Origin of the sequence: Rhodococcus sp. T9N, from assembly GCF_024436645.1 — a bacterium.
Lineage (GTDB): Bacteria > Actinomycetota > Actinomycetes > Mycobacteriales > Mycobacteriaceae > Rhodococcus_F > Rhodococcus_F qingshengii.
In genome coordinates, this window is the sequence record NZ_JAMSKS010000003.1 from 1 (window position 1) to 55,625 (window position 55,625).

The 55,625-nt window shown below is 62.5% G+C and carries 56 protein-coding genes and 1 riboswitch (1 of these 57 running past the window's edge); of the genes, 20 read left to right on the forward strand and 36 right to left on the reverse strand.

Translation table 11 applies throughout. The features are described from left to right. Positions 1-142: 142 nt before the first annotated feature. The 7 genes from metE to M1L53_RS06415 form a co-directional block, all read right to left on the reverse strand. On the reverse strand, positions 143-2,407 hold the full coding sequence (gene metE, locus M1L53_RS06385) for a 5-methyltetrahydropteroyltriglutamate--homocysteine S-methyltransferase (RefSeq protein ID WP_042451509.1): 2,265 nt from the start codon (positions 2,405-2,407) through the stop codon (positions 143-145). Between the two features lie 158 nt (positions 2,408-2,565). Beyond that, positions 2,566-2,767: riboswitch (cobalamin riboswitch) on the reverse strand. A gap of 105 nt (positions 2,768-2,872) precedes the next feature. Continuing rightward, on the reverse strand, positions 2,873-3,310 hold the full coding sequence (locus tag M1L53_RS06390) for a helix-turn-helix domain-containing protein (RefSeq protein WP_003940179.1): 438 nt from the start codon (positions 3,308-3,310) through the stop codon (positions 2,873-2,875). Positions 3,311-3,529: 219 nt separating this feature from the next. Further along, positions 3,530-4,159: a response regulator transcription factor gene (locus M1L53_RS06395; protein WP_054188901.1), complete on the reverse strand. Its 630-nt coding sequence runs from the start codon at positions 4,157-4,159 to the stop codon at positions 3,530-3,532. Further along, positions 4,156-5,280 carry a sensor histidine kinase gene (locus tag M1L53_RS06400; RefSeq protein WP_042451298.1) on the reverse strand — a complete coding sequence of 375 codons (1,125 nt, stop codon included), beginning with the start codon at positions 5,278-5,280 and terminating at the stop codon, positions 4,156-4,158. Before M1L53_RS06400 ends, M1L53_RS06395 begins: the two co-directional genes overlap by 4 nt. Beyond that, on the reverse strand, positions 5,281-6,075 hold the full coding sequence (locus M1L53_RS06405) for an ABC transporter permease (protein WP_007733595.1): 795 nt from the start codon (positions 6,073-6,075) through the stop codon (positions 5,281-5,283). Next, complete coding sequence (locus M1L53_RS06410; protein ID WP_003940598.1) at positions 6,075-7,031, reverse strand: ABC transporter ATP-binding protein; 957 nt, start codon at positions 7,029-7,031, stop codon at positions 6,075-6,077. Before M1L53_RS06410 ends, M1L53_RS06405 begins: the two co-directional genes overlap by 1 nt. Positions 7,032-7,076: 45 nt before the next feature. Continuing rightward, complete coding sequence (locus M1L53_RS06415) at positions 7,077-8,024, reverse strand: DMT family transporter (RefSeq protein ID WP_054188900.1); 948 nt, start codon at positions 8,022-8,024, stop codon at positions 7,077-7,079. Between the two features lie 68 nt (positions 8,025-8,092). On the opposite strand from M1L53_RS06415, the gene M1L53_RS06420 reads away from it, so the two are divergent. Both M1L53_RS06420 and M1L53_RS06425 read left to right on the forward strand, forming a co-directional pair. Further along, on the forward strand, positions 8,093-8,638 hold the full coding sequence (locus tag M1L53_RS06420) for a CGNR zinc finger domain-containing protein (protein WP_003939872.1): 546 nt from the start codon (positions 8,093-8,095) through the stop codon (positions 8,636-8,638). Between the two features lie 113 nt (positions 8,639-8,751). Next, complete coding sequence (locus M1L53_RS06425) at positions 8,752-10,050, forward strand: NtaA/DmoA family FMN-dependent monooxygenase (protein WP_050654749.1); 1,299 nt, start codon at positions 8,752-8,754, stop codon at positions 10,048-10,050. Here M1L53_RS06425 and M1L53_RS06430 read toward each other — a convergent pair. Together M1L53_RS06430 and pruA are read right to left on the reverse strand one after the other, a co-directional pair. Next, positions 10,047-11,012 (reverse strand): proline dehydrogenase family protein, encoded by a 966-nt coding sequence (locus M1L53_RS06430; protein ID WP_030535313.1) that lies wholly within the window; start codon positions 11,010-11,012, stop codon positions 10,047-10,049. The genes M1L53_RS06425 and M1L53_RS06430 overlap by 4 nt on opposite strands. Then, entirely contained in the window at positions 11,012-12,673 is a 1,662-nt protein-coding gene (gene pruA, locus M1L53_RS06435; RefSeq protein ID WP_054188899.1) for an L-glutamate gamma-semialdehyde dehydrogenase, read from the reverse strand. Before pruA ends, M1L53_RS06430 begins: the two co-directional genes overlap by 1 nt. A 195-nt stretch (positions 12,674-12,868) precedes the next feature. Between pruA and M1L53_RS06440 the strand changes: the two genes are divergently transcribed. Genes M1L53_RS06440 through M1L53_RS06450 form a run of 3 tightly spaced genes read left to right on the forward strand, consistent with a single transcriptional unit; the run spans position 12,869 to position 15,953 of the window. Continuing rightward, positions 12,869-14,539 (forward strand): CdaR family transcriptional regulator, encoded by a 1,671-nt coding sequence (locus tag M1L53_RS06440; protein WP_054188898.1) that lies wholly within the window; start codon positions 12,869-12,871, stop codon positions 14,537-14,539. Then, complete coding sequence (locus tag M1L53_RS06445) at positions 14,536-14,853, forward strand: nuclear transport factor 2 family protein (RefSeq protein ID WP_007733586.1); 318 nt, start codon at positions 14,536-14,538, stop codon at positions 14,851-14,853. Before M1L53_RS06440 ends, M1L53_RS06445 begins: the two co-directional genes overlap by 4 nt. Then, on the forward strand, positions 14,853-15,953 hold the full coding sequence (locus M1L53_RS06450) for a DNA alkylation repair protein (RefSeq protein ID WP_054188897.1): 1,101 nt from the start codon (positions 14,853-14,855) through the stop codon (positions 15,951-15,953). The genes M1L53_RS06445 and M1L53_RS06450 overlap by 1 nt, the downstream gene beginning before the upstream one ends. Positions 15,954-15,964: 11 nt before the next feature. Here the strand turns inward: M1L53_RS06450 and M1L53_RS06455 are convergent, their stop codons facing one another. The 3 genes from M1L53_RS06455 to M1L53_RS06465 form a co-directional block, all read right to left on the reverse strand. Beyond that, positions 15,965-16,411, reverse strand: a complete 447-nt coding sequence (locus tag M1L53_RS06455) for a DUF2752 domain-containing protein (protein WP_054188896.1) — start codon at positions 16,409-16,411, stop codon at positions 15,965-15,967. 50 nt (positions 16,412-16,461) lie between these two features. Further along, positions 16,462-16,752, reverse strand: a complete 291-nt coding sequence (locus M1L53_RS06460; RefSeq protein WP_003940575.1) for a CD225/dispanin family protein — start codon at positions 16,750-16,752, stop codon at positions 16,462-16,464. 166 nt (positions 16,753-16,918) lie between these two features. Then, positions 16,919-17,968: an ABC transporter substrate-binding protein gene (locus M1L53_RS06465; protein WP_054188962.1), complete on the reverse strand. Its 1,050-nt coding sequence runs from the start codon at positions 17,966-17,968 to the stop codon at positions 16,919-16,921. Positions 17,969-18,341: 373 nt separating this feature from the next. Here M1L53_RS06465 and M1L53_RS06470 point away from each other — a divergent pair, with 373 nt between their 5' ends. Beyond that, the gene (locus tag M1L53_RS06470; RefSeq protein WP_003940571.1) at positions 18,342-19,430 is read left to right on the forward strand and encodes a 3-deoxy-7-phosphoheptulonate synthase; all 1,089 of its coding nucleotides are present in this window, start codon (positions 18,342-18,344) and stop codon (positions 19,428-19,430) included. A 54-nt stretch (positions 19,431-19,484) separates the two neighbouring features. Here the strand turns inward: M1L53_RS06470 and M1L53_RS06475 are convergent, their stop codons facing one another. From M1L53_RS06475 to M1L53_RS06510, 8 genes are all read right to left on the reverse strand, one after another. Further along, positions 19,485-20,288: a sugar phosphate isomerase/epimerase gene (locus M1L53_RS06475; RefSeq protein WP_054188895.1), complete on the reverse strand. Its 804-nt coding sequence runs from the start codon at positions 20,286-20,288 to the stop codon at positions 19,485-19,487. Further along, positions 20,285-22,012, reverse strand: a complete 1,728-nt coding sequence (locus M1L53_RS06480) for an FAD-dependent oxidoreductase (RefSeq protein ID WP_054188894.1) — start codon at positions 22,010-22,012, stop codon at positions 20,285-20,287. The genes M1L53_RS06475 and M1L53_RS06480 overlap by 4 nt, the downstream gene beginning before the upstream one ends. Next, positions 22,009-23,103 (reverse strand): Gfo/Idh/MocA family protein, encoded by a 1,095-nt coding sequence (locus M1L53_RS06485; RefSeq protein ID WP_054188893.1) that lies wholly within the window; start codon positions 23,101-23,103, stop codon positions 22,009-22,011. Before M1L53_RS06485 ends, M1L53_RS06480 begins: the two co-directional genes overlap by 4 nt. After that, positions 23,103-23,927 carry an aldo/keto reductase gene (locus M1L53_RS06490; protein ID WP_054188892.1) on the reverse strand — a complete coding sequence of 275 codons (825 nt, stop codon included), beginning with the start codon at positions 23,925-23,927 and terminating at the stop codon, positions 23,103-23,105. Before M1L53_RS06490 ends, M1L53_RS06485 begins: the two co-directional genes overlap by 1 nt. After that, on the reverse strand, positions 23,924-25,876 hold the full coding sequence (locus M1L53_RS06495; protein WP_047270986.1) for an FAD-dependent oxidoreductase: 1,953 nt from the start codon (positions 25,874-25,876) through the stop codon (positions 23,924-23,926). The genes M1L53_RS06490 and M1L53_RS06495 overlap by 4 nt, the downstream gene beginning before the upstream one ends. 44 nt (positions 25,877-25,920) lie before the next feature. Then, a complete protein-coding gene (locus tag M1L53_RS06500) occupies positions 25,921-26,802 on the reverse strand; it encodes a shikimate dehydrogenase (RefSeq protein ID WP_047271196.1) in 882 nt (293 codons plus the stop codon). Positions 26,803-26,865: 63 nt separating this feature from the next. Then, on the reverse strand, positions 26,866-28,242 hold the full coding sequence (locus tag M1L53_RS06505) for an MFS transporter (RefSeq protein WP_047270985.1): 1,377 nt from the start codon (positions 28,240-28,242) through the stop codon (positions 26,866-26,868). Between the two features lie 139 nt (positions 28,243-28,381). Then, positions 28,382-29,299, reverse strand: coding sequence for a LysR family transcriptional regulator (locus M1L53_RS06510; protein WP_050654836.1), 918 nt, complete (start codon positions 29,297-29,299; stop codon positions 28,382-28,384). A 134-nt stretch (positions 29,300-29,433) separates the two neighbouring features. Between M1L53_RS06510 and M1L53_RS06515 the strand changes: the two genes are divergently transcribed. Continuing rightward, the gene (locus tag M1L53_RS06515; protein ID WP_054188891.1) at positions 29,434-30,126 is read left to right on the forward strand and encodes an SDR family NAD(P)-dependent oxidoreductase; all 693 of its coding nucleotides are present in this window, start codon (positions 29,434-29,436) and stop codon (positions 30,124-30,126) included. A gap of 22 nt (positions 30,127-30,148) precedes the next feature. On the opposite strand, the gene M1L53_RS06520 is transcribed toward M1L53_RS06515, so the two are convergent. Then, positions 30,149-30,922, reverse strand: a complete 774-nt coding sequence (locus tag M1L53_RS06520; RefSeq protein ID WP_054188890.1) for a hypothetical protein — start codon at positions 30,920-30,922, stop codon at positions 30,149-30,151. Between the two features lie 105 nt (positions 30,923-31,027). Between M1L53_RS06520 and M1L53_RS06525 the strand changes: the two genes are divergently transcribed. Beyond that, the gene (locus tag M1L53_RS06525; protein WP_003939849.1) at positions 31,028-31,855 is read left to right on the forward strand and encodes a crotonase/enoyl-CoA hydratase family protein; all 828 of its coding nucleotides are present in this window, start codon (positions 31,028-31,030) and stop codon (positions 31,853-31,855) included. Then, positions 31,852-33,390 carry an AMP-binding protein gene (locus M1L53_RS06530; RefSeq protein ID WP_054188889.1) on the forward strand — a complete coding sequence of 513 codons (1,539 nt, stop codon included), beginning with the start codon at positions 31,852-31,854 and terminating at the stop codon, positions 33,388-33,390. The genes M1L53_RS06525 and M1L53_RS06530 overlap by 4 nt, the downstream gene beginning before the upstream one ends. On the opposite strand, the gene M1L53_RS06535 is transcribed toward M1L53_RS06530, so the two are convergent. Beyond that, positions 33,383-34,015 (reverse strand): alpha-ketoglutarate-dependent dioxygenase AlkB, encoded by a 633-nt coding sequence (locus M1L53_RS06535; RefSeq protein ID WP_054188888.1) that lies wholly within the window; start codon positions 34,013-34,015, stop codon positions 33,383-33,385. The genes M1L53_RS06530 and M1L53_RS06535 overlap by 8 nt on opposite strands. Positions 34,016-34,162: 147 nt before the next feature. On the opposite strand from M1L53_RS06535, the gene M1L53_RS06540 reads away from it, so the two are divergent. Then, the gene (locus M1L53_RS06540; RefSeq protein WP_003940106.1) at positions 34,163-34,579 is read left to right on the forward strand and encodes a hypothetical protein; all 417 of its coding nucleotides are present in this window, start codon (positions 34,163-34,165) and stop codon (positions 34,577-34,579) included. Positions 34,580-34,673: 94 nt separating this feature from the next. Here the strand turns inward: M1L53_RS06540 and M1L53_RS06545 are convergent, their stop codons facing one another. Both M1L53_RS06545 and M1L53_RS06550 read right to left on the reverse strand, forming a co-directional pair. Then, a complete protein-coding gene (locus tag M1L53_RS06545) occupies positions 34,674-34,895 on the reverse strand; it encodes a hypothetical protein (protein WP_232319121.1) in 222 nt (73 codons plus the stop codon). 191 nt (positions 34,896-35,086) lie between these two features. Beyond that, positions 35,087-35,671, reverse strand: coding sequence for a hypothetical protein (locus M1L53_RS06550; protein ID WP_054188961.1), 585 nt, complete (start codon positions 35,669-35,671; stop codon positions 35,087-35,089). A gap of 129 nt (positions 35,672-35,800) precedes the next feature. Here M1L53_RS06550 and M1L53_RS06555 point away from each other — a divergent pair, with 129 nt between their 5' ends. From M1L53_RS06555 to M1L53_RS06565, 3 genes are all read left to right on the forward strand, one after another. Then, positions 35,801-36,379 carry a TetR/AcrR family transcriptional regulator gene (locus tag M1L53_RS06555; protein WP_054188886.1) on the forward strand — a complete coding sequence of 193 codons (579 nt, stop codon included), beginning with the start codon at positions 35,801-35,803 and terminating at the stop codon, positions 36,377-36,379. A gap of 22 nt (positions 36,380-36,401) precedes the next feature. Then, complete coding sequence (gene gap / locus M1L53_RS06560) at positions 36,402-37,397, forward strand: type I glyceraldehyde-3-phosphate dehydrogenase (protein ID WP_054188885.1); 996 nt, start codon at positions 36,402-36,404, stop codon at positions 37,395-37,397. A gap of 300 nt (positions 37,398-37,697) precedes the next feature. Beyond that, positions 37,698-38,066: a hypothetical protein gene (locus M1L53_RS06565; RefSeq protein ID WP_030535333.1), complete on the forward strand. Its 369-nt coding sequence runs from the start codon at positions 37,698-37,700 to the stop codon at positions 38,064-38,066. 22 nt (positions 38,067-38,088) lie between these two features. Here M1L53_RS06565 and M1L53_RS06570 read toward each other — a convergent pair whose 3' ends face one another. The 3 genes from M1L53_RS06570 to M1L53_RS06580 all read right to left on the reverse strand — a co-directional run bounded on the left by M1L53_RS06570 (position 38,089) and on the right by M1L53_RS06580 (position 40,434). Next, positions 38,089-39,234: a HoxN/HupN/NixA family nickel/cobalt transporter gene (locus M1L53_RS06570; RefSeq protein ID WP_083471257.1), complete on the reverse strand. Its 1,146-nt coding sequence runs from the start codon at positions 39,232-39,234 to the stop codon at positions 38,089-38,091. Between the two features lie 140 nt (positions 39,235-39,374). Further along, on the reverse strand, positions 39,375-39,704 hold the full coding sequence (locus M1L53_RS06575; RefSeq protein ID WP_003940007.1) for a branched-chain amino acid transporter permease: 330 nt from the start codon (positions 39,702-39,704) through the stop codon (positions 39,375-39,377). Continuing rightward, positions 39,697-40,434, reverse strand: a complete 738-nt coding sequence (locus M1L53_RS06580; RefSeq protein WP_003940360.1) for an AzlC family ABC transporter permease — start codon at positions 40,432-40,434, stop codon at positions 39,697-39,699. The genes M1L53_RS06575 and M1L53_RS06580 overlap by 8 nt, the downstream gene beginning before the upstream one ends. A gap of 79 nt (positions 40,435-40,513) precedes the next feature. Here M1L53_RS06580 and M1L53_RS06585 point away from each other — a divergent pair, with 79 nt between their 5' ends. Both M1L53_RS06585 and M1L53_RS06590 read left to right on the forward strand, forming a co-directional pair. Next, positions 40,514-40,954 carry an Lrp/AsnC family transcriptional regulator gene (locus tag M1L53_RS06585; RefSeq protein WP_020970517.1) on the forward strand — a complete coding sequence of 147 codons (441 nt, stop codon included), beginning with the start codon at positions 40,514-40,516 and terminating at the stop codon, positions 40,952-40,954. Between the two features lie 57 nt (positions 40,955-41,011). After that, a complete protein-coding gene (locus M1L53_RS06590) occupies positions 41,012-41,437 on the forward strand; it encodes a VOC family protein (RefSeq protein WP_003940409.1) in 426 nt (141 codons plus the stop codon). Here M1L53_RS06590 and M1L53_RS06595 read toward each other — a convergent pair. Together M1L53_RS06595 and M1L53_RS06600 are read right to left on the reverse strand one after the other, a co-directional pair. Then, complete coding sequence (locus tag M1L53_RS06595; protein WP_003940556.1) at positions 41,434-42,444, reverse strand: AraC family transcriptional regulator; 1,011 nt, start codon at positions 42,442-42,444, stop codon at positions 41,434-41,436. The two genes, M1L53_RS06590 and M1L53_RS06595, sit on opposite strands and share 4 nt — an antisense overlap. Next, positions 42,441-43,631 (reverse strand): pyridoxal phosphate-dependent aminotransferase, encoded by a 1,191-nt coding sequence (locus M1L53_RS06600; RefSeq protein ID WP_054188884.1) that lies wholly within the window; start codon positions 43,629-43,631, stop codon positions 42,441-42,443. Before M1L53_RS06600 ends, M1L53_RS06595 begins: the two co-directional genes overlap by 4 nt. Positions 43,632-43,766: 135 nt before the next feature. Here M1L53_RS06600 and M1L53_RS06605 point away from each other — a divergent pair, with 135 nt between their 5' ends. The 5 genes from M1L53_RS06605 (at position 43,767) to M1L53_RS06625 (ending at position 47,589) form a co-directional block, all read left to right on the forward strand. Then, positions 43,767-44,345, forward strand: a complete 579-nt coding sequence (locus M1L53_RS06605) for a carboxymuconolactone decarboxylase family protein (RefSeq protein WP_007733549.1) — start codon at positions 43,767-43,769, stop codon at positions 44,343-44,345. 125 nt (positions 44,346-44,470) lie between these two features. Next, entirely contained in the window at positions 44,471-44,866 is a 396-nt protein-coding gene (locus M1L53_RS06610) for a molybdopterin-binding protein (protein ID WP_003940157.1), read from the forward strand. A 25-nt stretch (positions 44,867-44,891) separates the two neighbouring features. Further along, positions 44,892-45,701 carry a molybdate ABC transporter substrate-binding protein gene (gene modA, locus M1L53_RS06615; RefSeq protein WP_042451258.1) on the forward strand — a complete coding sequence of 270 codons (810 nt, stop codon included), beginning with the start codon at positions 44,892-44,894 and terminating at the stop codon, positions 45,699-45,701. After that, positions 45,698-46,507 carry an ABC transporter permease gene (locus M1L53_RS06620; RefSeq protein WP_054188883.1) on the forward strand — a complete coding sequence of 270 codons (810 nt, stop codon included), beginning with the start codon at positions 45,698-45,700 and terminating at the stop codon, positions 46,505-46,507. The genes modA and M1L53_RS06620 overlap by 4 nt, the downstream gene beginning before the upstream one ends. Continuing rightward, a complete protein-coding gene (locus M1L53_RS06625) occupies positions 46,504-47,589 on the forward strand; it encodes a sulfate/molybdate ABC transporter ATP-binding protein (protein WP_054188882.1) in 1,086 nt (361 codons plus the stop codon). The genes M1L53_RS06620 and M1L53_RS06625 overlap by 4 nt, the downstream gene beginning before the upstream one ends. Here M1L53_RS06625 and fadD11 read toward each other — a convergent pair. The 7 genes in view from fadD11 to M1L53_RS06660 are tightly spaced (at most 4 nt apart) and all read right to left on the reverse strand, a layout consistent with a single transcriptional unit that may run on beyond the window. Next, entirely contained in the window at positions 47,565-49,367 is a 1,803-nt protein-coding gene (fadD11, locus tag M1L53_RS06630) for a fatty acid--CoA ligase FadD11 (protein WP_054188881.1), read from the reverse strand. The genes M1L53_RS06625 and fadD11 overlap by 25 nt on opposite strands. After that, entirely contained in the window at positions 49,364-50,326 is a 963-nt protein-coding gene (locus tag M1L53_RS06635) for an SDR family oxidoreductase (protein WP_007733543.1), read from the reverse strand. The genes fadD11 and M1L53_RS06635 overlap by 4 nt, the downstream gene beginning before the upstream one ends. Before the next feature lie 4 nt (positions 50,327-50,330). After that, the gene (locus M1L53_RS06640) at positions 50,331-51,764 is read right to left on the reverse strand and encodes an aldehyde dehydrogenase family protein (protein WP_007733541.1); all 1,434 of its coding nucleotides are present in this window, start codon (positions 51,762-51,764) and stop codon (positions 50,331-50,333) included. After that, on the reverse strand, positions 51,761-52,261 hold the full coding sequence (locus M1L53_RS06645; protein ID WP_007733538.1) for an SRPBCC family protein: 501 nt from the start codon (positions 52,259-52,261) through the stop codon (positions 51,761-51,763). Before M1L53_RS06645 ends, M1L53_RS06640 begins: the two co-directional genes overlap by 4 nt. Next, the gene (locus tag M1L53_RS06650) at positions 52,258-53,349 is read right to left on the reverse strand and encodes a PDR/VanB family oxidoreductase (protein ID WP_007733536.1); all 1,092 of its coding nucleotides are present in this window, start codon (positions 53,347-53,349) and stop codon (positions 52,258-52,260) included. Before M1L53_RS06650 ends, M1L53_RS06645 begins: the two co-directional genes overlap by 4 nt. Next, positions 53,346-54,278 carry a metal-dependent hydrolase gene (locus tag M1L53_RS06655; RefSeq protein ID WP_003940129.1) on the reverse strand — a complete coding sequence of 311 codons (933 nt, stop codon included), beginning with the start codon at positions 54,276-54,278 and terminating at the stop codon, positions 53,346-53,348. The genes M1L53_RS06650 and M1L53_RS06655 overlap by 4 nt, the downstream gene beginning before the upstream one ends. After that, on the reverse strand, positions 54,278-55,625 hold the 3' portion of the coding sequence (locus M1L53_RS06660; protein ID WP_042921712.1) for an NAD(P)/FAD-dependent oxidoreductase. It continues 209 nt past the right edge of the window; only the last 1,348 of its 1,557 coding nucleotides appear in the window; its start codon lies off the right edge, out of view — the gene reads right to left on this strand; the stop codon is at positions 54,278-54,280. Before M1L53_RS06660 ends, M1L53_RS06655 begins: the two co-directional genes overlap by 1 nt.

The following is a 55,625-nucleotide window of genomic DNA, read 5'->3' on the forward strand; positions in this document are numbered from 1 at the left end:
TACACCCGGGGGCGCGATACCGCCCCGGGTGGCACCCCTGGGGGGTCGGGTTTTGTGCTTTCGGCAAACCCGTGTTTGCCCTGCCCCCGGGGGGCTTTTTTGTTTGGCCCCACAACAAAAATGCCGCACCGGGGCTTTGCCCCTATAGCTCCGCTCGTACCAACTTCGCGGCTTCGACGAGGTTACGCAGTGACGCCTCGACCTCGACGGAACCGCGGGTCTTCAAACCGCAGTCCGGGTTGACCCACAACCGCTCGACAGGAACAGCTTTGAGTGCCTCACGCAGGGATTCGGCAATCTCGTCGACGCTCGGCACCCGCGGCGAGTGGATGTCGTAGACACCCGGGCCGACGCCGAGGTCGAACCCGACCGAACTGAGATCGTCGAGGACCTCCATGTGTGAGCGCGCCGCCTCGATGGACGTGACGTCCGCGTCGAGGCCGGCGATGGCGCCGATCACCGCTCCGAACTCGGAGTAGCACAGGTGCGTGTGGATCGCGGTGGAATCCGCGACGCCCGAGGTAGCCAACCGGAAGGCGCCGACCGACCAGTCCAGGTAGGCACGCTGATCCTCGGCACGCAGTGGGAGTAGTTCTCGTAGAGCCGGTTCGTCAACCTGGATGATTCCGATTCCGGCGGCCTGCAGGTCGACGGTCTCGTCTCGAATGGCCAGTGCGACTTGATTTGCCGAGTCGGCGAGGGGTTGGTCGTCGCGGACGAACGACCAGGCCAGAATGGTGACGGGTCCGGTGAGCATGCCTTTGACCGGCTTGTCGGTCAGGGACTGCGCGTACGTGATCCAGTCGACGGTCATCTGTTTCGGTCGGGAGACGTCGCCGTACAGAATCGGCGGACGCACGCAGCGGGTGCCGTACGACTGGACCCAACCGTTGGCGGTGGCGAAGAATCCGTCCAACTGCTCCGCGAAGTACTGGACCATGTCGTTGCGTTCCGGCTCACCGTGAACAAGAACGTCCAGGTCCAGCTTTTCCTGGAGCGCAACAACTTCGGCAACTTCGGCGCGCATACGGTTGACGTACTCGGCTTCGTCGATCTCGCCCTTGCGCAGTGCTGCGCGAGCGATGCGGATCTTCGAGGTTTGCGGGTACGAACCGATAGTCGTCGTGGGCAGCGGCGGCAGAGAAAGCAGTTCGTCCTGGGCAGCGCGACGTTCGGCGGCGGGCGCGCGACCGGTCGCCGAGTTCAGCACGGCGGCCAGGCGTCCCCGAACACTCGCATCATTGAGTCTGCGATCGTCCTTGCGGGTCGACGCGGCCGCTCGTGCCAGAGCGAACTCGTCCTCCACCGACTCTCGGCCCTGTGTGAGAGCGGTTGCGAGAGTTACTACTTCCTTGACCTTCTCGGTGCCGAACGCGAGCCACGAGCGCAGGGCCTTGTCGACATCGGCCTCTGCGTCGAGAGTGTACGGAACATGCAGCAGGGAGCACGATGTGGAGACGGCAAGAGTATCCACGCTGCCCAACAGAGCACCCAACGTGCTCAGTGCCGAATCCAGATCCGACCGCCAGATGTTTCGTCCGTCGACCACGCCGGCGACGACCAGTTTGCGGGCGAGTTCGGGGACGGAGCCGATCGAATCCTGACCGGCCACCAGGTCGACGGCAAATCCTTCGACGCCGGTGGACGCAAGCGCGGGCAGCGCCTCACGCAGCGAACCGAAGTACGACGCCAACAGGATCGACGGCCGCTCGGACAGCGCTGAAAGCTGTTCGTACGCAGCGCGTGCCGCTTCGATTTCCTCGTCGGTGCGATCGCCCACGAGGGCCGGTTCGTCGAGCTGAACCCAGCTCGCACCGGCCTTCGCGAGCCGACCGAGTAGATCCGCGTAGAGGGGGAGTAGTTCTTCGAGTCGCGAGAGCAGCGGCTCGTCAGTGCCGACAGCCTTCGAGAGCAGCAGGAAGGTGACCGGTCCGATGACGACCGGGCGGGCTGCAATGCCGTCGGAAAGTGCTTCTGCCAGTTCGGACAAGACCTTGGACGGGTCGAGTGCGAACGTGGTGGACGGCGAGATCTCCGGCACCAGGTAGTGGTAGTTGGTGTCGAACCACTTCGTCATTTCGAGCGGCGCGATGGTGTCCGTCCCACGGGCAGCGGCAAAGTAGCGGTCCAACGGATCGGCGACCGACGCGACGCGGTCGGGCAGCGCGCCGAGAAGAACTGCGGTGTCGAGCATCTGGTCGTAGAAGGAGAAGGTATTGACCGGGACGGAGTCGAGGCCCAGGTCACGGAGGTCGGCCAAGCCCTGCCGACGGAGGTCACGGGCGACAGCCTGCAGGGCGTCGGCGTCGATGCGCCCTGCCCAGTAGCTTTCGGTTGCCCGCTTGAGTTCTCGATGAGGACCGATGCGCGGTGAGCCCAGCACGGTCGAAGTGAATGTTGTTGTCACGGAGTTTCTCCAGATTGCCAATGCACTGATGGCCACTGCCGGCAGACGGGTATACCTCACGAGACCCCGAGTTTCAGCGGGCAGCACTGCCCGCACCGCACGCGAGGTCCGATGGAGATCTACACGCCCATTCCACGAGGCGGTGGACCGTCGGGCACGGCGTGCCCGACACAGTCGGCAGGTCTTCGGACTCGCGGGCACTCGATCGAGTTGGATCGAACCTACTGGCCGTCGCTTCCCAGGCGGATGCCCAGTGCACATGAACGGCGGTCGTTCCTGCTTACCGCTGCGGGACAGTCCCGGATTTTCACCGGGTTCCCTCTCACCCCGACAGCTTGCGCTGACGGAGCTTCGACGCCGGGACCGGTCTTCGGGGCTCCTCATGACCGTGCCGGGCGAACCAGCTGCATCGACCAGCATAAGGCCAACCCTCCCTGAGCAGTCAAGGAGAGTCGGCGAAGGGCGCTATGCGCGTGACATGTAGGAATTCGAGTCCGGTGGTACGCGCGGAAGATTTTCGGAGGAACGTAGATTCTCCGCCATTTCGACAAGCAGATCCTGTGAAGACGGTGAGAGGTCGACGACACGGGAGGTGAGGTTCCGCAGGCGCACGTTGTGCAGCTGTTCGAGGAGGGAGAGGTCTGCCTCGCCACCTGAGATCGCGGGCGGAGTGTGATCGGACGGGGCGTAGAAGTAGTCCGGATGGACCTTGAAGAAGTGGGCGAGGGCGGCAACCACTTCGGGTGACGGATTGGTTCGGACGCCGGTGCGCAGTTGCGACAGGTACGGCGTCGAGATGCGGCAGCCGAACTCGGTCATGCCGCGAACGACCATCGCGTTGGTGACGTGAAAGTCGGCAGTCTCGAACAGCGAGTTCAAGCGATCGTTGAACTGGTTCGACATGAGACGTCCCTTCCCCCGCTACGCACAGGCTCCGTCGGTTCAATTAACTGCATCATAGCCAGGTATCGAACGATTAGCTGTTTCGGATTCTCGCGAAGCGGTCGTTTGCAGGGAAAATCCCTAGGGTAGAAGGTCCCTACTTTGAGTGATCTGGACAAATCGCCATCACGAATCGAACGGCGAACTATTTGCCGGGGAAGGCGATTCCAGACGCGCGGATCAGAGCCAGCCGTTCGACTCGGCGATTCTGACGGCTTTCGCGCGCGTCGACGCACCCGTCTTACCCATCGCGGATGACAGATGATTTCGAACTGTCCCTGCGGACAAGAAGAGCGCCCCTGCGATGGCTGCCACGGGTGCGCCGTCGTGAGCGGCGCGCAGTACTTGGGTCTCACGCTCCGTCAGGGGCGACTCGCCGCTGACGAGGCTGTCGGCCGCAAGGGTGGGATCGACGACGCGCAGTCCGGCGTGGACACGCCTGACCGCGTCGGCAAGCTGCCTGGCGGGGGTGTCCTTGACGACGAACCCGCCGGCCCCGGCGTGCAGGGCTTTACGAAGAAATCCGGGACGGCCGAACGTGGTGACGATCAGAACCCGGGTGTCGGGTGCTGCCTCGCGGAGGGCCGCCGTCGCGGCGATTCCGTCCATGCCGGGCATCTCGACGTCCAGAAGCGCGACGTCCGGGCGGTGTTCGAGAACGGCGGACACCACCTCGTCGCCGCGACCGACCTCGGCCACCACGGACAGGTCGGATTCCAGATCGAGCAGCGCGGCCAAAGCTCCTCGCACGAGCGCCTGATCGTCCGCCAAGAGCAGCCGTATGGTTGCTCGATCGCCCTGGCTGTTCACTCTGTCTCCTGTTCGACTACCTGAAGTGCAAACCCCTGCGGCTGGGGATGAGTGATGATCACTCGTGCGCCCGACGCTCCGGCGCGCTCGCGCAATCCGATCAGACCGTTTCCGGAAGACGTCGACTCGGCCCCTCGTCCGTCGTCGACGACCGACGCACTATTTTCGTCGACCGTGATCCGGCAGTGGGTCGCACCGCTGTGTCGAACGACGTTGGTGACGCCCTCACGGATCGTCCATGCAAAGAGTTCCCGAAGACGCGTGGGAACCATGTCGGTGCTGCTCGGCACGTCGTCTTCGATACCAGCCGCACGCAATGCCTCTCGCGCTCGGGCTATCTCGACGGGAAGAGAAATCCCACGAAATCCTTCGACGGCCGAGCGCACGTCCGCCAGCGCGTCTCGAGAGAGCCTTTCGAGGTCGTCGAGTTCGTTGCGCGCACGTTCGATATCGACATCGAGTAGGCGATTGGCCAGTTCGGCTTTGATCGTGATGACGGTCAGCGAGTGCCCGAGGATGTCGTGCAGATCCCGCGCCATCCTCGTTCGCTCCTCCATGATTGCCCGCTGCTCCTGCTCTTCGCGTTCGTGGAGTATGGCGAAGTTGCGGCTGATCAGGGACATGATTCCCCAGGTCGCGAACGCGGCCGCGCAGACTCCGAGTGAGAGTCCGGAGTAGTTCCCCCATCCGGACGAGAGGCTGACTATCTCCACGGAGGCCGCGAACACCAAGGCGAGAATGCCGCCGGCGACGGTCGGCAACAGTGTCACCGCTGTCACCGCGAGGTACGGTGCTGCTGCCAAACCTGTCGGCCCGACGCTCACGATCATCACGGCGGCCAACGCGGTCAAGGCGGCCAAAGCCAGTGCAGCTTCGCGAATCGTCGGCCGAGTCATTGTCATTCGACGCCGCTGCTGCGTTGTGGCGAACGTGTAGAGATAGAGCGCACTGAAGGCGACCGTCGCGAGAATCCCTGTCCAGCCGCGCAGTTCGTCGCGCAGATTCCATCCCTCGATCAGCGGCCCGCCGAGAAATACCATCCAGACCGCCGCGAAGAGAACGCCGAAACGATTCCGCCGCGGGAGCGCGACGGAATCTTCTCGGTCAGTCGTTTGCGACAACTACACACGCTCCGTATCTCGTTGGAACCGCCAGATCGCTCCGCCGGCGAAGATGGCGAACCACACCAGGATATTGACGATCCAGGTCCAGTGAATGCTATTGCCCGTCAACGGTGCGTGGGCGAGGGCGTTGATGCCGAACATCGGGGTGAACTGTGCGATGGTCGCCCATACGGAACCGTCGGTGAGTGGTACGAAGAGTCCGCCGCCGAATGCGAGCAGAGCCAGTCCCGGTCCGAGCAACTGCATGACGTTCTCACTGGGGAGTAGGTACCCCATGAACAGGCCGAAGGCCGCGAAGATCGACGATCCCAGCCAGGCGATCAATGCCGTTGTGAACCAGAGTGATCCGTCCATCTGCGCCGAGGTGAACGCGCCGACGACGTAGACCACGAGAATCGAGACGAGACCGAGCAGCATCGCCATGATCAGTTTGACGGCGATGTAGGCGACCGGGGTCAGGGGAGTCAGCCGAAGTTGTCGGCTCCACCCGGACGCTCGTTCGATCGAGACCATCGCGCCGCCGCTGGTGGTGGCCAGCATCGCGCCGTACAGGGCCATGCTGATCATGATGTACGCGGCGACATTGCCGTGCCCGATCCCGTGGTCGTCGTCGCCTTGACCGAGACCGAAGACGAGGAAGAAGACAACCGGCATGACGAGCGTGAAGATCATCGTGCGCCGGTTGCGAGTCAGGCGATGAAATTCCAGTCGCAGTAGCGTCGTGTTGAATCCGCCGAGAGGTACGACGGTTCGCTCGGCTCCGTAGGTATTCGCTTCGGTTGCAGTGGTCATCACTTCTGTCCTTCGGAGTTGTTCGACGTGAGTGCGATGAATGCGTCTTCGAGGCCACGCGAGACGATTTCGAGATCGCGAGCCTGGGTATTGGTCAACAGGAACCGTGCAACGGCATCGGTGTCACCCGAGTGCACGAGCAGTGACTCACCGCGCACCTCGACGGCGTCGGAGTTCGGTATGGCTCGCAGGAGTTCGTCGGTGATGCCTGGAACAGTCGCGCGCAGGGTGCGTCCGGACGCCATCGCCTTGACCTCGGCGGTGGTCCCGTCTGCGACCACGGTGCCTTGCCTGACCAGGATGATGCGGTCGGCGTAGACATCGGCCTCTTCGAGGTAGTGCGTCGCAAAAAGCACAGTGCGACCGTGATCTGCGTCGGCGCGGATGGCGGACCAAAAGTCCCGACGCCCTTCGACGTCCATGCCGGTGGTGGGCTCGTCGAGAATGAGCAATTGCGGGTTCGACAGCAACGCCATCGCAAATCGCAACCGCTGTTGTTGTCCGCCTGAGCATTTGCTGACCAGGCGATCGGAGATGTCGAGGATTCCGGCTCTCCCCAGCACTTCGTCGACCGGACGGGATTGGGAGTACAGGCTGGCGGTCAGCTGCACAGTCTCGGCAACCGTCAGCTCTTTCAGTAGTCCGCCGGTCTGCATGACTGCCGAGACGAGTCCGCGGGCAATCGCCGATCGAGGTGACATTCCGAAGACGCTCACCTCGCCTGACGTCGGCCGGGACAGGCCGAGGATCATGTCGATGGTTGTCGTCTTGCCTGCGCCGTTCGGGCCGAGGAACGCGACGATCTCGCCGGGGCGGATGCTCAGGTCGATACCTTTGACGGCGTCGACGGTTCCGAAACTCTTGCGAAGTCCGGTCAACCGGACGGCGTCGTGTGCCGATCCTTCAGTGAGTGTGTGCAGTGCCTGTGGTGAATGCCGTGCCTGTGTTGAGGTCATACATAGAATCTGCTCGCTTCGAGGTCGTGATCCCTCGTCCGTCCGTCATTCTTCTGCCATGACATTTGTCATCGGGTCGGCCGGTATCTGTTTCGGTGCAACCTGACCGAGGCGCGCGAGGACCAACCCCGCGATGATTGCTGCGCCACCTACAGCTTGGAGTGCGGTGACGGATTCCCCGACCAGGATCCACGCGGCGACGACCGCGCACAGCACTTCGGTCAGCGCTACCAGAGACCCGATTGTCGGCCCCAGCAGCGTGATCGCGGCGATGCCGGTGAGATAGGCAATGACAGTGCTGACCAGGACCAGGACCACCACCGGCAGCCACACGTTCACCGAATGGTCTGCCACGACGGAGTTCGAGGCCGAGAACTGGAGGGGGAGGACGCCTACGAGTCCGAGTGCGCCGATGACCACTGCACTGACCGTGAGCCCCGATGCCGCGAGAACAACAGGATGGAGATCACCGTCCGCACGTTCGGAAATGACGAAATAGACTGCAAGGCATGCCGCGGCGGCCAGTCCCCAGGCGACTCCGACGGCACTGATCTCTGCCGATCCGAAGACGTCGATCACCACGGCGGCGCCGATCAAGGCCACCGCCGCACCGAGAAGCGTCTGCACGCTCGGACGTGCGCCCTTGGTTATCCACACCCACCCGATGACGATGATCGGTGCAAGGTACTCGAGAAGCAATGCGACGCCGACCGAAAGATGTTGCACGGCATTGAAGAAGCACAGTTGAACGCCCGAGATCGCGAACACCCCGTACAGCAGTACCGTTCGCGTGTGGGTGCTCACCTGTCGTAGGCGAGGCCATTGGGTGGCTACGGCGATCACCATCATCACCAGTGCGCCGCCGGCAACGCGCGCGAACACTGCGCCGCCGGGGGACCACCCTGATTCGATGAGAGATTTCGCGAACGGGCCCGATACGCCGAACGTTGCCGCGGACAGCAGAGCGAAGATCAAGCCGTTGCGAGAGTTCACGTCGTCACCCGTCAGGAGTAAAAGCGATTACGATGCTGACATTAGGTTGATACGGCTCAGGAGTCAAAGTGCATTTTGCTGGTGACACGGAATCGGCGCTCGTCTTCGCCGCGTCGTTGGTCAACACGGCCCGCGGCGGGGCCGAACTGCTTCCGGATCAAGAGGAGCTGACACGGTTTCTCGACGCGGATCGCTGGACCGGCAGGCGGGACGGCACACCGGAGGAATTGACGGCGGTTCGTGCGCTGCGTCCACGACTGCGAAAGTTCTGGGAAGCCGCGGGAGTGGACGACGCCGTCGAGGTGGTGAACACACTGCTACTCGAATCGGGCGCGAGGCCGCGGCTCACCAGGCACGACGACCTCGGCTGGCACCTGCACGTCACCGCTGACGATTCGCCACTGGTGGACCGGATGGCCGCAGAAGCGGCGATGGGTGTGCTCGATCTGATCCGAACCGACGAATTCTCGAGGTTGCGATGGTGTGAGGCCCCGGACTGCGAAGCGGTCTTCGTGGATTTGTCGCGCAATCGTTCGAAGCGATACTGCGACACCGGAAACTGTGGGAACAGGGCGCACGTCGCCGCCTATCGTGCCCGTAAATCCGGGGCGTGACCAAGCGGCGTTCGGAGGGATAGAACCAGGCTGAGTGAATACCTTGTCGGGAGCCAGGATCGGTCTAGCGTTGTGAATTCGGAACAGATTTCGCGAAGCCAGGAGGATGGTCGGTGGCCGATCGTAGGCGTCCACTCAAGACGGTGACCGGTGTCAGCGGGGCGGTGAGTATCTACGACGCAGCGATCGATCCGACGACGTCGACGGTCGCGTCCGCGATCGACGTCGCAAAGACGGCCGAGGCGAACAAGATCGACGGACTGTTTGCCGCCGACCTGCTGAGTTTCGGCGCGCAGGGCGCGATCGGTGCGCAGGAGCCGTTGATCTTCCTTGCCGCGCTGAGTGCGGTCACCACCCATGTGGGGCTCATCGCCACCGTCACGACGACGTTTCATCACCCATTCAACCTGGCACGGTTGTTCGGCACCCTGGACCACGTCAGCAATGGTCGAGCCGCATGGAATGCCGTCACTTCCTCACTCGGAGAAGAGAACTACAGCGACCTGGACCTGCCGAGTCCGGAGGAGCGGTACGCCCGAGCGGCCGAATCGCTCGAGGTGGTCAACGCGCTCTTCGACAGCTGGAAGCCCGGCGCCTTGATCCGGGGAGAGGGCTCTGCGGTGCTAGATCCGTCGAGGGTGGTCCCCATCGAGCACCGAGGCAAGTACTTCACCGTACAGGGGCCGTTGAACATTCCATCCCTGCCGCAGCGTCGTCCGGTCCAATTCCAGGCAGGCCAATCTGCCGGGGGTATCGAACTGGGTGCTCGCTTCGCGGAGGTCGTATTCACTTCTCTCGCAACCTTCGAGGACGCGGTCACCTACACGAAGACGATCCGCGCCAGGGCGGCAGAGTTGGGGCGTGGGGACGAACTGCCACTGATTTTCAGCTCGTTCCACGCAACGTACGGCGCTACCGAAGCCGAAGTCGAACGATTGGTCAGAGAAGCCGAGGAATCGACGGACTTCGACGCCGGACGCACCAGGCTTGCCGATATGTTCGGCGGCGGCGTGGATTTCTCGGAATTGCCGCTGGATCGGCCGATCCCGGAGTCGTTGTTGCCGGACCCGTCGTCGGTGAATCGACGGCGGGGCCGGGTCGAGATCTTCGGCAAGCTCGCATCACAAGGAAAGACTCTGCGTGAGTTGATCATCGCGTCCAAGGACACCGGCCACTGGGCAGCGGCGGGCACCCCGGAACAGCTCGCGGACGCGATCGAGGAACGATACGACGCGGGCGTACTCGACGTCATCACGCTCGGTGACCTTGCGGATCCGCGTACACGCGATTTCGTCACGAACGGGCTGCTGCCGGAACTACGCAAGCGCGGAATCGTGGGATCCGACTACGTCGGCGATACCTTTCGCGAGAACCTCGAGTTGCCACCGCTGCCACCGGTTTCCGGTGTCTAGTTGTTGGAAGCGAGTGAGCGCATGAAGAACATGAGGTTGGCCGGTCTTTCCGCGAGGCGACGCATGAAGTAGCCGTACCACTGGCTGCCGTAGGGAACGTAGACCCGCAGGTGATTGCCTTCGGCTACCAATCTGCGTTGTTCGCCGTCGCGGATGCCGAAGAGCATCTGAAACTCGAAATCCGCGGCTGTCCGCTCGGTCAGTGTGGCGAGTCCGAGGGCGGCGTCGATCATGGTGGGATCGTGGGAGGCCACCATCGGGTATCCGTCACCTTCCATCAAGACCTTCAGGCAACGCACGTACGACGCGTCGACTTCGGCGGCCTTTTGGAACGCGACGCCGGCCGGTTCCTTGTATGCACCCTTGCACAGCCGAATTCGTGAACCTGATCCGGAGAAGTGCCGGCAGTCGGCCTCGGTGCGGTGTAGGTACGCCTGCAGGACCGTGCCGAGCGTCGGGAAGTCGCGGCGCAACTCTTCGACGATGGACAGTGTCGAGTCGGTGGTGGTGTGATCCTCCGCATCGACGGTGACCCACGCGCCCACTTCGTCTGCCGCTGTGACGATTCGGTGAGCGTTCGCCAGGGCGATCTTCTCGCCGTCACCGGGAAGTGACTGCCCCAACGCGGAGAGCTTGAGCGAAACCTCCAGGGAGTGTTGCGTCCCGGCAATCTCGGAAAGCGTTGCGTACGAGCGGAGAAGGGAGAGATAGGCGTCGACGGTAGCTGTTGCCTGAGCCGGATCGGTGGTGTCCTCGCCGAGGTAGTCGACCGTCACGAACCGGCCACTGGTGAGGATGTTGCGCACCGCTGACATCGCTGCGGGTTCCGCGTCCCCGGCGACGAACCTGTCTACAAGCTTGCGGGTCAAGGTCATCCCGGAGACTGTCTTCTCCAGTCGCGACGAGCGTGCCGCCGCGAGGAGTACCGGGCGCAGTGGGTTGCTCAGCGAGACGGCACTCATCAACGGTTCTCGCTCTCGGCTGGATCGACGTCCTGGTGGGGGTAACGATGATCGGTGGGAGGAACGAAGGTTTCCTTGACGGTGCGTGTCGACGCCCAACGGAGCAGATTCTGCGGCGAACCGGCCTTGTCGTTGGTACCGGAAGCCCGCGCACCTCCGAAGGGTTGTTGTCCGACTACCGCTCCCGTCGGCTTGTCGTTGACGTAGAAGTTTCCGGCGGCGAACCGCAGACCATGATGAGCTTGATCGACGGCCGCACGGTCGGTGGCGATCACGGCGCCGGTCAGGGCGTAAGCGGATCCGCTGTCGACGCGCGCGAGGATGTCGGCGTAGGCATTGGGTGCGGAGTCGTCGTAGACGTGAAGCGAAAGGATGGGACCGAAGTACTCGGTGCTGAAGGCTTCGTCGCTCGGGTCGTCACCGAGTAGGACCGTCGGTGAGATGAAGAATCCTTCACGGTCGTCGTAGTCGCCGCCTGCTGCGATGGTGAGGCTGCTGGTCGACTTGGCGCGGACGATCGCGGCGGCGTTTCGGTCGAACGAACGTTGGTCGATGACGGCGCCGCCGAAGTTCGTCAGGTCGGTGACGTCTCCGTACTTCAGCGACGACACAGTGTCGATGAACGTGTCGCCCATCTTGGCCCACACCGACTTCGGGATGAACGCCCGTGATGCGGCCGAACATTTCTGGCCCTGGTAGTCGAAGGCCCCGCGAATCAATGCCGTCGTGAGTACGTCCGGGTCAGCGGAACTGTGTGCGAGTACAAAATCCTTGCCGCCGGTTTCGCCGACGAGACGCGGATACGTCCGGTAGTTCGAGATGTTGGCTCCGACCTCACGCCACAAACGCTGGAACGTTGCGGTGGATCCGGTGAAGTGGATACCCGCCAGTCGGGGGTCGGCAAGCGCGACCTCGGACACCAAGGGGCCGTCGCCGAGAACAAGATTGATCACCCCGGGCGGGAGGCCGGCAGCTTCGAGTAGTTGCATCGTCAGGTACGCCGCGACGGCCTGCGTGGGTGACGGCTTCCAGATCACGGTGTTGCCCATCAGGGCCGGTGCTGTGGGGAGATTTCCGGCGATGGCGGTGAAATTGAAGGGAGTGATCGCGTAGACGAAACCTTCGAGTGGACGATATTCGACGCGATTCCACACTCCCGGAGCGGAAACGGGTTGGTCGGCGAGTATCTGACGTGCGAAAGCGACGTTGAAACGCCAGAAGTCGATCAGTTCGCAGGGCGCGTCGATCTCGGCCTGGTATGCGGTCTTCGACTGGCCGAGCATTGTTGCGGCGGCGATGGTTTCGCGCCACGGGCCGGAAAGTAGATCGGCGGCGCGGAGGAAGACCGCAGCGCGGTCGTCGAACGAGAGGTCGCGCCAGGCCGGGGCGGCGAGTGCGGCGGCGTCGATGGCATCACGAACGTCCGAGTGGGTTGCGCCCGCATACGATCCGAGCACCGAACTGTGACGGTGTGGTTGAACAACGCTCTCTCGCTTACCTTCCGCAGTTCGGTGGATGCCGCCGATGACCTGCCTGATGTCGGTCGGCGATTCGGCCAGTTCGGTCAGTTTCGTACGGAGGCGCGATCGTTCCGGGCTTCCCGGCGCGTAATTGTTCACCGGTTCGTTGGCTGGGTGGGGGACATTGGTAACGGCGTCCATGACGATCCTTCGGCAGACTCAGGAGTGGGCAGTTGTCGTGTCGTGAACCAGTCAAGTCGAAAGACGTCGGCGAGTAATCCGCTGAGCGGCCAAACATCGGTGTCCGTGTTTGTCCGATCGGCTGAACCGTTTTCGCAGGAAAATGCACTATTCTCGAAGTTGAGGCGTTGCGACGGTCCGGGGAGTGGGTGGTACGTGTCTATCCGTGGGGTCAGGCTCGACGCGGTCCTTCGGGCGCTGGGCGGAGCTTTTGTCGAGCTCGTCCTCGCGCCGTCGGGTGATGACGTCTTCGTCGACTCCGTGGTGTTCGCAGAGGTCGGGGACCTCACGCGCCCCAGAACCGCGGCCGTCGAATCCTCTGAGTTCTGGCTCGCTGTCGGTATCGGCGCAGCCGAATTGGCGGCCTGGCTGAACCGCCTCGATCAGAAGGGATCAGCGCCTCGGGCCGTCATGTCGAAGGAGGCCTCGGACACGTCGGTGCGTGCGGCGGCACAGCGCGCCGGGATCGCCTTGATAGCGGTCCATCCGGATGCTCGTTGGGATCGATTGTTCACGACCATCCGGGGCGTGCTCGATCATTCGGTGTCCCGACAGGATTCGGACGACATCGTATTCGGTAGTGACACAGACTTGTTCGAGCTGGCGCAGAACGTCGCCGCAATCACGCGGGGGATGGTCAGCATCGAGGACGAGCATTCCCACGTCTTGGCCTATTCGGCATCGGGAGATGCTGCGGACGAGCTACGTCGGCAATCAATCCTCGGCCGCGAAGGACCTCGCGAATACCTCAGAAAGCTACAGGAGTGGGGCGTCTTCGAGAGCCTGCGGCGAAGCGACGACGTAGTGGAGGTGCCCGCTCACGACGACCTTGCGATCAGGCGACGGTTGGTGGTTCCGATTCGGAGAATATCCGACAATGTCAAGGGGGAGAGCGGTTTCAGCTCTGATCTTCTCGGCACGATCTGGGTGCAGGAAGGCCCGGTTCCCATTGCCGGCGATGCCGACAGCGTGCTCCGCGGTGCCGCGGCCGTTGCTGCTCGGCTGATTTCGCGCTTCCGAGACGCGCCGAGTAACGAGGCGATACAGATTCAGCGGTTGCTCGGGGTTCGCGGCGGCGGTGTCGACGTTCCTTCGCTCGCGGCCTCGTTGACCATCCCGATGTCCGGACCGGCGATGGTGGTCGGAGTGGCGAGTATCGGAAACGGTGGGCTGCCGTCTTCGGGCGAACTCGTGTCGTCTTTGCGACTGCACGCCAGCGCCTTTCAGCGTGAATCGCTGGTGAGTGCCGTCGGCACCCGGATCTATGTGCTGTTTCCGCGAACCCAATCCGTGAAATCCACAGTCTCGTGGACCCGCGAAGTTGTCGCGCGTTTGGACAAGGTGTCGCCTTCGGGGCTACGGGCCGCGGTCTCGTCGCCGGTTTCGACGCTTGCGGAGGTGGCCCAGGCTCGGGCCGAAGTGGATCGGGTCTTGGACGGAACGTCGGGGGATGTTCGTGTGACCACCCTCGCGGACTCGCGCACACCGGTGCTGCTGGGCGAAATCATGGACACCATTGCGGCCGACGAGCAACTGCACGATCCGAGAGTCGACGCCCTGGACGTCTACGACAGACGCAACGGGTCGAACATGCGCGAAAGCATCTCCGTTTACCTCGCACATTCGGGCGATGTCCGACGTGCATCCGAGCAGCTTCGGATTCACCCGAACACCCTCAGGTATCGGATCAAGAGGGTCGAGGAGATCACGGATACCGACCTCTCCGAGCCGTCGGCCAGGCTGTTGATGGAGATTCAGTTGGCGGCGTCTGCTCGGGCAGTGAGTTCGCCGAACCTGTCGGACCCCAGCAGTACTCTTCGCGAATGATCGACTCAGCGAAGGTGCCAGGCGCAGCGCGCGCGTATTTCGACGGCGGCGACGTCCGCGGCGTTTTCACCGAAGACGCAGTGGTTCGTGACGACGGCCGGACGTATGTCGGGATCGAAGAAATCGTGGCGTGGAAGTCCGCCGTGTCGACGGCGTTCACCTTCACCCAGAAGATCGAGTCGGTCAACACCCCAGGCTCGGCCGTTGTCGTGTCGGTGAAGGTCGAGGGTGATTTTCCCGGAAGCCCCGTCCAGTTACATCACCATTTCACTCTCGACGGTGATCGGATTTCCGCTCTCACGGTGTGCCCCTGATGCCCACCGCTGACGAACTGCTCGGGAAATCCGTCGTCGCCGATCTGGCAGGCTGTCTAGAGCGAGCCTCCGGTCACACACGCCTCGCCCTCGTTCGGGGTAGTACATCCGAATTCGACGGTATGAGTCTCGGCGAACGTACGCGCGTTGTGCGGGATGCGATGACTGCCGAACTGTCTCGAGATCTTCCGGCCTTCGCCGAGATCATCCGCCGTGCGCTTTCAGAAGAGACCTTCACCGGTTGGATGATCTGGCCGGTGACCGAAGCCGTCGCCGTCACGGCGACACGAAGTGGCTCCGAGTCGGATTTCGACGAGGGAATGGCTCTGCTTGCAGAGTTGACGTCGCGTCTGACGGCCGAATTCGCAATTCGCTCATTTCTCGAAACGAACCTTGACCGTTCGCTGGCGATCGCACTCACCTGGACCGGCCATGAAGACGAACACGTCCGGCGCTTGGCGACCGAAGGCACTCGTACTCGTTTGCCCTGGGGAAGACGAGTGAAAGAATTGACGGCGCGTCCCGAGTCGACAATCGTCATTCTCGACGAGCTGTATCGGGATGATTCGGAATATGTACGACGTTCGGTCGCAAACCATCTCAACGATCTCAGTCGTGCTGACGCTGCGCTCGCAGTATCGACTGCGAAGCGTTGGCTGCAGACACCGGATGCCAACACACTGAAAATCGTCAAACATGCATTGCGGACGTTGATCAAGGCCGGCGATCCAGATGCTCTGTCCCTCTTGGGGTTCTCGCCGCCCACCGACGTCGTGGTCGAGGGGTTCGTCATCGACCGCGAAACAGTTGATGCGGGTGGAGAACTCACCTTCGACTTCGCCGTCACGAACAACGGCAGCGAGTCCGTCACCGTCGTGATCGATTACATCGTCCACCACGTGAAGGCCAACGGGCAGACGACGCCCAAGGTCTTCAAACTGACAACACGAACGCTGGAACCCGGGGTGCCGGCCCGTATCGCGAAGAGGCATTCCTTCAAACCGATCAGCACCCGGAAGTACTACGCCGGCGAACATGCCGTCGAGGTGCAGATCAACGGCGTACGCCAGGTGCGAGGTGTATTCCGTTTGGACGCGTGAGGAGATCCGGCCTAGACGCGGAGACTGGCAAATATCGGGATCGGGGCTATGCGGACCGTCGTCCAGATCAACACGAGTGTCAAGATCACAGCCGGTGACCAGCGCAACTGATGCCAGAGCACGACGGGTCTTCCACGGGTGCGGGCGGTCGTCCACGAGACGTACGTGAACGCCAGTGCAAGCAGCATCACGAGGCCAAACACATTGAAACGCATCGCTGCACCGAAATCGCCGTGGATGAGGCTGTACACCATCCGAGTGCTACCGCAACCGGGACAATTGACGTTGAACAGCGCTTTGGTCGGACAAACGGGAATGACCCCACCAGGTGTGGTGGGGTCACTCCAGGAGATGAAGGCGCACAGCGCAATTGCCGTGAACGCAACTGCCGCTGGCGCCTTCAGTGCGGCGAGTCGTGATATGTCATCGTTCTCGGTGTCACCACAATTCGGTGTCATTGCAGTTCGGTGTTTGGCCGTCGATCAGTGTCGCCGGTCGGCGTCGGCGGTCACAGGGAACTCGATCCGGCAAGGACGACGACAAAAAGGAAGTACAGAACAGCGACGGCAACACCTGCGCCGACTGACCACAAGGCGAACTTCTTGGCATCGTCAGCTGATTTTCGCGCAGCGTCGAACTGACCTTGCGCCCACAAAGTGTTGACCTGGCTTGATTTGACGATCGAGACGATGCCGAGCGGGAGGCAGCAGAACACTGTCACGAGAATCGCCCAGACCAGATTGTTGTCCGGCGGAGGGCCGACCGGTTGTTGCTGGCCGTAGTACGGGTTCTGCGTCATTGGTCACCTAGCGTTCGGAGAAACAGGGCGTTCGGAGAAACACCCTCTGACGTGCGAAGAGCACGGGCAGGTGACAACATAATCCGTTTCCGAGTGAGTCAGTATCGACTGTTCGTATGACAGAGAATCCGGTTGATTTCTGATTCGGAAGGCGATCCCGAAGACGTCAGCGCATGACCTGTACCTGCTCGGCGATGTCAGCGGCCAGGGCCATCGCAGTCAGAGCGAGGCCGTTGTTGAGGTCGTATCGCAGATGCCCGACATGGCCGTCCTGGACAGCGCGGACTCGTTTCCACGTGGGCGACTCGGCTTCAACAGCGTCGGGGTTCTGTAGCAAGACGAAGTCGGCCTGGTCGAAGATCGCAAGCTCCTCGAGGCTGTAGAAAGTCGAATCCTTCCGATCAGGTGCGGCATGGGCAGCGTCGGTCAAGACGTTCAAGCCGAGGTCCTGCGCAACCGAGACGGCGAACGTGTTGTTCTGCAGCCAGATCTGACCGCTGTCTGCGCCGGCGATCGCAATCGACTTGCCTTCGAGGAGACCACCGATCTTGGCCCGCGCTTGTGCAAGTTCGGCGTTGTGTCGGGCGATGACGCGTTCGGCGACTTCGCGGCGATCGAGAGCCGTGAGCTGCGCGGTCATGGCCTGCTTCCACGACGAGCCCGTCGTGCCCTCGTCGACGACGAGCACCGGTGCGATGTCAGTGCCGAGCAGGCCCTTGTCCTGGTAGTAATTCCACCAGCCTTTCCCGACGACCAAAAGATCGGGGTCGTGGCTCAGTATCGATTCGGCATTCGGTTCGTTGTTCGTCCCACCGAGGCGAGCCGCGCCGGCGGGTACCTGGCGCATGAGTTGAGACTTCGGATCCCAATTGGTCGCGACGATCGGGTACTCGGCAAGTAGTGCAAAATCGAGGGCCCCGCGGGCTTCGAGCAAAACGACACGCTTGGGGTCCCGCGGCAGGCGGTAGGCCTGGTCCGCGACGACGATGTCGACCCACTCGTCCGAGGCTTCGGTGCCGCTGGATTCGCTCGAACATGCAGAGAGTGCGCCTAGTGCACCGAGCGCCGCCGCACCGGCCAGGAATCCGCGTCGTGTCAAGGAATCGATCAGACGGGTGAACTCGCCGTCCACATCTCTTGTCGACTGCAAGGGGGTATCGGTCGCAAAAGGGGACACCGTCGGGTGGAAGGTTTCGGTCGATTCGATCACAGGCATGAGAAGGCGCAGCTCCATCTGATGTTCCGGGCATTGGCAGGTGCCTGACCAACGTATTCGAATTCCGTAGCCGCAGCCTTGCTCGAAAGCGCCAATCGCTCAGCGGATTTGGCCATTTATCACGGACTCGTGCCACGGGACTCTCCCCTCGGATTCGGCTCGTTGTGGAGGGGCGCGCCCATCTGATCCGAACTCGAGGTATCGTGGCCGACATGCAGCGCGTCTATTTCTGGTTTAGCAGGCCGGCCCCGGGTGGGCCTGCCGGCGTAACCACGCGCTGACAACCTCCACCCAAGAGCCGGACTACAGACCGGCTCGCTGGAGTTTCTCTTCATCTCTGGGGTCGGCCTGAGAACAGGAAACCGAAAACCCCATGACTGTCACCATCGACACCACCGCAGCTTCGGACAGCCTCGACGATCAGCGCACTGTGAGTATCAGTCCGCTCGTGTCACCGGCGACTGTTCGGGCTCAGCACGCTCCGGACGAAGTCGCGGCCGCCACTGTGCGCACCGGTCGGGCCGACACCATCAACATCCTCAACGGTGACGACGATCGTTTGATCGTCGTAGTCGGTCCGTGCTCTGTGCACGATCCGGAAGCGGCGATGGACTACGCCCGCCGGTTGGCCGCCAAGGCCGAAGAACTGCGGGACGATCTGCACATCGTCATGCGCGTCTACTTCGAAAAGCCGCGCACCACACTCGGGTGGAAGGGCCTGCTCAACGACCCCCACCTCGACGGCACGTTCGACATCAACACCGGGCTCGGTATCGGCCGCAAGTTGCTTCTCGACGTGTCGAGCCTGGGCCTGCCTGTCGGCTGCGAGTTCCTTGATCCGATCATGCCTCAGTACATTGCCGACCTGGTCAGCTACGGTGCGATCGGCGCCCGGACCGCCGCCAGTCAGGTTCACCGTCAGCTGTGCAGCGCGCTGTCCATGCCCGTCGGTATCAAGAACTCCACCGAAGGCGACGTACAGGTAGCCGTCGACGGCACCCGCGCCGCGGCCGCGAGCCACGTGTTCCCCGGAACGGACCTCGACGGCCAGGCTGCCTTGATCCGTACCGCGGGCAACCCCGACTGCCATGTCATTCTTCGTGGCGGTAGCGACGGACCGAACTACGATGCCGAGACCGTCGCGGACACCCTTGCCCGCCTGCGTAAGTCGAACCTGCCCGAGCGCGTGGTCATCGACGCGAGCCACGGTAACAGCAGCAAGGACCATGAGCGTCAGGTCATCGTGCTCGACGACATTGCCCGACGTCTGACCGAGGGCGAGCAGGGAATCGCGGGCGTCATGTTGGAGAGTTTCATCGAGGCCGGCCGTCAGGACCTGACCTTGGGCAAGGCGGACGAGCTCACCTACGGTCAGTCGATCACCGACGCGTGCATCGACTGGTCCACCACCGCAGCGCAGTTGGACCGTCTGGCGCAGGCCGTTGCGGCTCGGAGGGGCTGACGCCCCCGTGCGCCTTTTTGGTAGCGCCAACTACCAAAAAGGCGCACAGGGCCGCTAGGCCAACACTTCTCGCGTGGCCTCGACCAGGCGCTCCAGCCAGGCGTCGGTGCCGACGGCGCGGCGCAGTGGCTCGTTGGGCAGTTCGATGCTGACCGGCAGTCCGGCAGGCAAAGTCGACCAGATGTCGGCCAGGGCTATGCCGCCGGTGCCGGGCACCAGACGCTCCTCGCGGGCCTGACGGATCAGCTCTGCGTCCCCAGTGGGAGCGGGGGTCGAACCGTCGCACATCTGGGCGTAGTGCAACCACTCGCGAGGGATGGACGCAAGATCCTCGAGCGTTGTCGCCGAGCGGTCGGTGTGCAATGCGTCGACGAGGACACTGCGAGCCGGACCGTCTGCCGCCGAGACGATCTCGATGGCCGCACGCGCATCGGGCACCGCAGTCCACGGCATGAATTCGAGCGAGGCGACGATGCCGTAGTTCGCGCACAGTTCAGCGAGGCGGGCATAGGAGTCCGTGAGCCGAGCGCGGTCGCGGTCGTCGCCGCCCACCAGAACGGCTTTGGCTCCGAGCTGTGCTCCGGCTTCGAGCAGCGGAGCGTAGTCGGTGGGGTCGAAGTCGGCTGCAAGACGGATGATTTCGAGGTCGAATACCTCGACCGGTGAATCGCCCAGTCGACGCACCAGTTCGTCCAACGACTGCTTGTCCTCGTGCAGAGGGTAGGCCGTCGTACCTGGTGCCGCAGGCATCAGACGGATACCGATGGTGTCGAAGCCGTGCTTTTCAGCCAAGGCGACGTGCTGCATCGGTGCGGTGTCGAGCACTGTGAGGGCTGCCAGTCCGAGTGAGAGTGTCATGCGTGCGCTCCAACTGTCTCGGCTCCGGCCAGTTCCCGGCCGGCCAGGTAACCGAATGTCATGGCCGGTCCGAGGTTGATGCCCCCGGACGGGTAGTGCCCGCCCATCACGCTCGCCTGATCGACGCCGACGGCGAGCAACCCCTCGATGGGGCGGTCGTTGTCATCGAGAACCTGCGACGACGAGTCCGTGACCAGTCCGGCGAAGGTGCCGAAACTCCCTGGCACGACTTTCACCGCGTAGTACGGGCCCTTCTGCAAGGGCGCGAGCGACGGGTTCGGCCACGGATTGGAAGCATCTCCGGAACCTCGGTTGAACGGTGTTGTACCGCGACCGAACTCGGGGTCTTCACCGGCCACGGCCCCGATATTGAAAGCTGCGACGGTTTTCTCCAACTGCACGGGGTCGACGCCGATCTTCTCGGCCAAGTCCCGAAGAGTGCGCCCACGCGTGAGGTACCCCGAGCGCAGGTACGGCTGGATCGGGATCGGCAAGGGCTTCGCCATGCCCAGCGGGAGGTATCGCACATACTGTTGATCGGCAATCAACCACGAGCACACCTCTTCGCCCTCGGGAACCTGCTCGACCATCGCGAGTGTGTAGTCGTGATAGCCGAGTGCTTCGTTGACAAACCGCTTGCCGTTCGCGAGAACTCCGATGACACCGGGCTTTCCGCGATCGAGGATGTGCGGGAACACACCTTCCTTGCCGTTGCGGTAGCGAACGATGGAGACGGGGCAGTACGCGACGGGGGAGGCGAGGGTGCGGTCGAGGCGACCACCCACGGATTCGCCGAGGGTGATGCCGTCGCCGGTGGTTGTCTTCGGGGTGAGTGACCAGTGCTCGTTGCCGGTGGGGGTGCGCGGGAACAGTTCGCGTCGTCGGTCGATGTCCTGTGCGAAGCCGCCGGTGGCGAGTACGACACCACGTCGGGCAGTTACCGAGTACGCGCCGTCCGGACCTTCGAGGCGGACGCCGACAACGCGGCCGTCGTCATCGGTCTGCAACGCGGTCGCGGACGTCTTCACCCGAAACTCGACGCCGAGATCGAGCGCTGAGCGAAGCATCATGCCGATAAGCGCAGTGCCGTTGACGAGTTGCTGACCACGACGCTTGGTGGCGAGATCGAACATGTGCTTAGTCACCCGAACACCACAGTGCACAAAGGCTTTTGGTGAGCGGGTCGAGTGCAGGAAAGCCTGCAGGTCGGGCCCGGCCATGATGCCCATACCGAGGAACGACGTTTCGTACAGCTGCCGACGCAGTAGCGCCGCGACATCTGGTCCGAGCTTTCGCAGACTCACCGGTTTCGGTCCGACGGAACGGTGACCCGTGCCGGCGCCCGGTGTGTCACCGTGAATATCGGCGATCTTGGCTCCGGGCACGAACTTCAGAGCAGTCTTGCGTTCGAAGAACTCGACCATCTCCGGGGCGCCGTCGAGGAGTGCATCAACTTTGGCGGCGTCGAAGTTGTCGCCGAGTCGGTTTTCCAGATATGTCCGCGGTGCCGAGCGATCCTCGACAACCCCGTCGGCGATGGCAAACATGTTGCGTGGGGTCCACATCCACCCGCCCGACCAGGCCGTTGCGCCGCCGCAGGTGTCGGCCTTCTCGACGACGAGTACGGAAGCGCCGCCATGTGCTGCGGCAATTGCTGTGGAAAGCCCGCCTGCGCCGGAGCCCACGACAACTACGTCGTAGGTGAGGGGGGTACTGCTACTCATTTCTGCTCCTTGGCAGTTGTTGCGAGGGTCGGTGTCGATGTCAGCTCGACAACCTTGCCCGTTCGTGACGATTCGTAGATTGCGGCGATGATGGCAAGTGACGCGCGCGCGTCTCGACCGGTGACGGCGGGTTCGCGCCCGGTCAGGACCGCGTCGGCGAAGTCTTGCACCTGCAAGGTGTGGAAATCGGTCAGTGCCGCATTGACCGCGCCCACATCGAGATTCGCGTCGATGTCGGCAGAGTACGGCGACCGGAACTCCACTTCGCCCGGCACCGTCCAGATTTCGTTGACACCCTCGTGCCCTTCGGGGAACTCGAGGACACTGGCGATGGCACCGGTGCGCGCGATCACCGTGACGCGGTTGCCCAGGTTGTGATTGGCACCCGTTGTCGCTGTGACGGTTGCGGTGCCGCCTGAAGCAAACGAAATCACTGCTGACGCGCTGTCTTCCGTCTCGATGTGGTCGCCGTGCGTGTGAGTGCGGATGAAGCCACTGACCGAGACGGCTTCGCCCATGAACCAGACCAGCATGTCGATCTGGTGCACGGCCTGTGTCATGAGCACGCCACCGCCGTCGGTGTCCCAGCGTCCACGCCAGGCGTCGGCCGAGTAGTAACTCGATGGGCGATGCAGGATCACCGACGCCTCACCGAGCATGGGTAGTCCGATCCGCCCGTCGTCGATGGCGTCGCGGATCCGACGTGCTGCCGGCCAGAATCGGCGTTGGAAGAGCACCCCGAACGTGATACCGGCGCGGTCGGCGGCCTCGATCATGCGGTCGGCGGCAGCAACATCGACCGCGATGGGCTTCTCGCACAAAACATGTACACCCGCTTCGGCAGCGGCCACGACTACCTCTTCATGTACCGGGTGCGGCGTGCAAACGGTGCAGGCGTCGAGTCCGAGGGCGAGAAGTTGCTCCACTGAACTCACGGCTGCGGGAATGCCGTGCGCTGCCGCGAACTCCTGGGCGCGTCCGAGATCGGGATCGCAGCAGCCGATCACCTCGACACCGGGGACTTGTTGCAGCGCGCGGGCATGGTTGCCGGCGATCTTGCCGCAGCCGACGATTCCGACTTTCAACGTCATCAGAAATGTTCCTCTGCTTCGACGTCCCGCGCCGCAGATTCGCCGCGGTCGAGACTGTTCAGTGCTTCGATGTCCTCGCTGGTGAGGGTGACGTCGAGTGCTGCCAGGTTCTCGGCCTGACGCGTCGGGTTCGCTGATCGCGCGACCGGAACCACACCCTGCGCGACGTGCCAAGCGAGGACCACTTGAGCTGGTGTGCAACCGATTCGACCGGCGATCTCCCCGACCACGGCGTTGTCGAGCACATCACCCCGGCCGAGCGGACTCCACGACTGAGTGAAGATGCCAAGTTCGTCGTTTGCGCGGCGAACCGGGATCCGAGCGAGCGACGGGTCCATCTGAATCTGGTTGACTGTCGGTGCCTCGCCGGTTTCGGCGACGACGCGGCGCAGGTGGTGCTCGAGGAAGTTCGACACACCCACGTACCGAACCAGTCCGGCGTCGCGGCAGGCCAGCATCGACTCGAACGACGCGACATAGCGATCGATTCGCGGGAGTGGCCAGTGGATCAGGAACAGATCCAGCTGGTCGAGTCCCAGTAGTTCCAGACTCTGCTCGAGGGCGCCCCGAATGTCGCCGGAAACCTGGTCGTTGCCACGAAGTTTGGTGGTGACGAACAGTTCTTCTCGCGGCACACCTGATTCCGCCAGCGCCACACCGACGGCGCCCTCGTTGCCGTAGATCGCGGCGGTGTCGATGAGGCGGTACCCGGCCTCGATGCCGGAGAGAACCGAGTTCGTGGCGTCGGCACCGACCAGGGGCCAGGTTCCGAGTCCAATGGGCGGCAATGCAGTTGCCACGGGTGTGGCTGCCTGTGTGGTCATGCGTGAACCTCCTGACGTGCCGCAGCGGCGGCGGTGATCGCGACGGCAACGTCGGCTGCGGTCACGAGTGCGGCATGGATGGACCCGCCGTCACCGCTCGCGTCGCCGACGGTATGTACTCCGAGTCGTGGTGCCAGTGAACGGAGTTCGGCAAGAAGTTCCGAACGCGGCTCGACGCCTTGCGAGATCAGCAGTTCGCCCGGAGCATCGACCTCGCTCAGCACACCGGCCGTCGAAATCGTGACGCGGTCAGCGGCGACTGTGGTGACGATCGAGCTGAGGTAGGTCGTGAGGTTCTCACTTGCGGCCAGGCGCGGCAGCAGCACGATCTTTCCGCGGCGTCCGACGTCGTGCGCGATGGTTTCCTGCGGGCCGATCATCACGACCTGGGTGCCCTTCTGAAGGAGATCGTCGGCGACGGCCGCAGCCTCACGGTCGGCGCCGAAGATGGTGACAGCGGCAGGAGCTGGATCGCCGGAGACGAGGAATTCGCGGACGTCGCGAACGGTACGGGTTGCTGCTCCGGGGAGATCGACCACGGGGCCGACGCCGCCGGCGGCAAGAACTATGGCGTCGAAATCGACACCGGAGAGCAAAGCAGCATCTACCCGGGTCGAGGTGTGGCAGTGGACCCCGAGTTCAGCCAGTTCCGCGGCGTACCAGTCCACGATCCGTCCATATTCGGGATACTCGTGAAGCTTCGATGCCAGAGCGAAGTCGCCACCGAGGCTGGGTCGCTCGTCGTACAGGTCGACGCGGTGACCGGCAAGTGCGAGGTCGCGGGCAGCGGCCATTCCCGACGGCCCGGCACCGATGACGGCGACCCGCACGGTGGCATCAGCCGGCTTTGTAGGCTGATCCAATTCGCGGCCGACCCACGGGTTGACGGAGCAGGGAATGGGGCCGGCGGCCAGGCTGTCGATGCAGTAGTTGCAGGCAATGCAAGGGCGGTACCGGCCACCGTCGATGGCGCGATTCGGGAAGTCCGGATCTGCGTGCAGCGTACGAGCCATGCTGACGAAGTTCGCCTGCCCGGATTCGATGATCCGCGCAGCGATCTCCGGCGACGTGATGCGTCCGGCCACTCCCACCGGGATGTCGAAGTCGCGCTGGTACTGCTCGGAGTACGGCGCGAGGAGACCGCGCGACCATTCACCGGGCTGGATGATCCACTGTCCCGCTTCGTAGTTGCCGGCCGAGACGTCGAGGAAATCGAGTCGGTCGGTGTCGATGGCGCCGATGCGAGCGCGAGTCATCTCGGCGTCGAGTCCGCCGTCGATGCCTTCGAAGGCTGAGAATCGGAGTCCCAGAGTGATTCCCGGTGCGTGCTCGTGGACGGAGGCGATGACCTTGTTGACGAACAAGGTGGGGTCGGCCCACTCGTCGTCGCGGTGATTGTAAGCAGGGGAGAGGAACTGGTGGATCAGATACCCGTGGCCACCGTGCAGGGAGATGACGTCGACGCCGGCCTGCTGGCAGCGTGCCGCGGCTTCACCGAAACATTCGATGATGTGCTCGATGTCGTCGCCGTCGAGTTGTTCTGGCATCTCGCCGCCGACAACCAAACACGGAATCGGTGTCGGGGCAACGGGAACAAACCCGCTGACAGAACCTTGCGCCGTACGTCCACCGTGGTTGAGTTCGACTCCGACGAGGGCGCCGTGAGCGTGGATCGCGTCGGCCATCTTCTTGATGCCGGGAATCCGTTCGTCGACGTCGACGCCCATCTGCCGGATGCGACCCTTGCCGTCGGCACGCACGTAGCTCGCTTCGGTGAAGATCAGTGCCGCACCGCCTTCGGCGCGGCGAGCGAGGTACGCGATGTACTCGTCCGTCATGGTGCCGTCGTTTTCGCAGTAGTTGCGTTCCATCGGGGCCGACACGAACCGGTTCCGGAGGCGGACGCTGCCCATGTCGAGAGGTTCGGCGAAAGGCGCAGTCACATTCATCAGTGCTCCTGGTACTTCGCGAGAAAGTAGGTGTTCGGTTGTGCTCATGCGCATGCCGTCTCGGAGAGCAGCTCGCTCAGATGGCTGCGCATGCGATCCGTATCGGCTTCGACACCAGTCAGGAGTGTGAAGGTGTCAGAGGCTTGAGCCACCAGCATCTGCCCACCGTCGAGAACTGCGCATCCGAGAGCAGCTGCAGCGTCGAGCAATTCGGTGCGCATCGGTCGATAAACGATGTCAGCGACCCACAATCCGGAATGCAACGCCGCAGGGTCGAAGGGAGTTCCGGGGTGACCCACCATGCCGATCGGAGATGCGTTGACGACGCCGTCGCACGTAGTCAGGTTGACGGCGATCTCATCGATCGCCAAAGCCGTTGTGCGCGTGCCAGGGAAGGCCGAGGCGACGCGAGAACACACATCGGCAGCGCGAGCGGGATCAATATCTGCGATGCGAAGATCCGTGGTGCCGGCGGCGGCGAGTGCGTATGCCACAGCGGAACCCGCCCCTCCTGCCCCGGCAAGCACCACTCGGTCCAAGGCGGCGTCGGGCAAACCGCGCTGCAGTGCTGTGAGGAATCCGCTGTGGTCTGTGTTGTGGCCGATCAAACGGCCGTTGTCGACCACAACCGTGTTGACGGCACCGAGCAACCGCGCGTTGTCGGACAGCTCGTCGAGCGCGTCCACGACAACCTGCTTGCACGGGTGGGTGATGTTCAGTCCGGTGAAATCGCCCGCGACGGCGCCACGCACCACCTCACCGGTTTTCTCGACCGAGATGTTCAGGTTCTCGAGATCTACCAGTTCGTAGCTGTAATCGTCGAGTCCCAGTGCTGCTGCTTCGTGTGCGTGCAACGCGGGCGAGAGTGAGGTGGCGATACCCGACCCGACAAGGCCGATACGGTGACGTGTGTATTCGGTGGTCATGACATTCTCCTGCATAAGTGGGGACGGCCCCTCGCGGCAATTCAGCGCGAGGGGCCGGTCCGGTCAAGCGTTGTTGCTGGTGAGCTCTGAGTCCTGCTTGATCGGCAGGCTCGGCTTCGGTTGGCCCAGTTCTGCTGTGGGCGTGCGGTACGTTTCCGGTCCGGTCATTGCCGCGATGGCGGAGACGACGGCGAAGCCCAGGCACATCCAGGCAACCGGTGTCCAGTTGCTCTTGTCTCCGGCTGAAATCGCCTGAGCGATAGCCGGTGTGAAGCCGGCAACAAGGAGTCCGAGCATGAGGCTGACGGCCATTCCGGTGTATCGGACCTTCGCGGGGAACTGCTCCGGGAAGTACGCCGGGTACGTGCCGTTGGGCATGGCGTAGAAGATGCCGATCATGACGATTCCCGAAGCGAAGACCATGGGGACGCTTTGGGTTCCGATCGAATGGAAGAAGACGAAGATCATCAGGCCGGCTCCGATCGCGCCGACGACGAAGATGGGCTTGCGTCCGTAGCGATCCGAGAGGATGCCGAACAGCGGCTGAGTCAGTACGGCAACAAAATTGGCGGTCGCGATTGCCCACAGCATCGTGGAGCGCTCGAAGCCGGATTCGACGGCGTACGCCAGGGCGAAGACGTTGACGATGGTGTTGATCATCGCGAAGGTCGAGCTCATGCTGATACGGATCACGGTGCGCCAGTGCGAGCGGAACATCTCGACGACGGGAATTCCGGCCGTCTCGTCCTGTTCCTTGAGTTCCTCGAATACCTCCGGCTCATCCAGGGCGCGACGTAGCCACAGCGCGACGACGGTCACGATGATGCTGAGCCAGAAGGGAACTCGCCAACCCCACGAGTAGAGGTCTTCGTCGGGCAGGCTCGCCACTGGGATGAATACCAGGCTGGAGACGACGATGCCGAACATGATCCCGCTCATGGTGAACGAGGTGAAGAACGAACGACGGTGATCAGGTGCGTGTTCGAGCGTCAGTGCCGAAGAGCCGGGTGATTCACCGCCCGCAGAGAGCCCTTGAAGAAGGCGAAGCAAGACGAGAATGATCGGCGCGGCGATGCCGATCTGGTCGTAGGTCGGCAGGCAACCGACGATGACCGTCGCAACACCCATGAGGAGCAGGCAGGCGAGAAGCGCGTTCTTGCGTCCGTACCGATCGCCGAGGTGTCCCCAAAGCACCGCGCCGAGCGGGCGGGCGACGTAGGCGACACCTAAGGTGCTGATCGAGAGCAGGGTTGCCGTTGATCCGCCGCCGGGGAAGAAGATCTTGGGGAACACCAGCGCGGCCGCGGAGCCGTAGATGAAGAAGTCGTAGTACTCGAGGGTGCTGCCGAGGAAGCCCGAAACGGCGGCGCGGCGCGCGTTCGCATTCGGATGTTCCTCGGTCGAGTTCGTGGATCCGGTGGAGGTGATCGGAGGTGCCATGTGAAGTCCTTTCGTCCCGATGGGCCGGCCGTGGCGGCACGTTTGGAGATGCACCACGCATCGGTGACGTCCCTCACCTTTCGGCGGCTGAGACGACAGTGCCACGAAGGACTATGGCGCGTCCAACACTAAATGAGTCTCAGATAATGACGTTTTTGGTCTCAATCTCCGGCGTCGGCAGAATTTCCTCGGATGTCTCCAATGCGACGGCGAGCGCATCGGACATGTGCCGCGGTGACCAGGCAATTCCGTGATTCATGAACGTCGGCTCGCCGGTGAGTGGGACGAACACACTGCCAGGTGGGGTGATAGCAGCCATGCCGGACGTCATCAGCGCTACACCAACGCCGGCGGCAACGAGCATCAGGATCATGTACGGATCGGTGATCTCCTGGACGACGCGAGGCCTGAAGTCTGCGTTCATGCAGGCGCGCATCGCGGTTTCCTGGAGGGCCGAGCCGGCCGAGAGCGGGGTGGTCACGAATCCGTCGTCGGCCAATTCGCGGAGGTCGATCGCGTCTCTCTCTGCGAGGGGATGGTCGATCGGAAGCACAGCGCCGAATGCCTCCCGTCGGATGAGTCGGGTAGACAGTGATGCGGATTCCACGGGTAGTCCGACGAAGGCGAGATCGAGGGCGCCGCTCTCGAGTTGGATGACCGCGTCGCGCGTCATGATCCGGCCGAGGAGTGTCAGTTCGACTTCCGGATAACGCTGACGCAACGCGCGTGTCAGTGGCGGAAGTGCTTGATAGTTGAGCACTCCGGTGAACCCGATCGTGACTCGTCCGTAGACGCCTCCCGACGACGCGCGCGTAGCGTGTCGTGCCGTCTCCATGTTCTCGATGACGCGATAGGCGTGGGGGAGAAAGGCATGTCCGCCGGATGTGAGTGCGACGCTGCGAGTGCTTCGTTCGAACAACTTGACGCCGATGTCCTTTTCGAGCTTTCGGATCATCTGGCTGAGAGGCGACTGGGCCATCTGGAGCCGTGATGCGGCCCGCCCGAAGTGAAGTTCTTCCGCAACCGCGACAAACGCGTGCAACCAGCGGGTTTCCATCGGCAAGGCCTCCAGGTATTTGACGTTGACAACAAACGCCATATATTCAGAATTTCTACACAGTGTGACGGCAATTATGCCCGTTTGCAACATAAATTGAGTGCGAAGCGCACAGAAACTCAGGAGTGAATGCGATGCAGGGTTACCCAGAGGGTGTCACAGCGCTCGTTACCGGCGGTGCGAGCGGAATCGGCGCCGCAAGTGCAAAGCTGTTGACGGAGAGGGGAGTTCGGGTGGTAACGGCAGATCTTGCCGAAGGCGCGGACGAACAACTCGACGTGAGTGATCCGACAGCAGTCGATGCGCTTCGAACCAGGCTCGGCAGAGTCGACATCTTGATCAACAGTGCGGGAATCGTAGGACCATCAGCGCCACTCGTCGACGTAGATCTTGTGGCTTGGCAGCGTACGTTCCGGATCAACGTCGAAGGGACCTTCCTGATGTGCCGGGCGTTCGTGCCGGGAATGGTTGCGTCGGGGTGGGGACGGGTCGTCAATCTCGCGAGTATTGCGGCCAAGGACGGAAACCCGAATCAGAGTGCATATTCCGCATCCAAAGCGGCAGTCGTCGCGCTGACGAAATCGCTCGGCAGAGAGGTCGCCACCACCGGTGTGCTGGTCAACGCGATAGCTCCGGCGGCGGTGGAAAGTCCTATGAATGCCGGCACCGATCCGGCCATCCTCGCCCGTTCGCAGTCTTTGACGCCGATGGCGCGAATGGGGAGGGCCGACGAGATTGCCGAACTGATCTCCTGGCTGTCGTCGTCGGCGGTAAGTTACTCGACCGGCGCCGTGTACGACGCCAGCGGCGGCCGTGCAACATACTGAATTACCTTCTGGGAGAAATCGATCAGAACCGGAGCAGTGACTGCCACAGTTCGCGAGATGCGTCCTGGTACTCGAGCATGTGCGAGATCAGTTCGCGCAGTGGCTGTGTCGGTTCGAGTTCTTCCGGAAGGAGCGGATTGCGCACGATGACCGCGATCACCGCGCTGCCCAGAGCAAGTGATTCGCGGGCCGCCTCCTCGCGACTGATTGTCGCCAGGCGTGTTTGCGCCTGTGTGAGTGCTTCACGGGCCTCGGCGATGTCGGCCAACAGTGCTTCCGAGTTCCAGAGTGTGCGGATTGTCGAATCATCCTCGGGGGCAAGGTGAGCGATTTCCATGACGGCCGATTCGGGGGCGGCGCCGAGTCGGCGGAGAGTGCGGCGGGCGCTGTCCGTGCCGCCGAGGAGATTGTTCGGACGGACTGCGAGTGTGGGCTTCCACTCCTCGTAACCCGCCAGTCGCAGCGCTTGATCGTGCCGGCGGGCGGCAGTGCGGTCGCTTCGTTTGAGCCCCGAGTGCTCGACGGCGATCCAGGTGCCGTCCCAGGGGCGTATGCGATCGGTACGAGTTCGCCACCCCTCGACCTCGCTGTAGGTGGGGATGCCGTCCGGGTTGAGGACGTACGTTCCACGAGCGGTACGACGCAGTTTGTTCTCTCGGCACAGGCGGCCCGTTGCCACGCGAATGCTCGATGCGCTGACGCCGACGATCTCGCCGGCCCGGGTCAGCACAGCGGTGCTGAACTCGGTGTCCGGGCTCGCTGTTGCGAGGTCCAGCACAACTCGGGTTGCGGACATTCCTCGATCAGTTTGTAACAACTTTTGAACAACTCCTGACAAATTCTGTTACAAGTGGCATGGTGGGTACCGGGAAACCTTATCCGCGAGCAGTGAGGAAATATCGTGACCGACTCCGATCGACCAGGTGGCGATGTCTATGTGGAGCGTGACGGTGGCGTCACTGTCATCGTGATGAATCGCCCTGATCGCAAGAATGCGGTGGACGGGCCGATGGCGGCGCAGTTGCGTGATGCCTTCCTGGAATTCGAGTCGGACGAGAGTCAGAAGGTGGCAATTCTGTGGGGTGCGGGCGGCACATTTTGTGCCGGTGCGGATTTGACCGCAGTCTCCGACCCCGCGCGCGTGCACGAGTTGCATCCGGAAGGCGGCGGCACCGGCCCGATGGGGCCGAGTCGGTTGGTGTTGTCCAAACCGTTGATCGCCGCCGTCAGTGGATACGCAGTGGCCGGAGGGCTCGAGCTTTCATTGCTCGCGGACCTGAGGATCTGCGAGGAGGATTCCGTGTTCGGAGTCTTCTGCCGGCGCTGGGGAGTTCCTCTCATCGACGGCGGGACCGTGCGACTGCCGCGAATCGTCGGGCAGGGGCGAGCGCTCGACATGATCTTGACCGGTCGCCCGGTCGACGCTTCGGAGGCGTTGGCCTTCGGACTGGCCAATCGTGTTGTTCCAGTGGGGCAGTCACTCCAGGTAGCCAAGGAGCTTGCGCACCAGTTGTCCGCTTTCCCACAACTCTGCATGCTCGCGGATCGCGCATCGGCCTACCGATCTTTTGATCTACCACTTGCCGAAGCACTGCGCGCCGAGGGTGTCGCAGGAAATCCCATTGTCATCGCCGAAGGTGTGCGCGGCGCTGCTGCGTTCGCCGCGGGCGCCGGCCGGCACGGCCGATTCGAGAACAACCCGAATTCGAACGAGGAAACTGAACCATGATGCCCGTAACCCGAGATCTGATCGCCCGTGGTGCGCGACAGCACGGACCGCGAACAGCCGTCGTCTTCGGCGATCGATCGATGACGTTCACGGAAGTGGACGAACTCAGCAGCCGATTGGCGCATACATTCATCGCGCTCGGTATCGGGCGTGGTGCACGGGTTGCGTTGCTGGTCAACAACTCTCTTGCCAGCGTGCCTGTCGATTTTGCGTGTGTCAAAGCCGGCATCAACAGGGTTCCGCTCAACTCGCGACTCTCGCTCGACGAGCACGCACGAATGCTCGAGGACACCGACACCTCGCACGTCGTTTTCGGTACTGACCTTGCCGGCCGAGCTGCTGAACTGTCCGCCAGGTTCCCGGATCGGACGTTCGTCGGGCTGGAAACAGGTGCGGAGGGGCAGCTTTCGCTGTTGGATCGAGCACAGGGCATGTCTTCGGCCACTCCGGACGTCGAGGTAGATCCCGACGACGTGATCCTGACGCTGTTCACCTCCGGGACCACGGGAACGCTGAAGGCCGCGCAGCACACTCAGCGCAGCTACGCCGGCATCTGCCGCAATGTTCTGCTCAATCTGCTTCCGGCGACTCAGGAAGACACGATGCTGCACGCGGCATCACTGATTCACGCCAGCGGTGTCTTCGTGCTTCCATTCTGGCTCCGTGGCGGCAAGACCGTCATCCTCCCCGGATTCGACCCGTCGACCTTCTTGGACTCGATAACCGAGCATCGGGCTACGGCAATCAATCTGGTGCCGACGATGATTCAGATGCTCCTCGAACGCCCTGATTTTGCGAGCGCAGACATCTCGAGTCTGAAATCCGTGATCTACGGTGCGTCGCCGATGCCGCTGGCCACCATCGAACGTGCAATGCAGGCGTGGGGGCAACACCGTTTTCTCCAGTACTACGGGCAGACCGAGGCACCGCTGTGTATTGCAGTCTTACGGCCCGAAGATCACACGGAAGATCGCCTGCTGTCCTGTGGTCAGCCGTCCATCGACGTCGAGATCAGGCTGCTCGACGGCGAGGGAAACGAAGTGCCCCAGGGAGAACCGGGTGAAATCGTGATCCGCTCGCCATCGGCGATCGCCGGATACTTCAATGCACCGGAACTGAATGCGGACACCTTCACCGAAGACGGCTGGGTTCACACCCGTGACATCGGTCAGTTCGACGCCGAAGGATTCTTGTTCTTGAAGGACCGAGCTTCGGACATGATCATCAGCGGCGGATACAACGTCTACCCCCGTGAAGTCGAGGATGCACTCCTGACGCATCCGTCTGTCCGTGAGGTCGCCGTGGTGGGTACCGCCGACGCCAAGTGGGTGGAGGCGGTCACGGCTGTGGTGGTACTCGAGGACGGGACCGTCGAAAACGACGTACTGCAAGCATCATTGGTCGCGCACGTCGGCGAGCGACTGGCGTCGTACAAGAAGCCGCGTCGGGTTGTTTTTGCAGAATCCATACCGAAGACGGCCGTCGGCAAGCTCAATCGGAAGGCGCTGCGAGACGAACTCCGCGACGCTATCTAACTCCGCGAGTGCGGAATTGAACGCTGATTCTCGGCCCGAGGGCCCGCGCACTCTTCGGGACACAGTGTTCCCACGTGCGTTGGCAGGATCCGCCCATGACGAGTAGATCTCCGTGTCCGAGATTGAAGCGGATGGATTCGCCGCCCCCACGAGGGCGCAATAGGAGCGGGCGAGCCGCACCGAGAGACAGGATGGCCACCATCGTGTCCTCGGTGCGACTTCGTCCCGTATCGTCCCCGTGCCAGGCAACGCTGTCGGAACCGTCGCGATAGAAACAGAGACCCGACGTGGCGAATGGTTCACCGAGTTCGTCGAAGTAGTGACTGCTCAGCGCGTCTTTGGCTTCGGTGAGAAGTGCGTCCGGCAGTGGTTGATTCTCTGCGTAGAAACACACCAGACGAGGGACGTCGACAACGCGGTCGTACATCTGACGCCGTTCGGAACGCCACGGCACCGTAGCTTCCAGATTGTCGAACACGGCCTCCGATCCGGTCAGCCAGGCCGGGCGATGGTCGACCCATGCGCCGGCGGTGAGAATACGTCGCTGCACCGTGCCGTCGAGATCGGCCAAAGAAACGCCGAGGTCACCGTTGTCGAACAGAGACGGTTGCATCGTGGCGGGCATAGGCTCCACCGTACACCGAAATCGAACATATGTTCCCATGAATTTTGATTGCAGTGCTGGACGGCTGTTCATCCTTGCTGGGTGATGTCCGTCGGCGTGAACCTTTGAATACTGTTCTCACGCTATTTCGCCGAAGAAGGGGACGTCATGACTGCTCCGCACCAATCTCATGCGAACCATCCTGTCCGACAGGGCTTTGCCATCGGGACCACGGTGGCGGCAGCCTGCCTGCTCTTCGTCGCGGGAATCGTCGCGTTGCTGCAGGGCATCGCGGCTCTCGCAGACAACGACCTGCTGATCGTCGGAGTCAACTACACCTTCGAATTCGATGTCACGACATGGGGTTGGATCCACATCGTTCTCGGAATCATCGGCATCGCGGTGTCGCTGGGATTGTTCGTCGGCATGACGTGGGCCCGCGGCATGGCCTTCGTGATCGCGGCGCTCTCGATCGTGGCGAATTTCCTGTGGATGCCGTACTACCCGCTGTGGTCGATCGTGATCATCGCCCTCGACGTCGCTGTGATCTGGGCCGTCGCGACCTGGCGACCTGACGAGGTGTGATCCTCTGACCGAAGTGAGTGGTTCACCTGCGGTAGGTGAACCACTCACTTCGCTGTGTCCGGGCCTCCACGGTTGGCCTCATCCCTACGCGGCGTCAGCGCCGTTTCGGTGACTCGCGATCCTGGTTCTCGCGCGGACGCATGTCCTTCGTCGATCGGTGTGGGAAGCCGTGGATCATCGAGCAAGAGATCCAGCAGATCACTACCGTTACGAGTCCGATCGACGCGAATGGTTCCTGCGTGGCCAGCCAGACGCTCAGTCCGATTGCCGTCCCGACGATCAGAATCAGGAGGGTGTCGAGTCGTGTCGTTTGCATCGAAATCATCGCCTGGCACAGATTGTTTTCGGCGGCCCGCTGGTTTTGGCGGCCCGCCGCCCGGCGAGTGACAGCCGGGGGCAGACCTTGCGCGGCTGACCCCTCGCTCTGGAAATCGCCGCCGCAAGTGATCAATACCCGCGAAATTCGTCTGCGAAACTCTTGGCAGGCAGAACAGGACCTTTGGCCGGTCAGATCGATTCCGCGCGGTTGGCCGCCTCGATGAATCGGGACCAGAACGGTACGCGGACGCTAATGGGAGAGAGTGTCTTTCGGCCCTGTCCGAGGGGGAACTCATTGGCGAGATATTCGAGGAGGTTTGCCCCGTAGTAGACGATGCCGGTCTGCCACACGGAGATCACCGGCGATCCCGAGGGGGAGGGTGCGGCGGGCGTGAAGCGGTGAGCGAAGATCGGGACAAGGCGCGGCCACGCTCCGATCTGTTGACGCACGATTGTGGTGACGTCCTCGGGTGAGGCGGGCATTCTGCCCCACGATGCCGGCCAGAACGGTGGTTGTTGATGCAGTGCATCCCAAATGAAACCTTCGGTGACTTTATCTAGCCAAGTACCCAACTCGAGGTCGTCGGCGCTACGCCAGTTCGGCCAACGGTCGCCAAGTGGTAACGCAGTGGCAAGAAGGCTGCGGTGGTCTGGGTTGAAGTGAAATCCAAAGCGTTCGTGGACGGAATCGAACTCTGCGTCGGTCAGACCCTCGCTGAGTTCGATCCCGGCCCCGTTGAGCAGTGCCGCTGCCTCGCGCCCGACGTGCTTCATTTCAGGAGTCTTGCAGATGCCACGTCCAGAACGGCAACGATGCTCTGGTCGATCACCGCACAATCGCCCGGCCGGCCTGTTGGTCGAACCTACGTTGAGGTTGTACATACTAGTTGTTACAGTCGATTGGTGAACTCTAAGGACCAGCTGACGGGTGCGATGGCAGAGCTGTTGTGGGAGCGCGGCTATGCAGCGACGAGCCCACGCGACGTGATGACACGTGCCGGGGTTGGCCAGGGCAGCATGTATCACCATTTCAGTGGAAAGCACGAACTCGCGGTAGAGGCGCTGTCTGCAGTTACCCGAGAAATGACGGGCGAGTCATCTCCGTTGGGTGGAGAAGGCTCGCCCCTCGAACAGATGAAGCGCTACCTCTCATTGCCGCGGCCGGGTACTCGGGGGTGCCGGGTGGGTCGGATGACCCAGGACCCGGAAGTGGTCACGGATGCAGAACTGATCGCAGTTGTTGCGAATGCCTTCGACACCATGCTGAACCATTGGGAGCGGGCGATCACTGCCGCGATTGCTGCAGGAGAACTTCCGACGAGCATCGTCCCGGCGGATCTCGCGCGAACGCTGGCAGCCGTCCTGCAGGGCGGCTATGTACTTGCCCGCGCGCAGGGTGAACAGGGCCCGATGGACGCGGCGGTTCGTGGAGCCATTTCCCTGCTCGACGCCGCCCAGTCCGCTCTCTGCACCGATCACTGACCAACTCGAGAAAGAGAAATCAATGTCCGTTCGTATCGGAATCAACGGCTTCGGCCGTATCGGTCGCAGCTACCTGCGGGCTGCGCTGAGCAGCGATGCAGATGTCGAGATCGTCGCGATCAACGACATCGCCGACGCCGCAACCCTCGCTTCGCTCCTGGAGTGGGACTCGGTGTCTGGTCATCTGGACGGCGTCGAGGTCGACGGGGACGCGATTCTCGTTGCAGGAAAGCGCATTCGCGTCACCTCTGAGCGCGAGCCGTCCCTCATCCCCTGGAGAGCCGAACGCGTCGATGTCGTCATAGAGTCGACCGGCAGATTCACGGACTCGGTCAACGCTCGCCAACACCTGACAGCGGGAGCGCGAAAGGTGATCATTTCGGCTCCCGCCGACAGTGATGTCCCTGCAGTTGTACTCGGAGTAAACGACGACGTCCTCGACATGTCGGAGGACGTATTCTCGAACGGATCCTGCACGACCAACTGCCTCGCACTGATGGTTAAGGTGCTGCACGAGGCGTTCGGCATCGAGTCCGGACTGATGACGACGATCCACGCCTACACCAGCGACCAGCGCCTCCACGATGCTCCTCACAGCGATCTCCGGCGCGCTCGCGCCGCGGCATTGTCTACGATCCCGACTTCCTCCGGCGCCGCCGCCACCATCGGGCGGATCATCCCAGAGCTGGACGGAAAATTGACCGGACTCTCGCTGCGCGTCCCCGTGCCAGTCGGTTCGATCACCGACCTCACTGCCCATCTCTCACGACCGGCAACTGTCGTGGAGATCAACGAAGCGTTTCGCGTCGCATCGCAGACTCCCGAACTCTCGTCTTACCTTGCCTATTCGGAGGCGCCACTTGTCTCTGCCGACATAGTCGGCAATCCCCACTCGGCAATCTTCGATGCGCCCCTCACACAGGTCGTCGGCGAACAAGTGAAGGTTTTCGCCTGGTACGACAACGAGTGGGGATTCTCGAACCGGCTCGTCGAGCTTTCGCAGCGGGTTGGCCCATAGCGACCAGACGCAGGGGCGGAAGGCTTCGGTCGTGGAGGCTGTGCGACGGAAACTCATTTCCCATGGGGGACCCTCGTATGGACCGCACTGGTGCGTGGTGCCCGCAATGATTGGCCGCGATGTGCCCTCACCTGTGGCAGAGGGCGCTGGGTTGTCGAGCGAGTCCGCCATCGTTGCCGTAGATCGGTTGCCGGTGATCTCACCGTACTAGTCGGAAGGTGGTCTGGGCTCGAGGAAATCGGGAGGTGCGGCTGCCGCCGACCCGCATCAGATCGGGACGCAGTCGATGTACTGTGAGCCATGCCGACCCTGCTTCGACGTGCATTCAAGATCGGCGCGGTAGCGCTGGCAACGATTGTGGTGGCGGCCTACCTGTATCTGGCCTTCACTTATCGCAGCGCTGATGTCTTTGCGCCGCCAGGGCGCATCGAGTCTCTCGGCCGGACCTACCTGATCAGCAATTTCCCGCCGCGCACTCGTGAAGATCTCGAACAGCGATTCGCGCAGGGCCATCGTGAGCAGTACACCTTGGAACAAGTGAGTTCCGTATTTCCGTGGCGCGCTGTCTACCAGTGGCAGAACGACCAGATCCGCGGCCAGGCGACGTCGAGCGCGTACCTGAAATGGGGCGAGACGTACATCAGCTATTCGCTTTCGGGTGGCCCATGATTCTGCGTAGACCGAGTCGAACTCACATCGCTTCGTCTGCTGTCGCTCGTCGTGCTACTGCTGCACCGGACTGAGCCTGCCACCGTTCTTCGATGCGGCCGTACCGCCACACGAGTAGAGCAATCAGCCAGGTGGCGACAAAGAGTCCGACGATGATGAAGCCCATCGCGCCGAGATCCAAGTTCCCGATGGCGCCGAGAAACCCGTCGTGAATGTCGAGTTTGTCGGTGAAAATCGAGATGATTTCCTGGGACCCGATCAGCAGGGCGACTGCCACCGAGAGTCCGGTGATCACCATGTTGTAGTAGATCTTTCGGACCGGCTGAGCAAATGCCCAACCGTAGGCGAAGTTCATGAACGATCCGTCGATCGAGTCGAAAAGCGACATCCCGGCGCAGAAGAGGATCGGCAGAACGAGGATCGAATACCACGGGAGCCCTGTCGCCGCCACGCCGCCGGCGATCACCAACAGCCCGACTTCGGTGACGGTGTCGAATCCCAATCCGAACAGCAGACCGACCGGGTACATGTGCCAGGGCTTGCGAACCATCTTCATCACCGGGCCCAGAATCTTGTTCAGGGCGCCGCGGCTGTCGAGTTCCTTCTCGAGTTGTTCCTCGTCGAAGGTTCCGGCCTTGTACTTCGTGTACACCCGATGAATCCCGATGAGAGAGACAAGGTTCAAGATTCCGATCAAAATCAGGAACGTGCCGGAAATGGTGGTGCCGAACAAGCCGGTCCACTTCTCCAGATCGGAGTTGTCGTCGGAAAGGCTGGTGGCCAGTTGCCGCACACCCAAAGCCAAGAGGGCGACGAGTACGAAGACGATGGTCGAGTGTCCGAGCGAAAACCAGAACCCGACGGACATCGGTTTCTTGCCGTCCGCCACCAACTTCCGAGTGGTGTTGTCGATAGCGGCGATGTGATCGGCGTCGAAAGCATGGCGCATGCCGAGCGTGTACGCCGTTACGCCGAGTCCGACGCCGAAGACGCTGCCTTCGATCGTGTAGTGGCCGGGGACAACCAGGCCGAGAAGAACTGCCCACCCGACGACGTTGAGCGCTACGACGGTGACAGTCATCCCGATGATGCTTCGACGCTGGCCTCGATCCAGACTGTGCCAAGCACCGGCGATTCGAGTGCCCGTCGTGGTCATTGTCGTGGACATCGAACCTCACCGATCCTTCAGTCGCGGCCGGCGGCCACGCTACTGAAATCGTATAAGTGTTCAACTGTTCAGATAAGCGCCTGGAGGTTACAAATCACCCATCCGGGGGTAAAACTGCTTTGCTCCCGGATGGGAAATGCTCAGGCGAACACGGTATTGACCAGCGCGACGTAGATCGTCGTTCCGACGACGATGCTCAGGACGGCATTCTTTCGCCAGAGGTGCGCGGCGATCGTGGCGCACACTGCAATCAGTTCGGGTAGGCCGTGAGAAGGGGCGGTGATCGACACCCCTTTGAGTGAATACATCACGAGGATCAACATGACGCCTGCCGGCATGTAGATGCCGAGGTAGCCGACCAGGGCGGAGGAGCGCAGCGGCATGAGCGCGGCGAAGGGGATTGCGCGCAGCGCGAAGGTGACCACGGCCATGACTGCGACCGCCGCAAAGATGTACGAGGTGTCAGGCATCGATCTTCGCCTTTCGTGAGTCGTAGACAAAGCGCCCGATCAGGAAGAGCACGAAGGCGCCCATTGCAATTGGCAGCATGTGGTCCGGCGCTGCGAGCCGGGCGACCAGAGCGCAGGTGACCGCGGCGACCGGCACCGCGAATCCGTTTTGTGCGCGAATCGCTTCGATCGAGAGGACGACGAACAACGCCGTCAGGGCGAAGTCGAGGCCGACGATCGAGTCCGGAATCCACTGTCCTGCTGTCGCGCCCAGAATCGCGCCACCGATCCAGTAGCCGTGCAGGTACAGCTGGGAGTAGACGATGACGCGTCCGGTGAGTGCCTTGGGATCGGCAGTTACCGACATCGCATAGGCCTCGTCGGTCAGCGCGAACATGCTGTAGAAGCGGGCGAAGGGGTTGCGAATCTTTTCCAGCGGAAAACTCAAGGCGTAGAACACATGTCGAAAGTTGACCAGCAGTGCGGTCAGAGCGACGTACGGCAGCGGTGTCATGGCCGCGACCATTCCGACCGCGAGAAACTCCAGCGATCCTGCGTAGATCAGCGAGGTGAAAGCGACTGCCCACCAAGGGCTGAGCCCTTGTTGGACCACAAGAACGCCAAGTGCGATCCCAAGTGGGAGCAGGCCGAATCCAACCGGTAGCGACAGCTGGAAGGCGTGCCGCCACGCCGGGGTTCGCGGTGGGAGTTCGACGGCCGGTGCGGCCGTCGACGATGCTGGTTCGATCACGACGCAAATCTATAACAAAGATCGAGGTGATCGATTGCTCAGAATGCCCACATATTGAACAGTGCGCAATAATAGTGCGATGGATGCCATGGATGACGCAATTTTGTTTCACCTACGCCAGGACTCGAGTTTGACCAATACCGAGTTGGCGGATCTGGTGGGTCTGACACCGTCCCCTTGCCTGCGCCGCGTGAAAAAGCTCGAAGCCGACGGAATCATCACCGGGTACCGCGCGATCGTCAGTCAGGAAGCGCTTGGCCGAGGATTTCAGGTGATCGTCACCGCCGAGATCGGAGTCAACGACCAGGCCACCATCGAGGACTTCGAATCCCAGGTCGCCGCCTTCGACGAAGTGATCGAATGTCGGCGGTTGTTCGGAATTCCCGACTACTTCATTCGGGTCGCGGTGAAAGATCTCGCGACGTATGAGAACTTCATGGTCACCAAGCTCAGCGGGCTTCCGGCTGTCTCGCGGGTGACATCGTTGATCACCATGAAGACCATCAAGAGCGTCGACTGACTCCCGGGCTCGGCTGAACCTTCACTAGGTGTCGGTGGTCGGCGTTAACGTCGGAACATGGGATACGAATTTCAAGTCACAGTAGATTCGGCACATCCGCACGAACAGGCGAAGTGGTGGGCCGCAGCACTCGGGTGGGCAGCGGAGCCCAGCGACGAAGACTTCATCAGGGGCCTCGTCGCCGCTGGTCACGCCAAGGAATCCGACACCACGACATTCGAGGGAGTCCTCGTCTGGCGCGAAGGTGCGGCCATCAGCGATCCGGAGCATCCCGAACGTCCCCGCGTTCTGTTCCAACTGGTTCCGGAATCGAAGACGGTGAAGAACCGGCTCCATTTCGACATACGAGTGGGCGACAAGCGCGAGGATGTCGCAGCGCACCTCGAGACGGTGGGGGCGACGATCCTGCACCGAGGAGCGCAGGGGCCGAGCGTGTGGATCACGATGACCGATCCCGAAGGAAACGAGTTCTGCGTCAGCTAGCGGTACGAACTCGGAGTGTCGCCGGTCCATCGTTTGAAGGCCCGACGGAAGGCGCTGGGCTCGGAGAACCCCAATCGCGCCGAGAGTACTTCGACGGATTCTCCGCGCCGCAAACCAGCGATGGCTACGTCGCGGAGCACTTCCTCTCGCAGTTGATTCAGTGATGTTCCGTCACGCCGCAGCAGTCGACGCAGATGGGGAACGCTGATCGAAAGCATCTCGGCGATCTCCTCGGCCGTGGAGGTTCGCCCCTTCACCCCGAGTTCCAGGACCCGTCGCACCTGCGCCGACGCAGTGCTGTCGTAATCGCGTTCGGACATGAGCTGAATCGGAGATTCTCGGAGGTACTCCTCCAACGTCTCCTCGGTTTGGATGATCGGTGCACGCATGGCCGAGTTGTCGAATTCCAGTGCCGCGCGCTTCGCGCCGAAGGTGACCGGCGCTCCGAAGATGTAGTCGTAGTCCTGCGCCAACCGTGCATCCGGTGCCGAGTACGGAAATTCGACCGCCCGAAGTCGGACGCGCTTTCCGATCAACCATGCGGAAAATCGGTGCAGCAAGATCAGGACGAAATCGGTTGTGACACGTTCTGCGACATCAGGTTCGGCGACGCCTTCGCGAGCTCGGACAGCGAAACTCACCCGAGTGCTTTCCTCGCCCTTCTCGATCGACAGTGGGGCCAGAGCCGGTAGCGCACGGATCACGTCGGACATTCGAGCGAAGGCCGATCCGAGATCAGGGCAATGGATCAACGTCAGGCAGATCAATCGGAAAGTGCCACGGGGGACCGGGGCGGATCCGAGGCCGAACAATTCGTCGTCGGTGATCTGCCACGTGGATTGGATGAACGTGGTGACCTGAGTCGGGGTCAGCCGGGCGCGCGGGTCGGACAGTGTCTCGAGGTCGATCCCGGCAGCGCGCAGTGCACCCGACAAATCGACGTCGTTGTCCGGCGAGAACGCGAGATAGCGGTGGACGAATGCGGTCGGGATGGTCCGCGCTGTCATGGGTGCGCTGCTCCTTGGAGCAGGTGGAGACGGCGTGCAGCTTCGGACAGAATGTGGTCCTGCTTGCAGAAGGCGAAGCGCACCAGGTGCTTCCAATCGTCGCGGTTGTCCGCGAACACGTCGACCGGAACGGCCGCGACGCCGATCCGCTCGGGCAGTGCGCGGCAGAAATCTCCCGCATCGGTTTCGCCCAACGGTCTGATGTCGGCAAGGAGGAAGTACGTGCCGCCACCGGAATGCACCGTGAAACCGGCCTCGGTCAGAGCTTTACCGAGCACGTCGCGTTTGCCTTGCAAGCTCTGTCGAAGTTCGACGACCCACGGCTGTTCGTTGGTGAGCGCGTAGGCAACGGCCGGTTGGAACGGTGCACCGGCAACAAATGACATGAACTGCTTGGCGGCACGGACTCCGTCGATGAGTTCGCGCGGGCCGATCGCCCAGCCGGTTTTCCAGCCGGTGACATTGAAAGTCTTTGCGGCACTGGACACCGTGACGGTGCGCTCACGCATGCCCGGGAGCGACGCCATCGGTGTGTGGGTGAGGCCGTCGAAGACCAAGTGCTCGTAGACCTCGTCGCTCAACACGATCAGGTCGCGTTCGCACGCGAGTTCGGCGATCGCTCGAAGTTCGTGATCGGTGAATACGGTGCCGGTGGGGTTGTGAGGACTGTTGACGATCAGCATCTTCGTCTTGGCGGTGATCGCGCCGCGCAATGCATCGAGATCGACCGCAAATCCGTCTCCCGCGGTTACCAACGGAACTGTGCGACGTACAGCGCCTGCCAACGCGACGGATGCAGCGTAGGAGTCGTAGTACGGCTCGATCAGCACTACTTCTTCGCCGGGTTCGACCAGTCCGAGAATCGCAGCACTGATCGCCTCGGTGGCGCCGACGGTGACCAGAACTTCGGAGTCGGGATCACTGTCGAGTCCGGAGCGGATGCGCCGATCCTCCGCGATGGCCTGACGCAAGACGGGCATGCCCGGACCGGGCGGGTATTGATTGACGCCCTCGGCGATGGCTCGGCGCGCTACCTCGAGCATGGCCGCAGGACCGTCGGTATCCGGAAAGCCCTGACCGAGGTTGACCGCGTCGTGAAGTGTGGCCAACGCTGTCATCTCGGCGAAGATCGTGGATGCGAACGGCTGCAGACGCGAGACGGTGCGGTTGCGGGGCGTCGAAGGCATCTTTGCAGCTTAGTCGGCTGACACCGCATCCTCACATCCGCTCGGACGCGGTGCTTGTCACGTTTGAATCGCCGCCATCGTCCAACTCTGTAGAGAGCATCGAATCCGGTGCCCCAGAACATACGGAGGCTTGCCATGACTCGCATTCCCGCAGTGACACCGTCAGAAGCCAGTCCGTTGATCAAAGTGGCATACAAATTCGCCGCCAGGCAGTACGACGAAGTCCCCGAGCCCTTTGCCGTCCTGGCCAACCATCGGAAATTGTTCGTAGCGGCTGCCCGCCACGAAATGGCTGTGCAGAAGGCGTCGAAGGTGCTGCCGTCGAACATTCGTGAACTGGCCGTCTATCGCGTCGCCTGGACTGTCGGCTGCTCGTGGTGTGTCGACTTCGGGACGATGCTCTCGCGCTTGGACGGTTTGGACATCGACAAGTTGAAAGAGATCGCGAACTACCGGGATTCATCGAAGTACAGCGAAGACGAGCGGGCCGCGATCGCCTACGCCGACGCCATGACCGGTGACCCCCATGGGGAGAACGGGGTGACGGACGAACAGGTCGCGGATCTCGAGCGCAGGTTCGGGCGAGCGGGCGTCGTGGAACTGACCTATCAGATCGGGCTCGAAAACATGCGCGCCCGGATGTATTCGGCGTTGGGGATTACCGAGCAGGGGTTCAGCACCGACTCCTGCCGTGTGCCCTGGGCAGAAGAATGATGCGCTGATTCGTCTACGGCAACTATCGACAATGCTCCGCAGATACGTGATCATGATTGACTAGTTCACGCATCTGCGGAGCATTCCGGCTTGTTAGGTCCGCACTTGCGACCTACGATCACCTGGTGCCCAACATTCGAATCCGCGAAGCTGCCGGCCTGCTCGGTGTCAGTGACGACACCGTCCGGCGGTGGGTCGACGGTGGGCTTCTCACCGCGACGACGGACGACTCCGGCCGCAAGGTCATCGACGGTGCCGAGTTGGCGGGCTTCGCCCGGTCCAACGCCGGACCCGCACCGGCCGATCCGCTCACGGGTGCGAGTTCGGCCCGCAACCGGTTCGCCGGCCTCGTCACCAAGGTCGTCACCGACAAGGTGATGGCTCAGGTCGAAATGCAGTGTGGGCCCTTCACTGTCGTCTCGTTGATGAGTACCGACGCGGTTCGGGAGCTCGGACTCGAGGTCGGGAGTATCGGAGTCGCAATCGTGAAGGCCACCACGGTCATCGTGGAAACGCCGTAGTTTTTGAACATACTGGAGGAAATTCGTGAAGCGTGTAGTCGGACTTGTTGCAGCAGGTGCCTTTTCGCTTGCCCTGGTGACCGGTTGTAGTTCCTCCGACAATTCTTCGTCGGAGACGTCGTCGGCCGCTCCGACCACAACCACTTCCAGTGATAGTGCCACGGGAAGCATCACCGTCTTCGCAGCGGCGTCACTCAAGAACAGCTTCACCGAACTCGGCAAGGAATTCGAGTCCGAGAACCCCGGTTCATCGGTCACATTCAGCTTTGCCGGGTCCTCGGACCTCGTCGCTCAGATCACCCAGGGCGCACCGGCTGACGTGTTCGCCTCGGCTGACGCCGCCAACATGACCAAGGCCACCGACGCCGGCGTCGTCGCGGGGTCGCCCTCGGACTTTGCGAGCAACACCTTGACGATTGTTGTGCCGCCGGGCAATCCGAAGGGCATCGCGTCGTTCGCCGATCTGGCAAAGGAGGGGACGCAACTGGTGATCTGCGCTCCGCAGGTCCCTTGTGGCGCGGCTACGAAGAAGGTCGAGACGGCCACAGGCGAGACCCTCTCGCCCGTCAGCGAAGAATCGTCGGTGACCGACGTTCTCAACAAGGTGACGTCCGGGCAGGCCGATGCCGGCATCGTTTACGTCACCGACGCGAAGTCCGCTGGTGACAAGGTTCAGACCGTCGCGTTCCCGGAAGCCACCACGGTGGTCAACCTGTACCAGATTGCGGTGCTGAAGGATTCGAAGAATTCGGAAACGGCAACGAAGTTCGTCGATCTCGTGAAGGGCCCCAAGGGCTTGGCAGTTCTGGGTGACGCGGGATTCGCTGCTCCGTGACACGCCTACGACCGTCAGCCCGAGCCCCGCTCGGGTTGCCGGTATGGATTTACCTTCCCGCGCTGATCGGCGGGGCGTTTGTCATCGCTCCCTTGGCCGCGATGCTGGCCACCGTGCAGTGGTCGCAGTTCGGGGAACTCGTGACTTCCGAATCGTCGGTTGCCGCGTTGAAACTGAGTTTGAAGACAGCAGCGATGAGCACGCTGCTGTGCATCCTGTTCGGCGTACCGATGGCCGCGGTGTTGGCGCGCAGTCATTTTCGGGGACTGTCCGTTCTTCGATCGTTGATCCTGCTCCCGCTGGTTCTGCCGCCCGTGGTGGGCGGTATCGCGTTGCTGTACACGTTCGGGCGCAAAGGGTTGATCGGTGAGCAGCTGGAAGTGCTCGGCATCCAGATAGCATTCTCGACAACCGCGGTGGTCCTGGCGCAGACGTTTGTCGCGCTACCGTTCCTCGTCGTCAGCCTCGAAGGTGCACTACGCACTGCGGGCACACGATACGAGGCCGTAGCCTCGACGCTCGGAGCCCGCCCGACCACCGTGCTCCGCCGGGTGACTTTGCCGCTGGTGCTTCCCGGTCTGGTGTCAGGGGCAGTGCTGGCTTTCGCTCGCGCACTGGGGGAGTTCGGTGCAACGCTGACGTTCGCGGGAAGTCTGCAAGGGGTCACGCGTACCCTGCCGTTGGAAATCTATCTCCAGCGTGAGACCGATCCGGATGCAGCGGTGGCGCTTTCGCTGGTGTTGGTCGTAGTCGCGGTGGTCATCGTGGTTGCGGTGCGTGGACGCGGATCGGCGGGTTCGTTGTGAGTGGCCTCCACGTCGACATCGAGATTCCGGAGCGCGACGTCGTTGCGACGTTCGACGTCGCGGCCGGTGAGGTGACCGCTGTCCTCGGACCGAACGGCGCAGGCAAGTCGACGGTACTGGCGGCGGTTGCCGGACTACATCACCCGCGGCGTGGGTTGATCGAACTGAATTCTCGCGTTCTCACCGATACCGGTAGGGGAGTCGCGTTGGCGCCGCATCGGCGCGGCACTGCTCTACTCGCGCAAGAGGCACTTCTCTTTCCCCACCTCAGTGCGGCCGCGAACGTGGCGTTCGCGCCGCGCAGTGCAGGGCGGTCGCGTCGCGATTCCGCCAATTCCGCGCGCCACTGGCTCGACGCAGTCGACGCCGCCGAATTGGCTGACCGCAAGCCGTCACAGCTCTCCGGCGGTCAAGCGCAACGAGTCGCAGTGGCGAGGGCATTGGCTGCTGAACCCGAACTACTCCTGCTCGACGAACCGATGTCTGCGCTCGACGTCGCCTCCGCCCCGGCATTGCGGTCGTTGCTGCGTAGAGTGCTCCGAACAGGAGATCGCACGGCCGTGCTCGTCACGCACGACGCTCTGGATGCGCTGGCCCTTGCCGACACCGTTGTCGTGCTGGACGGCGGCCGGGTCGTCGAACGTGGTGACGTACGAACAGTTCTGACTCGCCCGCGTAGTGCATTTGCAGCACGCATCGCAGGGATCAACTTGCGCAGCGGCACGATGGCCGGAGACGGAATGCTCAGAAGTCCGGTCGGGGTGGGTATCGCGGGCCAGACGGAGACCGACTTACCGGCCGGCAGTGCCGCCGTGGCAGTCTTCGAGCCGCGAGCAGTGTCGGTCTACCTGGATCCGCCTCACGGGAGCCCACGAAACGCGTTTGCGGTCACGATCGCGGAGATCGAAAATCGAGGCGATGTCGTCCGAGTCCGAGCCGAGGACGAAGCCGGCCAGCCGGGCTTGTCTGCCGACATCACGGCGAGCGCAGCGGCCGAGCTCGATCTGGTTCCGGGATCGGCCGCTACGTTTGTGGTCAAGGCCACCGAGACGCTGATCTATGCGCAGGGCGCAGGCTCGTAGACGTCCTCTACGACCGAATCCGCATAGAGGGCTGCAATTTCGGACGCGTACTTCTCGGCTATCGGCTTGCGCCTGAGCTTCATCGTCGGTGTCAGCTCGTCGCCGCCTGGCTCCCAGAACGTGGTGAGTACGTGAAACCGCTTGATCTGCTCGGCCCTCGACAGACGCGAGTTTCCCTCGGCGACAGCAGTTGCAACGATGTCGACGGTCCGAGCGTCCTTGGCGAGTACCGCGGCCTCGGCCGCAAGTCCCAGTGAGCGTGCCGCTCCGACCGCGGCGTCGGCGCTGAGAGTGATCAACGCTGTGTTGAACTTTCGGCCGTCTCCGATTGCCACGACCTCACCGATCAACGACGACGACGTCTTCACTGCGGTCTCGATGGCAGCGGGGGACATGTTCTTTCCTGACGCATTGATGATCAGCTCCTTCTTGCGATCGATCACCGTGAGGTATCCGTCTGCGTCGGCCGTGACGATGTCTCCGGTCGAAAGCCAACCGTCTGCACTGATCGCTTCGGCCGTTTTTGCCGGTTCGCCGCGGTACCCCTTCATGACCAACGGTCCTCGAACCAGTAGCTCACCGTCCGCCTCGATGCGCATTTCCATGCCTGGAAGCAACTTTCCGACCGTTCCCAGCTTGGTCGGCTCGGCCGGTGCGGTGCTCGCAATGCATGTCAGCTCGGACATTCCCCAGATCTCCGAGATCGGAACTCCCAGGGCTGCAAAGAATGCCAAGGTGTCCGGCGGAATCGGTGCAGCGCCAGAGATGGCCCACTTCAGTTCGGCAAAACCGAGTTTCGCACGCAGAGCGGAGAGGACCATTGCATCGGCTCGGGCGTAGTCCGCTTCCAGTTCGGCGGGGACTGTTTCACCGGCTCGCAAGTGTGCGAGCCGAGTGCGACCGACGTCGAGTGCCCACTGCAATGCCGCTCGCCGCGCGTCGTCCGGTTCGTTGGCGACGGCCGATTCGACTGCAACCTTCAGCTTTTCCCACACACGGGGGACACTGCCCCAGATCGTGGGGCGACAGTCCGGAAGCGCAGCCGCTACCTGGCTCGGATCCGGCACGACAGTGATCTGGGTGCCGAACACCATTTGCATGTACAGGCAGGTGAGCCGATCGGCTATGTGCGCCGACGGCATGTACGAGGTGATGCGGTCACCGAACTCGACGGGGAGTACAGCACTGACGGCGGTGGTTTCGAACAACAGACAGGCATGAGTCGTCTCGACGCCCTTGGGGTTGCCGGTCGTGCCGGAGGTGTAGATCAACGTGGCGACGTCGTTCGGTTTCACCGCACGCCAGGTGCTCTCGAAATCGAAATCGGCGGCAGCAGAGGACTTCATCTGCTCCAGCGTCAGGGTGCCGGACTGCTGGGCAGACGGTTGCGCGTCGACGACCACGATCGTGTCGAGTGTGGCACCGGATCGGCGAACGGTATCCACGTACTGGGCCTCGCAGACGAGCACTCGCGCACCGGAATTGGCGAGGATGTACTGGATGGCTTCGGGTGCCGACGTGTTGTAGATGGAGAAGGATGTCGCGCCGAGGTGTTGGGCGCCGACGTCGATCGGGTAGAACTCGATGCGGTTACTCATCATCAATGCAACCGTATCGCCATGTCCCACGCCGATTCCGGCCAATCCCGCGGCAACATCGCGAACCTGTTCGCCGTACGCGCGCCACGTCAGTGTTCGCGCATCGCCGATGTCTCGCAGGGCCACCGCGTCGGGCGCTACCGCCGACACTCGCTGGAAGGCTGCACACAACGTAGTCATGATGTTCTCCTGGATGCCTTTGTCAGGGCTGACGCATTCGTCGGGGCCGCAGCGGTGGTTCTGTCTTCGAGTTCGCGGATCAGGTCGTGTGCCTGTTTGTCTTTTGCCAGGTAACCGTCGGCAAGGACATTGATGAATCCGCGTCCCCACGCCCAGGGTTCCCAGGCAGCGGGGGCAAGGGTCCGGGCGGCGCGGCGCGCGATCGCGGCGGCGATCACGGTGGCGGCACGGTCCGGGGAGATTCGATGACGGAGGGGACCGGGTAGTCGAGCGTCGAGTTTGCGCCCGATCTCGTCGTCGTCGAGTGTGGCGCGTGCAAGTTGTGTATCCACCATCCCGAAGTACGCGATGCCGGCAGTAGCGCCGTAGCCGGCAACCTCGAGACGCAGCGCCCGGCCGAGCGCTTCGACCCCAGCCTTGCTGATCATGTACGAAGCGCCGCCCAAACCGGGGGCGAACGACGCCGCCGATGACACGACGACGATGTGCCCACTGTTGCGGATCACCTCGTCGATGGTCGGATGCACGGTGTTGAAGACGCCGGTGAGATTGACGTCGAGCACACGATCGAAGGCGTCGGGATCGATCTGGCGCAATGTTGCCGGGGGAGGGGTGATTCCGGCGTTGGCCACTACGACGTCGATTCTGCCCAGCTGCTCGATGATCGTTTGCACGGCTGCGGTCATGCCGTCCCGATCTCGGACATCGGCCGTCACCGTCACGACTCGCTGTGACTCGAATGAGCGCTCGGCCGTTGCCAATGAACTCTCGTTGACGTCGACCAGTGCCACGGTGGCCCCACGCCGGTGGAGAGTGCGCGCCAGCGCTGCACCGATACCGTCGCCTCCACCGGTGATCAGTACGACCTTCCCGGCGACGTCGTAGTCGAGTCGGCGTCCGGGCAGTGGAATGCCCAGATCGCGGACTGTTCCCGCAATTGCGGACAAGCGTCCCGTCATTGCTTCAGTGCCTTCCGTGTAGTGCGCGGATGAGAACCTTGACCAGCCAGTCGATTCGGGCGGTCCTTCGAAACGTCGTCAGTGGTAGGGGCGAACGGAATCGTTGCCGAGTCGTCGAACGAGCGTAGGTGAACTCCTTCAGACCATCTGGGCCGTGAACGCGTCCGAAACCAGATGCTCCGACCCCACCCAGTGGCAGGTTGGGAACCGCGGCATACATCACGTAAGAGTTCACCGACGCTCCTCCGGATCGGAGCCGATCGGCAACAGCCGCTCCGTCCTTGCCGAACACGCTTGCTCCCAATGCGTATGGCGACGCATTGACCAACTCCACCGCCTCGTCCATCGAGGCGACCTTGGTGATCGTCATCGTCGGGCCGAAAGTTTCCTCCGTGACGGCGAGGCTGTCTTCGGGGACGTCGACCATGATGGTCGGTTGCACGTACTGGCCGGAGATCGAGCCGAGCCCTCCGAGAACGACACGTCCACCCCGCGACATCGCGTCGTCGATGTGGCGCCGGATGACGGAGACTTGCGAGGGCATGGTGATCGGACCGATCTTGTCTTCGGCACCCGGACCCGCATGAACTCGGGCAGCCAAAGTGATTGTCTTGTCGATAAACTCGCCGTAGACATGTTCGTGCACGTATACACGCTCGACGCCCAGACAGGTTTGACCGGAGTTGGACAATGCTCCCCACACCGCAGCATCCGCGGCGGCACCGACATTTCCGTCGGCATCAAGGATGAGCGCGTCCTTACCACCACATTCCATCAACACCGGTGTGAGGGTCTCGGCGCACGCTGCCATGACTTTCTTGCCCGTCGCGGTCGATCCGGTGAACCCGATCTTGTCGACACCGGCCAGGCACAGTGCCGCGCCGACCGAACCATCGCCCGTGACGACCTGCAGCACAGGATGTTCAGGGACGACCTCGGCGAAGGCGCGGCCCAACCATTGCCCGACTGCCGGTGCGAACTCACTCGGCTTGTAGACCACGGCGTTGCCTGCAGCCAGCGAGAACGAGAGCGAACCGAGTGGGGTGAAGACCGGATAGTTCCACGGACCGATCACACCGATCACCCCGAGAGGTCGATACTCCACCGAGGCGGCCTGATTGACCGTCAACAAACTGGAGCGGACGCTGCGCCTGCCCAATACCTTTCGGGCATTCTTCGACGCCCACGCGAGATGTTCTAGTGCCATGGCGATTTCGAGCATCGCGTCAGGGTGCGGCTTGCCCATGTCCCGGTGCACGACGTCGGCGAGTTCGGATGCGCGACGAGCGATGATTCCTCGCCACCGATCCAGTCGACGAGCGCGTTGCTCGAATGTCAGTTCTGCCCACCATTCGGAAGCAGTACGGGCGTCGCGCACTGCCTGTGTCACTGTGTCGTCGGACGCCTGTGTGGTCGTGTCGATCTCGGTCGCCGTCATCGTGGAGTTCCTTGAAGTGTGTGGTGGACGGCGCCGTCGGCCCAGCCGCGGGTGACGCGTTGGAGGATCGGTCGGGACAGAGTCAGAATGGGGGCGAACCACGGCTGCGCTTGCACAGCGAACGTCCAGGTGAGGCGGCTGCCAGTCGAAGTCGGTTCCAACACCAGATCTTCAGCGAAGCGTTTGAACCCCGGAAGTGACGCCGACTCCACGTAGAACGACATCCGGCGCCCCTCGTCCCAGCGGAAGAATCGCTCGTTCAGTGCAGCAAAAGCGCCGGCTCGCACGGTTCGCGTAGTCCCGACGCCGAATGGTCTGTCCGAGGTCCAGTCGGCTCCGGTGATCCCGTGCGCCCACGACGTGAGCGCTCCGTCCGAGGTCAACGTCTGCCACAAGCTTTCACATGTCGCTTCGGATTCGATCCGGTGAGTGATCACCAGCGGAGCGGAGCGGATGAAGGCTGCGTCGGCCGCAGAAAGAGAGAATTTTCCCTTCACAGGTCCACCACCAAAGACCCACCGGTGGAACGTGATCGACAGGTCAACATCGAACCAGTACGTTCGGATTCGGTGAGGAGGGTGTCTCGATGCTCGACGGTCCCGGAGAGCACCCGGACCTTGCATGTACCGCAGAAGCCCTGTTGGCATGAATACGCTACTCCGGGAAGTACGCGTCGTATTGCAGCCAATGCACTTTCGGACTCGCCCACATCGACGGTGAGACCGGTGCGCGCCAGATGCACCGTGAACTCCTTGCCGTCGACTACCGGGAGTGGGGAGAACCTCTCGCTGTGCACCGATCCGGTCGGGTTGGCGGCGAAAGTTGCCGCACGCACCGTGTTCATCAGCGGAACCGGTCCGCACGTGTACACCGCGGCACCTGGATCCGCAGCAGCGACGAGTGTTCCGATATCCGTCGGACCCAGCTCGTCGTCGGGTCGGATGGTTACCCGGCCGCTGGAATACTCCTCGATCTCGTTCAGGAATGGCATAGCTGCCCGAGTTCGTCCGAGATAGTCCAATCGCCACGGGACTCCGCGGCGGTGACAGCGTTGCACCATGGGAAGTATCGGAGTGATCCCGATTCCGCCCGCAACAAAGAGGTACGACGGAGCAGTGACAAAAGGAAATGCATTCCGCGGCCCTCGTACGTCGACAACCATTCCGGGTTTCAGCGACTCGTGTATCTCGCGGGAGCCACCCCCGCCCTCGTCGATCCGCCGGACGGCGATCCGATACGAGGTCAAGTCGTCGGGGTCTCCGCACAACGAATACTGTCGTTGCCTTCCCGAGGGGAGAATGACGTCTAGGTGAGCGCCGGGAATCCACGACGGCAGGGTGATTCCTTCCCTCGGGGTCAAGGTGACACTCAGGACGTCTGCGCACTCGAACCGGACGGACTTCACGTCCAGCGTCATGTCGAATCCGCTGTAGCGGACCGGGTTGGGACGCGAAAGTATCTGCGCTGCAGGACTTGACGCAAAGATTCGACGGTATGCGCTCGTCGCCTGTGCGGCAATCCTCAACGACCGGGTCGGTGTGAAGTCTTGTGCGTCGTGAGGACGGTCGGCAGTCGTCTTGTTCATCCTTCACTCTTTTCGGAAGAACGATTGGCGGCAGGTGAGCGAGCGAGGTAGCGCATGGCTACGTCCATGTCCCCGATCTGGGACGGATGGAAGCTCGGCCGCAGATACGGAGGAATCTCGGTGATCAGGAATTTCATGTTCGGGACCAGGCCGCGGCGAGTGGCGCTGATCAGTTGCAGAGGCCACAGGCGGCCCTTCGCCTTCGACGGGTCCTGCCGGAAGAGGTAGTTCATCGAGGCGATGAACAACACGAACAACGTGAAGCTGGCGAGCAGCGCCGTGCGAACGCGGCGGGCGTAGCTACCGTCCACGTACATGTAGGCGTCGAAGGCCACGTTGCGGTGCTCGACTTCCTCGGCGCCGTGCCACTTGACCATGTCGAGCATCGTCGGGTGCATGCCGGCATCTTCGAGGGCGGGATCGGTGAGCAGCCATTCCCCGACCACCGCCGTGTAGTGCTCCATCGCGGCAAACAAGCCGAGACGTTCACAGAGCCAGGCGTGCTTGGCTTTTCCGGTCAATCCTTTGTCGCCCAATATCTTGTCCACGAGCCAGTCCATCCGGCGTGACATCGGTTTCATGTCCATGCCGAGGTCCGCAAGATGCTCGCGTGCACCTTTGTGCGACGACGCGTGTGTTGCTTCCTGGCCGACGAATCCCACCACCTCTTCGTGCAGGCGGGGGTCCTCGATGAGCGGGAGCGCTTCGGCGAGCGTTGCGGACATGGCCCGCTCTCCCTCGGGCAACACGAGATGCATGAAGTTGATGACGTGGGTGACCATCGGTTCGTTCGGCACGTAATGCAGTGGTACGCCGTCCCAGTCGAATTCGACGTCACGGGCGGCGATCGCATGTGCTTCGTCGGTGTAGCGGCGCGCGCCGGACGGTGCGACGACGGGTGTGCCTCGGAAGGCGTTGATGCCGAGCATTATCGGCTCCTCACGGTTTCTCGGGCAGTGGTGAGTGATTCGGACGAGACGGGTTGTACTTGCGCGTAGTGAGCGAGGTCGGCTCGTTTGGTCCTGGTGCGGAAGGATCGGTTGAATCCGGGATAGAAGGTGTAATTGCGGCCGCCGTCGACGAGGTAGTAACTACTGCACCCGCCGGCGTTCCATACGCTGGTGGCGAGTCGGCGGTCGGTCGCGCGCACGAACTCTCTCTGCACGTCTGCCCGGACGTCGATACTGCCGATGCCGCGCTCGTCCATTTGAAGAATGCAGCTCACGATGTACTCGACCTGCGCTTCGATCGTGACGACCTGCGAGGTGTAGACCACGGAATTGGGGCCGAGGATCATGAAGAAGTTCGGAAACCCGCTGATGGTGGTGCCGAGGAAGGCCTCGGCACTGCCGTTCCACGTCTGCGCGAGGCTGCGGCCGTCCTTGCCCCGGATGATGTCGAACGACGGGTTGTCTCCCATACGAAAGCCGGTTCCCATGACTATGGTGTCGACTTCCCGGAAGGCGCCGTCCGCGGTGAGGACTCCGCGCTCCTGCACCTCGACGATTCCGTCCGTCACCACCTCCACATTGGGTGACGCCAGCGCGGGATAGTAGGTGTTCGAGAACGTCGGACGCTTGCATCCGAATGCGTAGTGGGGGAGCAGCTTTGCGCGAAGCTCCGGGTCCCGCACCTGCCGGCGAAGGTGTGCTCGGCCGAGTGCGGCCAGCCCTTTGAGCAGTGACGGCTTGTACACGAATCCGGGTACCAGGGCTTCTTGGAGCAGGTCGAGTCCCTTGCGTGCCAGTCGTTGGGTGAGCGGCACCCGCTCGAAGAGAGCGCTCGGCCAGCCGGTCATCGGCTGATCCGGGTGCGGCAGGATCCACGTCGGTGTCCGCTGGAACACGGTCAACGTGTCTGCGAGCGGTTGCAGTCTGGGGATGATCTGCACCGCAGAGGCACCGGTGCCGACCACGGCTATCCGCTCACCGCGAAGGTCGTGGTCGTGGTTCCAGTCCGCGGTGTGGAACATCTGACCACGAAACGATTCGAGCCCGGGAAGGTCGGGTGTGGCGGGGGCACTGAACGGGCCGGTGGCCGCGACCAGGAACTGTGTCTCCCACACGGTTTCCGCAGTGTGTACCCGCCAGATCTGGGCTTGCTCGTCCCACGAAGCTTCTGTCACGTCCTGGTTGCAGTGGAAATGACCGGCCAGTCCGAAGCGATGGACGCAATCCCGGAGATAGTCGTAGATCTCGGGCTGTAGCGGATACAGCCGCGTCCAGTTCGGATTGGGCGCAAACGAGAACGAGTACAGAATCGACGGGATGTCGCAC

Bases quoted from the DNA above. Each gene is read 5' to 3' on its own strand.
- M1L53_RS06390 (WP_003940179.1), bottom strand. From the start codon at position 3,310: ATGTCGAACCAGTTCAACGATCGCTTGAACTCGCTGTTCGAGACTGCC.
- M1L53_RS06405 (WP_007733595.1), bottom strand. From the start codon at position 6,075: ATGACCACTGCAACCGAAGCGAATACCTACGGAGCCGAGCGAACCGTC.
- M1L53_RS06410 (WP_003940598.1), bottom strand. From the start codon at position 7,031: ATGACCTCAACACAGGCACGGCATTCACCACAGGCACTGCACACACTC.
- M1L53_RS06430 (WP_030535313.1), bottom strand. From the start codon at position 11,012: ATGAGTGCCGTCTCGCTGAGCAACCCACTGCGCCCGGTACTCCTCGCG.
- pruA (WP_054188899.1), bottom strand. From the start codon at position 12,673: ATGGACGCCGTTACCAATGTCCCCCACCCAGCCAACGAACCGGTGAAC.
- M1L53_RS06445 (WP_007733586.1), top strand. From the start codon at position 14,536: ATGATCGACTCAGCGAAGGTGCCAGGCGCAGCGCGCGCGTATTTCGAC.
- M1L53_RS06450 (WP_054188897.1), top strand. From the start codon at position 14,853: ATGCCCACCGCTGACGAACTGCTCGGGAAATCCGTCGTCGCCGATCTG.
- M1L53_RS06455 (WP_054188896.1), bottom strand. From the start codon at position 16,411: ATGACACCGAATTGTGGTGACACCGAGAACGATGACATATCACGACTC.
- M1L53_RS06460 (WP_003940575.1), bottom strand. From the start codon at position 16,752: ATGACGCAGAACCCGTACTACGGCCAGCAACAACCGGTCGGCCCTCCG.
- M1L53_RS06465 (WP_054188962.1), bottom strand. From the start codon at position 17,968: ATGCCTGTGATCGAATCGACCGAAACCTTCCACCCGACGGTGTCCCCT.
- M1L53_RS06470 (WP_003940571.1), top strand. From the start codon at position 18,342: ATGACTGTCACCATCGACACCACCGCAGCTTCGGACAGCCTCGACGAT.
- M1L53_RS06475 (WP_054188895.1), bottom strand. From the start codon at position 20,288: ATGACACTCTCACTCGGACTGGCAGCCCTCACAGTGCTCGACACCGCA.
- M1L53_RS06480 (WP_054188894.1), bottom strand. From the start codon at position 22,012: ATGAGTAGCAGTACCCCCCTCACCTACGACGTAGTTGTCGTGGGCTCC.
- M1L53_RS06485 (WP_054188893.1), bottom strand. From the start codon at position 23,103: ATGACGTTGAAAGTCGGAATCGTCGGCTGCGGCAAGATCGCCGGCAAC.
- M1L53_RS06490 (WP_054188892.1), bottom strand. From the start codon at position 23,927: ATGACCACACAGGCAGCCACACCCGTGGCAACTGCATTGCCGCCCATT.
- M1L53_RS06495 (WP_047270986.1), bottom strand. From the start codon at position 25,876: ATGAATGTGACTGCGCCTTTCGCCGAACCTCTCGACATGGGCAGCGTC.
- M1L53_RS06500 (WP_047271196.1), bottom strand. From the start codon at position 26,802: ATGACCACCGAATACACACGTCACCGTATCGGCCTTGTCGGGTCGGGT.
- M1L53_RS06505 (WP_047270985.1), bottom strand. From the start codon at position 28,242: ATGGCACCTCCGATCACCTCCACCGGATCCACGAACTCGACCGAGGAA.
- M1L53_RS06510 (WP_050654836.1), bottom strand. From the start codon at position 29,299: ATGGAAACCCGCTGGTTGCACGCGTTTGTCGCGGTTGCGGAAGAACTT.
- M1L53_RS06515 (WP_054188891.1), top strand. From the start codon at position 29,434: ATGCAGGGTTACCCAGAGGGTGTCACAGCGCTCGTTACCGGCGGTGCG.
- M1L53_RS06520 (WP_054188890.1), bottom strand. From the start codon at position 30,922: ATGTCCGCAACCCGAGTTGTGCTGGACCTCGCAACAGCGAGCCCGGAC.
- M1L53_RS06530 (WP_054188889.1), top strand. From the start codon at position 31,852: ATGATGCCCGTAACCCGAGATCTGATCGCCCGTGGTGCGCGACAGCAC.
- M1L53_RS06535 (WP_054188888.1), bottom strand. From the start codon at position 34,015: ATGCCCGCCACGATGCAACCGTCTCTGTTCGACAACGGTGACCTCGGC.
- M1L53_RS06540 (WP_003940106.1), top strand. From the start codon at position 34,163: ATGACTGCTCCGCACCAATCTCATGCGAACCATCCTGTCCGACAGGGC.
- M1L53_RS06545 (WP_232319121.1), bottom strand. From the start codon at position 34,895: ATGCAAACGACACGACTCGACACCCTCCTGATTCTGATCGTCGGGACG.
- M1L53_RS06550 (WP_054188961.1), bottom strand. From the start codon at position 35,671: ATGAAGCACGTCGGGCGCGAGGCAGCGGCACTGCTCAACGGGGCCGGG.
- gap (WP_054188885.1), top strand. From the start codon at position 36,402: ATGTCCGTTCGTATCGGAATCAACGGCTTCGGCCGTATCGGTCGCAGC.
- M1L53_RS06565 (WP_030535333.1), top strand. From the start codon at position 37,698: ATGCCGACCCTGCTTCGACGTGCATTCAAGATCGGCGCGGTAGCGCTG.
- M1L53_RS06570 (WP_083471257.1), bottom strand. From the start codon at position 39,234: ATGTCCACGACAATGACCACGACGGGCACTCGAATCGCCGGTGCTTGG.
- M1L53_RS06575 (WP_003940007.1), bottom strand. From the start codon at position 39,704: ATGCCTGACACCTCGTACATCTTTGCGGCGGTCGCAGTCATGGCCGTG.
- M1L53_RS06585 (WP_020970517.1), top strand. From the start codon at position 40,514: ATGGATGCCATGGATGACGCAATTTTGTTTCACCTACGCCAGGACTCG.
- M1L53_RS06590 (WP_003940409.1), top strand. From the start codon at position 41,012: ATGGGATACGAATTTCAAGTCACAGTAGATTCGGCACATCCGCACGAA.
- M1L53_RS06595 (WP_003940556.1), bottom strand. From the start codon at position 42,444: ATGACAGCGCGGACCATCCCGACCGCATTCGTCCACCGCTATCTCGCG.
- M1L53_RS06600 (WP_054188884.1), bottom strand. From the start codon at position 43,631: ATGCCTTCGACGCCCCGCAACCGCACCGTCTCGCGTCTGCAGCCGTTC.
- M1L53_RS06605 (WP_007733549.1), top strand. From the start codon at position 43,767: ATGACTCGCATTCCCGCAGTGACACCGTCAGAAGCCAGTCCGTTGATC.
- fadD11 (WP_054188881.1), bottom strand. From the start codon at position 49,367: ATGACTACGTTGTGTGCAGCCTTCCAGCGAGTGTCGGCGGTAGCGCCC.
- M1L53_RS06635 (WP_007733543.1), bottom strand. From the start codon at position 50,326: ATGACGGGACGCTTGTCCGCAATTGCGGGAACAGTCCGCGATCTGGGC.
- M1L53_RS06640 (WP_007733541.1), bottom strand. From the start codon at position 51,764: ATGACGGCGACCGAGATCGACACGACCACACAGGCGTCCGACGACACA.
- M1L53_RS06650 (WP_007733536.1), bottom strand. From the start codon at position 53,349: ATGAACAAGACGACTGCCGACCGTCCTCACGACGCACAAGACTTCACA.
- M1L53_RS06655 (WP_003940129.1), bottom strand. From the start codon at position 54,278: ATGCTCGGCATCAACGCCTTCCGAGGCACACCCGTCGTCGCACCGTCC.